44 protein-coding genes, 1 tRNA gene and 1 pseudogene are annotated in these 48978 nt (G+C 61.4%); 20 read left to right on the top strand and 26 right to left on the bottom strand.

Annotated elements, in window-relative coordinates; genetic code table 11:
• Nucleotide 1 precedes the first annotated feature (1 nt).
• Nucleotides 2–74 (bottom strand) — tRNA-Glu (locus AC4IHP_RS24945).
• Nucleotides 75–457: 383 nt separating this feature from the next.
• On the opposite strand from AC4IHP_RS24945, the gene AC4IHP_RS24940 reads away from it, so the two are divergent.
• Entirely contained in the window at nucleotides 458–1216 is a 759-nt protein-coding gene (locus AC4IHP_RS24940) for a hypothetical protein (protein ID WP_039764159.1), read from the top strand.
• Between the two features lie 243 nt (nucleotides 1217–1459).
• Here the strand turns inward: AC4IHP_RS24940 and AC4IHP_RS24935 are convergent, their stop codons facing one another.
• The 4 genes and pseudogenes from AC4IHP_RS24935 to AC4IHP_RS24920 form a co-directional block, all read right to left on the bottom strand.
• Nucleotides 1460–2323 carry a methyl-accepting chemotaxis protein gene (locus tag AC4IHP_RS24935; protein WP_371699606.1) on the bottom strand — a complete coding sequence of 288 codons (864 nt, stop codon included), beginning with the start codon at nucleotides 2321–2323 and terminating at the stop codon, nucleotides 1460–1462.
• A pseudogene (locus AC4IHP_RS24930) lies at nucleotides 2321–2545 on the bottom strand (HAMP domain-containing protein); the annotation flags it as partial. The pseudogene AC4IHP_RS24930 and the gene AC4IHP_RS24935, both read right to left, overlap by 3 nt.
• A gap of 990 nt (nucleotides 2546–3535) precedes the next feature.
• The gene (locus AC4IHP_RS24925; protein ID WP_490832981.1) at nucleotides 3536–4936 is read right to left on the bottom strand and encodes an aminotransferase-like domain-containing protein; all 1401 of its coding nucleotides are present in this window, start codon (nucleotides 4934–4936) and stop codon (nucleotides 3536–3538) included.
• Between the two features lie 190 nt (nucleotides 4937–5126).
• Entirely contained in the window at nucleotides 5127–5888 is a 762-nt protein-coding gene (locus tag AC4IHP_RS24920; protein WP_490832980.1) for an SDR family oxidoreductase, read from the bottom strand.
• A 236-nt stretch (nucleotides 5889–6124) separates the two neighbouring features.
• On the opposite strand from AC4IHP_RS24920, the gene AC4IHP_RS24915 reads away from it, so the two are divergent.
• Nucleotides 6125–7129, top strand: coding sequence for an NADP-dependent oxidoreductase (locus AC4IHP_RS24915; protein WP_490832979.1), 1005 nt, complete (start codon nucleotides 6125–6127; stop codon nucleotides 7127–7129).
• Between the two features lie 126 nt (nucleotides 7130–7255).
• Here AC4IHP_RS24915 and pyrF read toward each other — a convergent pair whose 3' ends face one another.
• Nucleotides 7256–7954 carry an orotidine-5'-phosphate decarboxylase gene (gene pyrF, locus AC4IHP_RS24910; RefSeq protein ID WP_071173241.1) on the bottom strand — a complete coding sequence of 233 codons (699 nt, stop codon included), beginning with the start codon at nucleotides 7952–7954 and terminating at the stop codon, nucleotides 7256–7258.
• Nucleotides 7955–8215: 261 nt separating this feature from the next.
• Here pyrF and AC4IHP_RS24905 point away from each other — a divergent pair, with 261 nt between their 5' ends.
• Nucleotides 8216–8965, top strand: coding sequence for a response regulator (locus AC4IHP_RS24905; protein WP_095181601.1), 750 nt, complete (start codon nucleotides 8216–8218; stop codon nucleotides 8963–8965).
• Nucleotides 8965–10014, top strand: coding sequence for a sensor histidine kinase (locus tag AC4IHP_RS24900; RefSeq protein WP_490832978.1), 1050 nt, complete (start codon nucleotides 8965–8967; stop codon nucleotides 10012–10014). The genes AC4IHP_RS24905 and AC4IHP_RS24900 overlap by 1 nt, the downstream gene beginning before the upstream one ends.
• Before the next feature lie 565 nt (nucleotides 10015–10579).
• On the opposite strand, the gene AC4IHP_RS24895 is transcribed toward AC4IHP_RS24900, so the two are convergent.
• From AC4IHP_RS24895 to AC4IHP_RS24880, 4 genes are all read right to left on the bottom strand, one after another.
• Nucleotides 10580–11620 carry an AI-2E family transporter gene (locus tag AC4IHP_RS24895; protein WP_460120778.1) on the bottom strand — a complete coding sequence of 347 codons (1041 nt, stop codon included), beginning with the start codon at nucleotides 11618–11620 and terminating at the stop codon, nucleotides 10580–10582.
• A gap of 69 nt (nucleotides 11621–11689) precedes the next feature.
• The gene (locus AC4IHP_RS24890) at nucleotides 11690–12496 is read right to left on the bottom strand and encodes a DUF4892 domain-containing protein (RefSeq protein ID WP_490832977.1); all 807 of its coding nucleotides are present in this window, start codon (nucleotides 12494–12496) and stop codon (nucleotides 11690–11692) included.
• Nucleotides 12497–12611: 115 nt separating this feature from the next.
• Entirely contained in the window at nucleotides 12612–13466 is an 855-nt protein-coding gene (locus AC4IHP_RS24885; RefSeq protein WP_460120782.1) for an alpha/beta hydrolase, read from the bottom strand.
• Entirely contained in the window at nucleotides 13463–14269 is an 807-nt protein-coding gene (locus AC4IHP_RS24880) for an alpha/beta fold hydrolase (RefSeq protein ID WP_490832976.1), read from the bottom strand. Before AC4IHP_RS24880 ends, AC4IHP_RS24885 begins: the two co-directional genes overlap by 4 nt.
• A gap of 215 nt (nucleotides 14270–14484) precedes the next feature.
• Between AC4IHP_RS24880 and AC4IHP_RS24875 the strand changes: the two genes are divergently transcribed.
• A complete protein-coding gene (locus AC4IHP_RS24875) occupies nucleotides 14485–17490 on the top strand; it encodes an RHS repeat domain-containing protein (protein ID WP_490832975.1) in 3006 nt (1001 codons plus the stop codon).
• A 30-nt stretch (nucleotides 17491–17520) separates the two neighbouring features.
• Here AC4IHP_RS24875 and AC4IHP_RS24870 read toward each other — a convergent pair whose 3' ends face one another.
• From AC4IHP_RS24870 to AC4IHP_RS24850, 5 genes are all read right to left on the bottom strand, one after another.
• A complete protein-coding gene (locus AC4IHP_RS24870) occupies nucleotides 17521–17967 on the bottom strand; it encodes a hotdog fold thioesterase (RefSeq protein WP_460120791.1) in 447 nt (148 codons plus the stop codon).
• Nucleotides 17968–17998: 31 nt separating this feature from the next.
• A complete protein-coding gene (locus AC4IHP_RS24865) occupies nucleotides 17999–19654 on the bottom strand; it encodes an AMP-binding protein (protein WP_490832974.1) in 1656 nt (551 codons plus the stop codon).
• A gap of 205 nt (nucleotides 19655–19859) precedes the next feature.
• The gene (gene sixA / locus AC4IHP_RS24860) at nucleotides 19860–20312 is read right to left on the bottom strand and encodes a phosphohistidine phosphatase SixA (protein ID WP_460120795.1); all 453 of its coding nucleotides are present in this window, start codon (nucleotides 20310–20312) and stop codon (nucleotides 19860–19862) included.
• A complete protein-coding gene (locus AC4IHP_RS24855; protein WP_016773653.1) occupies nucleotides 20309–20656 on the bottom strand; it encodes a DUF4389 domain-containing protein in 348 nt (115 codons plus the stop codon). Before AC4IHP_RS24855 ends, sixA begins: the two co-directional genes overlap by 4 nt.
• A 30-nt stretch (nucleotides 20657–20686) precedes the next feature.
• Nucleotides 20687–21712 carry an NAD(P)H-dependent glycerol-3-phosphate dehydrogenase gene (locus AC4IHP_RS24850; RefSeq protein WP_024013958.1) on the bottom strand — a complete coding sequence of 342 codons (1026 nt, stop codon included), beginning with the start codon at nucleotides 21710–21712 and terminating at the stop codon, nucleotides 20687–20689.
• Nucleotides 21713–21909: 197 nt separating this feature from the next.
• On the opposite strand from AC4IHP_RS24850, the gene AC4IHP_RS24845 reads away from it, so the two are divergent.
• The 6 genes from AC4IHP_RS24845 (at nucleotide 21910) to AC4IHP_RS24820 (ending at nucleotide 29444) form a co-directional block, all read left to right on the top strand.
• Complete coding sequence (locus tag AC4IHP_RS24845; RefSeq protein ID WP_490832973.1) at nucleotides 21910–24033, top strand: TonB-dependent receptor plug domain-containing protein; 2124 nt, start codon at nucleotides 21910–21912, stop codon at nucleotides 24031–24033.
• A gap of 1 nt (nucleotide 24034) precedes the next feature.
• Complete coding sequence (locus AC4IHP_RS24840) at nucleotides 24035–24967, top strand: ABC transporter substrate-binding protein (protein ID WP_490832972.1); 933 nt, start codon at nucleotides 24035–24037, stop codon at nucleotides 24965–24967.
• Complete coding sequence (locus AC4IHP_RS24835) at nucleotides 24964–26868, top strand: ATP-binding protein (RefSeq protein ID WP_490832971.1); 1905 nt, start codon at nucleotides 24964–24966, stop codon at nucleotides 26866–26868. The genes AC4IHP_RS24840 and AC4IHP_RS24835 overlap by 4 nt, the downstream gene beginning before the upstream one ends.
• A gap of 247 nt (nucleotides 26869–27115) precedes the next feature.
• Nucleotides 27116–27631 carry a 3-hydroxyacyl-[acyl-carrier-protein] dehydratase FabA gene (gene fabA, locus AC4IHP_RS24830; protein WP_024013962.1) on the top strand — a complete coding sequence of 172 codons (516 nt, stop codon included), beginning with the start codon at nucleotides 27116–27118 and terminating at the stop codon, nucleotides 27629–27631.
• Between the two features lie 11 nt (nucleotides 27632–27642).
• On the top strand, nucleotides 27643–28863 hold the full coding sequence (gene fabB / locus AC4IHP_RS24825) for a beta-ketoacyl-ACP synthase I (RefSeq protein WP_016773647.1): 1221 nt from the start codon (nucleotides 27643–27645) through the stop codon (nucleotides 28861–28863).
• A gap of 392 nt (nucleotides 28864–29255) precedes the next feature.
• The gene (locus AC4IHP_RS24820) at nucleotides 29256–29444 is read left to right on the top strand and encodes a hypothetical protein (RefSeq protein WP_016773646.1); all 189 of its coding nucleotides are present in this window, start codon (nucleotides 29256–29258) and stop codon (nucleotides 29442–29444) included.
• A 68-nt stretch (nucleotides 29445–29512) separates the two neighbouring features.
• Here AC4IHP_RS24820 and AC4IHP_RS24815 read toward each other — a convergent pair whose 3' ends face one another.
• The 7 genes from AC4IHP_RS24815 to AC4IHP_RS24785 form a co-directional block, all read right to left on the bottom strand.
• A complete protein-coding gene (locus AC4IHP_RS24815; RefSeq protein ID WP_016773645.1) occupies nucleotides 29513–30055 on the bottom strand; it encodes a DUF2058 domain-containing protein in 543 nt (180 codons plus the stop codon).
• 26 nt (nucleotides 30056–30081) lie between these two features.
• Nucleotides 30082–30915 (bottom strand): nucleoside triphosphate pyrophosphohydrolase, encoded by an 834-nt coding sequence (mazG, locus tag AC4IHP_RS24810; RefSeq protein ID WP_490832983.1) that lies wholly within the window; start codon nucleotides 30913–30915, stop codon nucleotides 30082–30084.
• Between the two features lie 133 nt (nucleotides 30916–31048).
• Nucleotides 31049–33292 carry a GTP diphosphokinase gene (gene relA, locus AC4IHP_RS24805; protein ID WP_039757831.1) on the bottom strand — a complete coding sequence of 748 codons (2244 nt, stop codon included), beginning with the start codon at nucleotides 33290–33292 and terminating at the stop codon, nucleotides 31049–31051.
• A 101-nt stretch (nucleotides 33293–33393) separates the two neighbouring features.
• A complete protein-coding gene (rlmD, locus tag AC4IHP_RS24800) occupies nucleotides 33394–34770 on the bottom strand; it encodes a 23S rRNA (uracil(1939)-C(5))-methyltransferase RlmD (protein ID WP_490832970.1) in 1377 nt (458 codons plus the stop codon).
• Nucleotides 34770–35672, bottom strand: coding sequence for a cysteine synthase CysM (gene cysM, locus AC4IHP_RS24795; protein ID WP_041479583.1), 903 nt, complete (start codon nucleotides 35670–35672; stop codon nucleotides 34770–34772). Before cysM ends, rlmD begins: the two co-directional genes overlap by 1 nt.
• A gap of 234 nt (nucleotides 35673–35906) precedes the next feature.
• Complete coding sequence (locus AC4IHP_RS24790; RefSeq protein ID WP_490832969.1) at nucleotides 35907–37331, bottom strand: histidine kinase sensor domain-containing protein; 1425 nt, start codon at nucleotides 37329–37331, stop codon at nucleotides 35907–35909.
• Nucleotides 37318–38037: a response regulator transcription factor gene (locus AC4IHP_RS24785; RefSeq protein ID WP_490832968.1), complete on the bottom strand. Its 720-nt coding sequence runs from the start codon at nucleotides 38035–38037 to the stop codon at nucleotides 37318–37320. Before AC4IHP_RS24785 ends, AC4IHP_RS24790 begins: the two co-directional genes overlap by 14 nt.
• 206 nt (nucleotides 38038–38243) lie before the next feature.
• On the opposite strand from AC4IHP_RS24785, the gene AC4IHP_RS24780 reads away from it, so the two are divergent.
• Together AC4IHP_RS24780 and AC4IHP_RS24775 are read left to right on the top strand one after the other, a co-directional pair.
• The gene (locus tag AC4IHP_RS24780) at nucleotides 38244–40997 is read left to right on the top strand and encodes a response regulator (RefSeq protein ID WP_490832982.1); all 2754 of its coding nucleotides are present in this window, start codon (nucleotides 38244–38246) and stop codon (nucleotides 40995–40997) included.
• A gap of 81 nt (nucleotides 40998–41078) precedes the next feature.
• A complete protein-coding gene (locus AC4IHP_RS24775; RefSeq protein WP_460120811.1) occupies nucleotides 41079–42068 on the top strand; it encodes a 2-hydroxyacid dehydrogenase in 990 nt (329 codons plus the stop codon).
• A 6-nt stretch (nucleotides 42069–42074) separates the two neighbouring features.
• Here the strand turns inward: AC4IHP_RS24775 and AC4IHP_RS24770 are convergent, their stop codons facing one another.
• Nucleotides 42075–42533: a hypothetical protein gene (locus AC4IHP_RS24770; protein ID WP_490832967.1), complete on the bottom strand. Its 459-nt coding sequence runs from the start codon at nucleotides 42531–42533 to the stop codon at nucleotides 42075–42077.
• A 134-nt stretch (nucleotides 42534–42667) separates the two neighbouring features.
• Between AC4IHP_RS24770 and AC4IHP_RS24765 the strand changes: the two genes are divergently transcribed.
• Both AC4IHP_RS24765 and AC4IHP_RS24760 read left to right on the top strand, forming a co-directional pair.
• The gene (locus AC4IHP_RS24765; RefSeq protein WP_039757838.1) at nucleotides 42668–43102 is read left to right on the top strand and encodes a hypothetical protein; all 435 of its coding nucleotides are present in this window, start codon (nucleotides 42668–42670) and stop codon (nucleotides 43100–43102) included.
• Nucleotides 43102–43506, top strand: a complete 405-nt coding sequence (locus AC4IHP_RS24760) for an META domain-containing protein (RefSeq protein WP_490832966.1) — start codon at nucleotides 43102–43104, stop codon at nucleotides 43504–43506. Before AC4IHP_RS24765 ends, AC4IHP_RS24760 begins: the two co-directional genes overlap by 1 nt.
• A 105-nt stretch (nucleotides 43507–43611) precedes the next feature.
• Here AC4IHP_RS24760 and AC4IHP_RS24755 read toward each other — a convergent pair whose 3' ends face one another.
• On the bottom strand, nucleotides 43612–44079 hold the full coding sequence (locus tag AC4IHP_RS24755) for a TlpA disulfide reductase family protein (RefSeq protein ID WP_490832965.1): 468 nt from the start codon (nucleotides 44077–44079) through the stop codon (nucleotides 43612–43614).
• A 113-nt stretch (nucleotides 44080–44192) separates the two neighbouring features.
• Here AC4IHP_RS24755 and arsC point away from each other — a divergent pair, with 113 nt between their 5' ends.
• The 3 genes from arsC to AC4IHP_RS24740 are packed head-to-tail and all read left to right on the top strand — an operon-like array spanning nucleotide 44193 to nucleotide 45564.
• Nucleotides 44193–44546 carry an arsenate reductase (glutaredoxin) gene (gene arsC / locus AC4IHP_RS24750; protein ID WP_490832964.1) on the top strand — a complete coding sequence of 118 codons (354 nt, stop codon included), beginning with the start codon at nucleotides 44193–44195 and terminating at the stop codon, nucleotides 44544–44546.
• Nucleotides 44543–45139 carry an NAD(P)H:quinone oxidoreductase gene (gene wrbA / locus AC4IHP_RS24745; RefSeq protein WP_423523401.1) on the top strand — a complete coding sequence of 199 codons (597 nt, stop codon included), beginning with the start codon at nucleotides 44543–44545 and terminating at the stop codon, nucleotides 45137–45139. The genes arsC and wrbA overlap by 4 nt, the downstream gene beginning before the upstream one ends.
• On the top strand, nucleotides 45139–45564 hold the full coding sequence (locus AC4IHP_RS24740) for a DUF2069 domain-containing protein (protein WP_310405466.1): 426 nt from the start codon (nucleotides 45139–45141) through the stop codon (nucleotides 45562–45564). The genes wrbA and AC4IHP_RS24740 overlap by 1 nt, the downstream gene beginning before the upstream one ends.
• A gap of 84 nt (nucleotides 45565–45648) precedes the next feature.
• Here AC4IHP_RS24740 and AC4IHP_RS24735 read toward each other — a convergent pair whose 3' ends face one another.
• Both AC4IHP_RS24735 and ttcA read right to left on the bottom strand, forming a co-directional pair.
• Nucleotides 45649–46323, bottom strand: a complete 675-nt coding sequence (locus AC4IHP_RS24735) for a DNA-3-methyladenine glycosylase I (protein WP_016773632.1) — start codon at nucleotides 46321–46323, stop codon at nucleotides 45649–45651.
• A 136-nt stretch (nucleotides 46324–46459) separates the two neighbouring features.
• Nucleotides 46460–47284 carry a tRNA 2-thiocytidine(32) synthetase TtcA gene (ttcA, locus tag AC4IHP_RS24730; RefSeq protein ID WP_024013975.1) on the bottom strand — a complete coding sequence of 275 codons (825 nt, stop codon included), beginning with the start codon at nucleotides 47282–47284 and terminating at the stop codon, nucleotides 46460–46462.
• Nucleotides 47285–47657: 373 nt separating this feature from the next.
• Here ttcA and AC4IHP_RS24725 point away from each other — a divergent pair, with 373 nt between their 5' ends.
• On the top strand, nucleotides 47658–48260 hold the full coding sequence (locus AC4IHP_RS24725) for a Yip1 family protein (RefSeq protein WP_016773629.1): 603 nt from the start codon (nucleotides 47658–47660) through the stop codon (nucleotides 48258–48260).
• A 148-nt stretch (nucleotides 48261–48408) separates the two neighbouring features.
• On the top strand, nucleotides 48409–48903 hold the full coding sequence (locus AC4IHP_RS24720) for a SprT family zinc-dependent metalloprotease (protein ID WP_460120822.1): 495 nt from the start codon (nucleotides 48409–48411) through the stop codon (nucleotides 48901–48903).
• Nucleotides 48904–48978: the final 75 nt, after the last annotated feature.

The raw sequence follows: 48978 nt of genomic DNA, 5'->3' as shown, positions 1-48978 counted from the left end.
GCGTCCCCTAGGGGACTCGAACCCCTGTTACCGCCGTGAAAGGGCGGTGTCCTAGGCCACTAGACGAAGGGGACACACTACAACATTCACTCCCTGCCGCGTTTCGCTGTGTGCTTTACGCTGCAAGTGGCGCGCATTCTATGGATGGATTGAGGGGTCGTCAACCCCCTGATATAAATTTATTTAAATCAATGACTTCGACCCGGATTACGAGCCATGTAAGGCTTTTCCGTCGTCCGAAACCTGACGCCTATATTCCGCCACTCGCCAAGACGTTATAGTCACCGCACAGTGATGGCAATCTGCACATCAAGCGCCACCATTCATCTATGCAGCCGGCGGCCGATACAGATTGCAGCAGCCGATCAAACCCGTCGAGCGGCGCTAGGCGCCTAAATGCCCAGCCACTACACTCGCATGCGAACCCTATAAAGAGGTCTTACCGGTGACACCACTCATGATCACCCTGCTAGTCGTAGCCGGGATCGCAATTCTGATCGCCATTGGCTACATGAACCATGTGGTGGAAAACAACAAACTGGAGAAGGCCCGCACTAAAGTCGAACTCAACGACCGCTTGCGCCGCTGCGGCGAACTGACCGAAACCTTCCCCGGCCAGTTCATGACCCCGGCGCTCAAGCTGCTGCTGACCCGACTGGAACTCAACGTCTGCCAGCGCCTGCTCAATCTGGAAAAGACCAGCGCAACCACCAAGGCCCGCATCACCGAACTCAGCGCCCTCGTTGCCCAAGGCGAATCGATCCCGGTGAACAACCCGCCCGCGCCGATCCTGACCGAGGCCAAAGCCAAAGACGTACGCTTCCTCCTCGAAGCCCTGCACGGCCAGATCACCCGCGCCGCCCACGACGGCTTCCTGCCACCGAACGAAGCCAAGCAGTGGATTCGCGAGGTGCGCCACATCCTTGTGCTGCTGCACATCGAGTTCTTCAACAACCTCGGTCAACAGTCCCTGCAACAAAACCAACCCGGCCAGGCCCGCCTCGCCTTCGAACGCGGCGTGCAATATCTGCGCAAACAGCAGGACCCGCAGATGTATGCCGAGCAACTGCAATACCTGGAAAAACTCCTCGCCCGAGCCAATGCTCAGGTCATGGACAAGATTGCCCCGGTGGAAGGTGAAGAAAACCAACTGACTGCCGGTTTGAAGGATGTCGAAGCCGATGCGGACTGGAAGAAGAAAGTGATTTACGACTGAGGCGCGAATGCTGGTAAAGAAGCCACCTTCATGGGTGGCTTTTTTGTGGCCGACTTGAAAGACGATGTGAATTGAAGACCGCGTTCGCGAGCAGGCTCGCTCCCACATTGAGAAGCCGTGTTCTCAGGTAAAAATCGGTCGGCTGTCAGGCCGCCTTCGCTGGCAAGCCAGCTCCCACAGAACAGCAAAAGCGGATATTCATCCAAACCCCAAAAGCCTGGCCGGCCCAAAGGCCGCCAAGACTCAAAGCCGAAAATGCCCAACCATCGAGCGCAACTCGCCGCCCAACTGCGCCAGCTCAACACTCGAAGCCGCATTCCCGCGCATGGCCACGGAAGAGTGATCCGCGCTCGCACGAATCTGCGTAACACTGCGATTGATCTCCTCTGCCACCGAACTCTGCTCCTCCGCCGCCGCCGCGATCTGTTGATTCATCTGCTGAATCAACGACACCGCCGCCGCAATACTCCCCAGCGCACTCTCGGTCTGCAACGCATCGCTGACCGCCAGCTTCACTAACTCGCCACTGCTGCGAATCTGCTGCACCGACGACTGCGCCGCCGCTCGCAAGGCGCTGACCAAGCGCTCGATCTCCTCGGTCGATTGCTGCGTGCGTCGCGCCAGTGCACGCACTTCATCGGCGACCACCGCGAATCCCCTGCCCTGCTCGCCCGCCCGCGCCGCTTCGATCGCCGCGTTCAGCGCCAGCAAATTGGTCTGCTCGGCCACGCTCTTGATCACCTCCAGCACCGTGCCGATATTCTGAATCTCGGCGCTGAGGCTCTCGATGCTGGAACTGGCGGATGTCGCCGAGTCCGCCAACTGCTCGATCCGCGCCATGCTCTGGCGCACCACTTGCTGGCCGCTCTCGACCTTGTCATCCGCCGTCTGCGCAGCCAGCGCTGCCTCTTCGGCATTGCGCGCGACGTCATGCACAGTGGCGGTCATCTGGTTCATGGCGGTGGCGACCTGCTCGGTTTCCTCCTTCTGGCTGTTGACCTCCAGATTGGTTTGCTCGGTCACCGCCGACAGCGATTGCGCGGAACCGGCCAAGCGCTCGATCCCCGCCTGCAAGCCACTGACAATGGTGCCCAGACCAGCGGCCATCTGCTGCATCGCCAACATCAGTTGCCCCATTTCATCTCGGCGCGTCACCTCGACCTTCGCCGTCAGATCACCCGCAGCAATCTGCTGCGCCACGCGAATCACACTACGCAGCGGTGCAACGATCAGGCGCGTGATAACCCATGCGGCGAGTAATCCGACCAACAAGGCCAGGGCCGAAGAGCCAATGATCAACACCGTGTTCTTTTTCAGCTCCGCCTGCATCGAAGCATCTTCGGCAACATAGGCTTGATTGACCCGATCCACCACTTGCGCGGCGCGCTGATGCAGTTGCTCGTAAACAGTTTTTTCCTGCGCCAGCAGGCCAGTGTATTCGGCGAGTTTTTCGTTGAACCCGACGATGTGTCCCGAGACTTCATTGAGCACGGTCAAATAGCCCTCGTCCTTGACCGTGGTTTTCAGCGCCTCGGCCTGCTCCTGTGCCTGCGCCGCCTGCTCGATGTTGCCTTGACCGGCATTGTCGGCATCGCCCTTGCGACTCTGATCCAGACGCACGCGCGCTTCGTTCATCGCCTGCAGCATCAGCCGCGAGACCTGACTGACCTGATTGGCCTGTTCGATGAACTGGGCGCCGTCCTTACCCTCGGTGTCTTTGAGCGTGTAGGCGCCATCATCGGCCAGCCCGCTCTGCAACACGTCGAGGTTATTGGCCACGCTGGACACCGACCAACTGGCCATCTCCAGCGCGAGGTCCTTGGCCTGGCTCAGCGAGACGAACTCATCGAAGGCCTTGCGATACGCGCCCAGCGCTTGCTCGACATCGCTCATCACCGGCACATTGGCCGGGGAATGTGCCTTCAGCTCGCCAGCCAGGACAACCAGCCCATCGACGCCTTCACGCACCGCATCGGCGGTTTTCGGATTGCCACGCAAAGCGTATTCCTGCTCCAGAAGGCGCACTTTGAGCAAACCGCTATTGAGTGCGGACATCTGCTTCAAGCCGTCGAAGCGCAGGCTGATGGTTTGCAGGGACCAAACGCCGATCGCCGCGACCAATGCCGTCAGCAGCAAGACCAGCACAAATCCGATACCCAGTTTTTTCGCCATACCGAGGTTGGCAAAACGTCCTTGCACGGCGGAAATCATTGCGCGTAGCCCCCTGCCAAAGTCTGTTGCCGAAGATTCGCAACGGGCTCGAACCAGCACAAGACTCTGGCGTCGGAATAATGGCAAAAAGCTACGCCCGCGTCGTTTTCAGAATGCTGAAGGTCGATCCGCGCAGGTATTGCGAAGAAACTGCCGGGCCCGTGGGTCGCAGGCACAAGCCACATTGATGCGATGCCAATCGCCCACCTCGCCGCTGGGACTGAAGGCATCCGCTGCCGATAACTCCAGCCCGCAACGCTGCGCCTGGCTGCGCACCAATGTTTGATCCTTCAATCGTGCCCGCGCCCAGATGAACAGTCCGCCAACCGGCTTGCCGAACACTTCCCACTCGGCATCTTCCAGGGCCTGCAAGGCCGCCGCGCGATCGGCATTCAAGCGCTGGCGCTGACGTTGCACCAGTTTGCGATAGGCGCCGGTCGCCATCAGCCTCGCCAGCACCGCTTCAGCCAGTCTCGAACAGCCCATGCTGCTGATCATCTTGACCTCGGCCAGGCGCGTCAGCAGTTTGCTGTCTGCCAGAACAAACCCGACCCGCAACGAACTGCTCAGTGTCTTGGAAAAGCTGCCCACGTAAATGACCCGGCCCTCATGATCCAGCGCCGCCAGCCGCGTACCGTTGCCGGTGTGCAGATCAGCGTAGACATCATCCTCAATCACCTGCAGATCGTAGCGCTTGCTCAACTGCACGATGCGCTGGGCCACGGCAGGCGTCAGGCAACTGCCGGTGGGATTGTGATGATGACTGCCGATGAACAGGGCGCCGGGACGAAACTGACGCAGTACCGATTCAAGCATTTCGATATCCGGCCCGTTCGATGTACGGCGCACTTCGAGCATACGTATGCCGTGCATGCGCAAGAGGTCAAACAACGGTGCATGACCGGGCGTTTCCACCACCACACAATCGCCGGCCTTGAACAGGGTGCGGACAATCAGATCCAGCGCATGGCTGGCACCGCTGGTACTCATCAGCCGGCTGCTGCAGGCAGCAATATTCAGCACTTTGAGGCGCCTGACAATTTGCTCGCGCAGCGCTGGCAGGCCCAGCGGCGAGCTGTAATTGAACAGGCTGTCCATATCGCTGCGCGCGACCTCACGCAACGCGTAGCTGAGGTCGTCGGGCTCGCGCCAGCTCGGCGGCAAGCTGCCCTGCCCCAGGTTCAAGCGACCGCTCACAGCACTGATCTCACCGCACCAGGCGTGGCGCCCCTCGAACCCGGCGAGTTCCGGATCTGCACCGTGCAGCGTCGGTGGCGCCGCAACGATAAAGCCGGAGCCCTGACGCGTGGTCAGGACACCCTGCGACACCAGGCGCTCGCAGGCCTCGACAACGCACGACTGGCTGAGCAGATTACCCCGGGCGATTTGCCGCACAGAGGGCAACCGCGTTGCAGGCGGGACGCCACTTTGCACAATCCAGTCCGTCAGACCGTCGACAACCTGCTGCACGACCGGCACCATTGCCTGTCGGTCAATTCTCAGTTCCATGAGCTCGCAAACTCCTGTCAGTTTTGCTGGCAGCAGTAAATCACAGCCGCGCCGCCGAGGCTGTGCGACAACGCCGCCAAATGCGGCAGTTCTAACGGTTTGATACACATTGTTTAACGGTATTCACACGGACCGACCGCGAGGCACAAAAAACCCGCACGCAGGCGGGTTCTTTGTATAAAGGCGACTTTCAGAACGCTGTCACGCCGCCATCCACCGCCAGCGAATGCCCAGTGGTGAACGCTGCGCCATCGCTGCACAGATACAGCACAGCGCTGGCGATTTCTTCGACCTTGCCGATGCGTCCGACCGGGTGCATGGCGTTGGCGAATTCGCCCTTCTTCGGATCGGCTTCATAGGCACGGCGGAACATGTCCGTATCGATCACCGCCGGGCACACTGCGTTGACGCGGATTTTCTTCTTCGCGTATTCGATCGCCGCCGATTTGGTCAGGCCGATCACCGCGTGTTTCGACGCTGCGTAGATACTCATTTTCGGCGCCGCGCCCAATCCGGCCACCGACGCTGTGTTGACGATCGCCCCGCCGCCCTGCGCCAGCAGCAGCGGCAACTGATACTTCATGCACAGCCAGACGCCTTTGACATTGACGCCCATGATCGCGTCGAACTCGTCCAGCGAGCCGTCGGCGAGTTTGCCTTTCTCGATCTCGATCCCGGCGTTGTTGAAGGCATAGTCGAGACGACCGTAGGTATTGATCACCTCGTCCATCAGATTTTTCACATCGCTTTCCAGCGTCACGTCGCAACGCACGAAGGACGCTTCGCCGCCCGCTGTACGAATCAGCGCCACCGTGCCTTCGCCGCCGGCCGCATCCAGGTCAGCCACCACCACTTTCAGACCCTCGGCGGCAAACGCCAGGGCTGTCGCGCGGCCGATGCCATGGGCGGCTCCCGTGATTACAACCACCTGCCCGGAAAACGTTATGCTCATGGGTATGTCCTCGAATGCAAAAAACTGGGAGATGTTGGCGTCGCAGCATAGCCAAGGGCAGCGAAATCGCGTCAGCACTATGCAATCGCTGTTTACCGGCGCATGCGCCGCAGTGATAAACCCCGCCCCATGACCATCACTGCACTGGATCGACCTGCATTCGCCGCATCAGCCAACCTTGCGACATCGACGTTGAACGGCTATCAACAAAGCTTCATTCCGTTCGAGTGCCCGTCATGACCAACCAGACCAATCGCCAGTTCCTGCTCGCCAAACGCCCGGTAGGTGCCGCAACCCGCGAGACCTTCACTTATCAGGAAGTACCGCTCGGCGAGCCACAGGCGGGACAGATCCTGGTGAAAAACGAATACCTGTCCCTCGACCCGGCCATGCGCGGCTGGATGAACGAAGGCAAGTCCTACATCCCGCCGGTCGGTCTCGGTGAGGTGATGCGCGCACTGGGTGTGGGAAAAGTCATCGCCTCGAACAATCCTGGCTTCGCCGTCGGCGATTACGTCAATGGCGCCCTTGGTGTGCAGGATTATTTCCTCGGCGAGCCGCGCGGTTTCTACAAGGTCGACCCGAAACTCGCGCCTTTGCCGCGTTATCTGTCCGCATTGGGCATGACCGGCATGACCGCCTACTTTGCCCTGCTCGATGTCGGCGCACCGAAAGCCGGTGACACTGTGGTGCTGTCCGGGGCGGCAGGCGCGGTGGGCAGCGTTGCCGGGCAGATTGCCAAAATCAAAGGCTGCCGCGTCGTCGGAATCGCCGGCGGTGCCGACAAATGCAAATTCCTCATCGACGAACTGGGCTTTGACGGCGCCATCGACTACAAGGCCGAAGACGTTGTGGCAGGACTCAAACGCGAATGCCCGAAAGGTGTGGACGTGTACTTCGACAACGTCGGCGGCGACATTCTCGACGCGGTGCTGAGCCGCTTGAACATGAAGGCGCGCGTGGTGATCTGCGGCGCGATCAGCCAGTACAACAATAAAGAGGCGGTCAAAGGCCCGGCCAATTACCTGTCACTGCTGGTCAATCGCGCGCGGATGGAAGGCTTTGTGGTGATGGACTACGCCGCGCAGTTCGCCAACGCCGCGCAGGAGATGGCCGGCTGGATGGCCAACGGGCAACTCAAGAGCAAGGAAGATGTGGTTGAAGGGCTGGAGACGTTCCCGGAGACGCTGATGAAACTCTTCAACGGCGAGAACTTTGGCAAGTTGGTATTGAAGGTTTAAGGCAAGCCTGAGACCAATGTGGGAGAGAGCCTGCTCGCGAAAGCGCTGGATCAGTCGGTAATGATGCCGACTGACACTCCCTCTTCGCGAGCAGGCTCGCTCCCACAGTTGGATCTTCAATAAGCTTTAGGCGATCTCGGCTACGACCGCCGCCAGCGCCTGCGCCGGGTCCGCCGCCTGGCTGATCGGGCGGCCGATCACCAGATAATCGGAACCGGCATCCAGCGCCTGACGCGGGGTCAGAATGCGGCGTTGATCGTCCTGCGCGCTGCCCGCCGGGCGGATTCCCGGGGTCACCAGTTGCAGCGACGGGTGCGCGGTTTTCAGCGCCGATGCCTCCAGCGCCGAACACACCAGACCGTCCATCCCGGCTTTCTCGGCCAGTGCCGCCAGACGCAGCACTTGTTCCTGCGGCTCGATATCCAGACCGATACCGGCCAGATCCTCGCGCTCCATACTGGTCAGCACGGTCACGCCGATCAACAACGGCTGCGGGCCGCTGCGCTTGTCGAGCTCTTCACGGCAGGCCGCCATCATGCGCAGGCCACCGGAGCAGTGCACGTTGACCATCCACACGCCCATCTCGGCAGCGGCTTTCACGGCCATCGCGGTGGTGTTGGGGATGTCGTGGAATTTCAGATCCAGAAACACTTCAAAACCCTTGTCACGCAGGGTGCCGACGATTTCCGCCGCGCAACTGGTGAACAGTTCCTTGCCCACTTTTACCCGGCACAGTTTCGGGTCCAACTGGTCGGCCAGCTTCAGTGCGGCGTCACGGGTGGGGAAATCCAGGGCGACGATGATAGGAGTCTGGCAGGCGGACATGGATGGGCTCTCAGGCTGGTCGAAAACGGCGCGCATTGTAGCGGAACCGGCGGCGGCGCGGCACCCGATGATCGGTAAATCGTCGCGCCGACCGTGATCAGCTTAGCCGGCGCGGCCATTGTGTCGACTCCGATACACAACCGACACGCCCGCAACACGCACCCGGGTTAGCCTCGCCGGCGCAACACGTCCTTACAACAGCACTTCCCGCCTCCCGGCCGGACGCCTATGCTGAAACCACCCCTGGTAGTGAACAGCCCCATGCCCAACGCCCCGACAACCGTGACGGATGAAAGCAAAGACGACAAGCGCTGGAGCATCCGCGCTTTGATTGTCGACGACGACGTGCCGATCCGCGAGCTGATGATCGATTACCTCGCCCGTTTCAACATTCACGCCAGCGGTGTCACCGACGGTGCGGCGATGCGCCAGGCGCTGCAGGGCGAACATTTCGACGTCATCGTCCTCGACCTGATGCTGCCCGGCGAAGACGGCCTGTCGCTGTGCCGCTGGCTGCGTGCCGAATCGGACATCCCGATCCTGATGCTCACCGCCCGCTGCGAACCCACCGACCGCATCATCGGCCTGGAACTGGGCGCCGACGATTACATGGCCAAACCGTTCGAACCGCGCGAACTGGTCGCCCGCATCCAGACCATCCTGCGCCGCGTGCGCGACGACCGCACTGACCAGCGCGCGAACATTCGCTTCGACAACTGGCGGCTGAACAGCGTGTTGCGCCAAGTGGTCGCCGACAATGGCCTGGTAGTGCCGTTGTCCAACGCCGAATTCCGCCTGCTCTGGGTCTTCATCGAGCGCCCGCGCCGCGTGCTCAGCCGCGAGCAATTGCTCGACGCCGCTCGCGGTCGGTCGATCGAAGCCTTCGACCGCAGCATCGACCTGCTGGTCTCGCGCCTGCGGCAAAAACTCGGCGACGACCCGAAAGCCCCACAACTGATCAAGACCGTCCGCGGCGAGGGTTACCTGTTCGACGCGCGGGACATCGGCTGATGAAGGCGCGCTTCGACACCCTGTTCGGTCGTCTGTTTGGCGTGCTGTTCGTGGCGATTGTCCTGGCACATCTGCTGGCTTTCGCCTGGTTCAGGCTCTACGGCCCTCCTCCGCCCCCACCGCCGCCCGAGTTCTCAACGAACACCGACGGCCATCCACCGATGCACGACGCCGCTTACCCACCGAGGCAGGCACGCCCCTGGTTCGGTGGCCCGGTCGTGCCGCTGACCTTTCAATTCATCACGCTGATGATCGCCGCATGGTACGGCGCCAAGCTGCTCAGCCGGCCGATCCAGCGCCTGAGCGACGCCGCCGAGCGCCTGAGCGAAAACCTCGACAGCGATCCCCTCGACGAATCCGGCCCGCGCGAAGCCCGGCAAGCGGCGTACACCTTCAACCTCATGCAACGGCGCATCCGCGAACAGGTCCAGCAACGCGCGCGCATGCTCGGCGCCGTCTCCCACGACCTGCGCACGCCATTGTCACGGCTGAAACTACGCCTGGAAAACATCAGCGACGACAAGCTGCAAAGCCAGATGCGCCAGGATCTGGACGACATGATCGGCATGCTCGACGCCACCCTCACCTATCTGCACGAACAACGCACCAGCGAAGCCTTGCAACTGCTCGACGTACAAGCGCTGGTCGAATCGCTGTGCGAAAACGCCCAGGACCAGGGCGCCGATGTACAGGTCAGCGGCCACTGCTCGCCTTTGCCAGTGCAACCGATGGCGCTGCGTTCGTGCATCAACAACCTGCTGGACAACGCCCTGCGATACGCCGGACAGGCGCGGATAGAACTGCTGCAACAGCGCGGGGAATTGCTGATTCGGGTGATAGATCACGGGCCGGGAATAGCTGAAGACCAGCGGGAAGCGGTGTTCGAGCCGTTTTACCGACTGGAAGGCTCGCGCAACCGCAACTCCGGCGGCGTGGGGCTGGGCATGACCATTGCCCGCGAAGCCGCGCAACGATTGGGTGGGCGGTTGGATCTGCAAGAAACCCCGGGGGGCGGGCTGACTGCCATTGTCCGGTTGCCACTGGGCTGAGCCTCAGCCGACTCTCAGTGGGAGCGAGCCTGCTCGCGAAAGCATCTGTTGATTCAATGTCTTGGTTGAATGTAGCGGCCTCTTCGCGAGCAGGCTCGCTCCCACAATGAAACTGAGTTTATTCGCTAGATATTGGTTGGATGTGAGGGCGCTATCGCTGGCAAGCCAGCTCCCACAAAAGCAAAGCAGCGCAGCTGCCCGCGGCGAAGCCGCCCCACTCAACAATGAGCGTTAGCTCGAGTGCTTTTGATCCACGGGCGACGTCGGAAGGCTGAGTGGAGGGATTGATCCGGGCGTGGGAGCGCAGCGACCGTCTGGCGCAGCCAGACACAGCGGAAGGAGGTGCAGCGAAGCAAACCGTAGCCGCTGCGCCCGGATCGATCCCGGAGCGAAGGAACCCGAGCCTGCGAGGGCCGAACGCAGGAGCAAAGCGTTTTGGTTACTTTTGGGCGTCTGCAAAAGTGACCCGCCGTAAGGGCGGAACCGTAATCCGCAACACCCGCAGAAACGGATATACACCCAAAACCCCAAGAGACTGGTCGGCCCAAAGGCCGCAAAGCCCCCCCTAGACCCGAGCCTGACTCTTACTCCAATCCGTCAACAGACTATAAGCCACCGCCAATAACGTAGGCCCAATAAACAACCCGATAAAGCCAAACGCAATCAACCCGCCAAACACCCCGAGCAGCACAATCACCAACGGCAGATTGCCGCCACGGCTGATCAGATACGGCTTGAGCACGTTGTCCACGCCACTGATGATGAACGTCCCCCAGATCCCGAGAAACACCGCCATCCCGTATTCGCCCTTCCACGCCAGCCAAGCCGTGGCCGGCACCCACACCAGCGGTGGCCCCATCGGAATCAGACTGAGCAGAAACGTAACGATCCCCAGCACCAGCGCCCCCGGAACCCCGGCAATCAGGAAGCCGATCAACGCCAGCACCGCCTGGGCTGCCGCTGTACCAATCACACCGTTGACCACCCGCTGCACAGTACCCGCCACCAGCTCGATGTAATAGCCGGCACGATCACCAATCAGGCGCTCCAGCAGACTGTGCACAAACGCCGCCAGTCGCGGCCCGTCACGGTAGAAAAAGAATACGAAGACCAGGCTCAGCGTCAGCTCGAGAATCCCCCCGCCGATCTGCGCACTGCGTGCCAGCAGCCAGTTGCCGACCTGGCCCAGATACGGCTTGATCGAGACCATCAACGCCGCACCCTGCTGATCGATGCTGTCCCACATTGCCACCAGCCGCTCACCGACCAGAGGCACGCTGCCGAGCCAGGTCGGCGCTTCCGGCAGACCGTCGACCTGCACGTCCTTGATGAATGCCGTGGCATCGCGCACATGATCGGCAAGGTTGAAACCCAGCCACACCAGCGGCGCCGCCACCAGCAACATCCAGCCCAGTGTCAGGATCAACGCGGCCAGCGATTCGCGGCCATTGAGCGCGCGGGTCAGCAAACGCATCAGCGGCCAACTGGCGAACGCCAGCACCGCGCCCCAGAACAGCGCCGACCAGAACGGCGCCATCACCCACAGGCTGGCACCAAACAACACCAGCAGCAGAATCTGCACCAGCAGGCGATCGTTATTGAGCATGGAAAGTCCCGGCAAAGTCAGTCAGCGAAAGAGTAGGCGAACACTGTGTTCGTGCTCGCCCGGCACAGCTTATCGCAACAAATCGATGCGCAGACCAGAGCCGTCAGGATTGCCGGTTTCCAACCGTGCCGCCCGCACACCCTGAGTGATCAACGCCTGGCGCCAGGCTTCGGCCTTGGGCCCGGAAACCGTGACCCGCAAGGTCGTGTCGAGATTCAGGCCACGGGAAATCAGGCGCAGCCAGGTCGCATCCGGCTCATCGACCAGTTTCGGAAAATCCAGCTCGCCGGTGCTTTTCAATTGGCGCAGCAGGGTCGCCGAGGTCGGCAGCAACTCGCCCAACGGCGCAGCCGCCTCGAATTGCTCGACATGCAGATAGGCTTTGCGATTGCCGCGAGTGATGCTGTAGAGCGCCACCAGCGTGTTGTCCTTCGGCGCCGCCAGCCTGAGCAACAGATAGGCCTGTTGCTCGTCAGAGCCATACAGCTTGGCGTTTCCGAAGACCTCGTTGGCCCACAGGCTGCTTTCGCCGCAATCGCGGGCCTGGCACCAGAACAGCAATTCGGCATCCTGCTGTTGCAGGGCTTCGCGGGCGGCGGTAAAGGCTTCGGTGGCGGAATGTTCCGGCGGCAACTCGTAGGTTACCGAGGTGGTCTGGCCGCGCGCGGTGACCTGACCGTCGAAGCGCAACTGGCCGCTGATCTTGCGGATCGAGCCCAGCGGGTAGATGCGCTCCAGCTCGGCGGCCGGGCGATAGTCGACGATCTGCGCGTCGGCCAGACGCGGCACAATTTGCAGATCCTGGCCGCCCGGCACATCGGCAGCAAAGGACAAGGAGCTGAAGCAGCACAGCGCGAAGAGACTGAGTGACCGCATAGTCAGCCTCACCGGACGGTCATGGCTGGGCGGGTCGGGGTCGCAGCGGTATAGAAATCCATCAAGTTTGTCTCCTGTTTCAACCCGCCCAGCCTCGGCAGTTGCCCGCAGCAAGTCAAGGCATGGCGAAGAAGCGATTGAAACAGTCTGCTACAAGACCTGCGCCAGCCTCATCATTCAGGTGCAGATGATGCCCGCCCGGCAACTGTTCGTGGCTGAAGGGCAGACGCTCCAGCAGCTCAGAATGCCTCGCCAACATGCCATCCGCCGCGACCACCAGATGAGCCGGGCAACTCACGCGCGAGGCAAATGCCATCGCCTGTTCTTCCGTCAGGCGCAGCGGCGATGGCAGGGTCAGGCGATTGTCGGTGCGCCAGGTGTAACCCCCGGGCACCGGCATCAAACCGCGCTGGGCCAACAGTTCAGCGGCTTCGCGACTGACCGCCACCAGGCCTTTCATCCGCGCCTCGATGGCACGCTCGAGATTGGTGTAGACCGGTTTGCGCTTTTCCCGCAGATCGAGTTGCGCCTGCAGGGCCATGCCCATGCGCTCGGCGGCGTTTTCGCCTTTGTCTGTCGGAGGAATCACTCCATCGATGAGCGCCAGGTGGCTGATGCGCTCCGGCAGCGAACCGGCGAGGACCATCGAGACAATCGCGCCCATCGAGTGCCCGAGCAAACCGAAACGCTTCCAGCCCAGTTGCTCAGCCACTTGCAAAACATCATGGGCGTAGTCCCACAGGGCATAACCCGCACCGCTCGGCCGATGCCCGGAATGGCCGTGGCCAGCCATGTCCAGGGCAACGATGCGCAAGCCGTCAAGCTTGGGCGCCAACCGGGCGAAGCTGTTGGCGTTGTCGAGCCAGCCGTGCAACGCGATCACCGGCAAGCCGTCCTCGGGACCGAACAGATGCGCGGCCAACTCGATGTGCGGCAGGTTCAGGCGCACTTCTTCGCAAGTCGCGCTCATGCGCAATCCTTGTTCTGCCGCTGCTCCCAGCGGCTGAACAGGCTCTTGAGCAGTCGCGCCGTATCTTGCGGACGCTCCAGCGGAAACATGTGCCCGCCCGGCATGCTCAGCGCCTCGCCCTGCGGCAGGCGCGAGACGAAACGGCTGTGATGGCGCATGACCACGCGGCTCTTGTGCCCGCGCACCATGGCCAGTGGCACCTGCAAATGCCGGGTGCGCCCCGGACTGGTGTGCGGCACGCCGCGATAAATGCTGATTTCGGTAGCTGGGTCAAAACGCAGGCGCAGCTTGTCGTCGACCTGATGCAAACCGTGTTGCAGGTAAGCATCGAAGCATTCCGGATCGAAGCCGCGAAACAGGGTTTTGCCAGAAAAATAACTGCGCGCGCTGTCGAGATCGGCGAATTCTTCACGGCGCCCGAGGGTGCGCCCGGCCGGGGTGAGCCGGTCGATGAAACCAAAGCGCTTGGCCGCGCGGATCACCCACTGATCGGTGCGGGTCAGCACCGGCGAATCGAGCATGACCACGCCGCGATACAACTCGGGACAACGCAACGCCGCGTGCAGGTGCAGCAGACCGCCAAAGGAATGGCCGACGCCCCATACCGGCTGCTCCTGCTGCTCCAGGTGATGGATCAGTTCGTCGACGAGGTTGTACCAGTTGTCGTCCGCCGGAAAACGCGGGTCATGGGCGTGCTGCTCCAGATGCGCGACCCGATACTCCGGCGCCAGCGCCGCAAACAACTTGCCATAGGTCCCCGAAGGGAAGCCGTTGGCGTGGGCGAAAAAGATCGGTTGCGACATGCGGGCAAATCCATGAGCGGGAAACGTGACGTTGATTGTCCGCAAGACCCGCGTCGACAGCAATGACCGTAACGGCCACGAATAGTGGCGATGACGTTTTATCCATACAGACGTTGAACCGGTCGTCGCAATCTACGCTCACCTGTAATTTCTGACAGTTGACCGCTGGCCGCTCCTGTCCGATAAACGAATCAGGTTCAGCACTCGGATGCGTCATGCACACTCATACGCCGACACTCGCCGTGATGGATTCACGAGGACTGAACGTTGCCACGGTGTCCTATTGTCGTGAAGCGCCCGGTGGGCCGATCGACCCCCGTATCTATCGCCAACGTTACAACGCTTCAGGTCAATTGACTGAAGCCTGCGATCCACGCCTGGGTGCGCTGCATCAGCGCGAACCCGACGCCCGCCCCAACCTGACCGTGATTTCCAGCCTCACAGGCGTATCGCTTTCCAGCGACAGCGTCGATGGCGCGCTTCGCCTGACATTGCCGGGCGCAGCAGGACAACGCCTCATCGCCTGGGACGGGCTGATGACGCAGACGTTGACCGCCTACGATTTGCTGCTGCGCCCGGTCAGTATCGTCGAACACGTACAGGGCATGAGCGCCAGAAACAGTGGCTTTTTCAGTTACGGCGACAGCTCGCCGTCGTGCGCAGCGCGCAACCAATGCGGCCGGATTGTTCGCCATGACGATAATGCTGGCAGCGAATTTTTTCCTGAATATTCCCTCAAGGGTGAACAGCTCAGGGGGGTGCGGCATTTTCTCAGCGAACTCGACGAGCCAGACTGGCCGCAAGCCTTGGCAGACAGAGACCTGCTGCACGAACACGGGAGCGGTGCAGCAACCCATATCGGCTATAACGCGCTGAATGAAACCATCAGCCAGCAAGATGCCACGGGCAATCAGAAGCAGCTCCATTTTGACGTAGGCGGGCAACTCAAGCAGATCAGTGTCAAAGCTGCCCAGGATTCTCAGCCCAGACTGTTACTGCACGACATCCAGTACAGCGCGGGGGATCAGGTTTTGCGTCAGGCAGCCGCCAACGGCGTGATCAGCCAGAATATCTACGATCCACAGAGCGGCCGGCTCCTGCAGATCATTGCCGGAAAAGACGGGCGCCCTGCCCTGCAACACCTGGTCTATTGCTACGATCCGGTCGGCAACATTCTCAGTGTCGAGGACATGGCGCAGCCCCCGCGCTTTTTTCGCAACCAGACCATCAATCCTGTCTCCTCGTTTATCTACGACAGCCTCTACCAATTGATCTGTGCCACGGGCTGGCAACGCAGCTGCACGGTCAATGGTCCTCAGGAGCCGGTCTTCAGCTCTCCACCAGATTCGGCGCAGCTCGAAAACTACCGCCAGACCTACACGTATGATGCAGCCGGCAACCTCATCGCCCTGGTCCACAGTGCCGCAAGCAAGAGCTGGACGCAGCGCACGGCGATTTCCAAATACAGCAATCGCGGCCTTGAGCAAACTGCCAGCGGCACGCTGCCCGATGAACTGGAGATCGCCGCCGGGTTCGATCTCAACGGCAACCGGAAAATGCTCCAGTCCGGTCAGCCTTTGCTGTGGAGTGCTGGCGGACGATTGCGCCAGGTCGATCAGGTCATGCGCAAGGATGCTACGAACGACTGCGAACGCTATGTGTACGACGGCGCGGGTCAGCGCAAGCGCAAAATCCGCCTCATACAATCGCCAGCACGCGCGCATTTGCATGAAACACGCTATCTGCCATCGCTGGAAATACGCCATCGGCCCGATGAAACCGTCCACGTCATTTCCGTGCAGGCAGGACGCTGTGCTGTGGAAATCCTGCACTGGACCACAAAGGACAGCGTCGCCGATCAATATCGCTATCAGTTCAGCAACCAGCTTGGCTCGAACATGCTGGTCCTCGACGATCAGGGCAATACTATTTGCGAGGAGAACTATTTTCCCTACGGCGGTACCTCATGGTGGGCAGGCCCGGATCAGCTCCAGGCCCGCTACAAGACCCGCCGCTACGCAGGCCAGGAGCTTGATGCCACCGGCCTTTATTATTATGGCCAACGCTTCTATGCGCCTTGGTTGATGCGTTGGATAAGCCCGGATCCGGTGGGTATCACCGATGGTATGAATCAGTATTTGATGGTGCGCGGCAATCCCGTCAGGTTTGTCGACCGCCAGGGGCTGACAGGATGGGATACCGCCAGGGCAGCGGGCGCGACGGCCACGCGAGAGTTCGTTAGCGCAGCCTTCGCCACTGCCGCACAAGCGGCTTTCGTCGGTTTCCTGCCGCCGGCCAACGTTGCGGTAAGCATCGGAGGTGCGTTGGCGGGCGCCGTAACAGGTGGCATAAGCGGCTATGCCGGTGCCAACTGGGCGCAAAGCTCTATGCAGATCAGTTCCCCGGCCGATTGGGGACCTTTGGCTGCGAAAATCGGCGGTGCCGTAATAGGTGCGGCCTTGGGCGCCGCGCCTTCGCTGCTTGGCATGCTCGATCCACGCGGCAATCCGGCAGCGGCGGGCCAGATCGGCAGCGCCTTCGGTACGCTGTTTCGTGAGATATCGGCGCAGTATCTCGCCAATGCCGGTCCGAGCAACCCGGCTGTGGGCCGTGTCGATCCGCTCACGGGAGCGGCCAGCGCGGTTGGGGCAGGATTGGCGGCGGGCGCCACCGGACTCGGTGGCTCCATGCTGTTCGGCAGCGACGTAACCGGTAATGTGTTGCAGTCGGTGCTTGCCGTCTCGGCAGTCACGGCTGCCAGTGCTGCCGGTGCCTCGGCCGCAAGGGGATTGCGCGGAACGCCGACCCTACCGTCGAACAATCGCGAACCGAGCTTCAACCAGGAGAACGCGGTGGTCGGCTACAGCAGCCGTCATTTCTTCTTGTCTCTGGGGCAAATCGCCAATCTGGCCGTGTCACAGATCCCTGGCTACGACGCGCTGGACGTACATACCCGAACGGCGATCAGCCGTGCAGTCGTGAGCGCAGTCGCCGACATACGCTCGACGTTTGTCACGATCGCCAAGCCGGGCCTGAGCGCTGAGCTGGGCACAACTTCCTGGGACCTTGAAAAAAACCAGGTCGGCGCCGGCATCAGTCGTGAAAGCCCGCCGATTTCAAGCAATACAGCCTTTGATCCGGCTGCCACCGAATTATTGACTTTCGTCAGCGAGACGGCCCCCGGCCAAAGGAAATACTCCCGCTCGGAATTGAATTTCTGAGCGGGCTTGCGTGCCCAAGAGCTGCCGTCATCATCCGCGCAGCGGCGGCTGTTCTCCCAGCGGCACCACCGCCATGGTCAGGCGCGACACGCAACTGGCCTTGCCTTCGTCGCTGGTCAGGCGGATGTCCCATACGTGCGTGGTGCGGCCGATATGAATCGGCGTGGCCACCGCCGTCACCCGCCCGCTACGCAAGCCGCGCAAATGGTTGGCGTTGATCTCCAGGCCGACGCAATAGAACTTGCTGGCATCGATGCACAGGTAACTGGCCATCGAGCCGACGGTCTCCGCCAGCACTACCGATGCGCCGCCATGCAGCAAACCGTAGGGCTGGTGAGTGCGATGGTCGATGACCATGCTCGCGGTCAGCGATTGTTCATCGAAGGCTTCGAAGCGAATGTCCAGCACTTCGCCGATGGTGTTTTTCTGTATCGCATTCAGCTTCTCGATGTCGGGAGTAGTACGCCACAAGCTCATCGCAGACTTCCTTTGTTGTTTTGATCGACGCTCAATCCTGCCACAGCACCGCCTCGCTGCGCGCGCTCCATTCTTCGAAGCGCGGCCCGTAGCGATCCTCGATGACGTTGCGTTTGATCTTCAGGGTTGGCGTGAGGAAGCCGTTATCGACCGCCCAGTTGTCCTTGACCACCACCAGCCGGCGCAGGCGTTCGTGTTTGTCGAGAGCGGCGTTGACCTCTTCGAGGAGTTTTTCCAGGCTCGCGTGCAGGCTGGCACGAGGCTCTTGCTGATTGACCGTCGACAGCACGCACAACCCCAGCGGCGCACTCAGGCCATCGCCGACCACACACACTTGCTCGATGCGCGAATGCACGGCCAGGCGGTTTTCGATCGGCGCCGGCGCGACATATTTGCCTTTACTGGTCTTGAAGATTTCCTTCAGTCGCCCGGTCAGGCGCAGGCGCCCTTCGCTGTCCTGCTCACCCTTGTCGCCCGTGCGCAGAAAGCCGTCTGCGGTGAGCGTCTCCGCAGTCTTCTGCGGCTCCTTGAAATAGCCAAGCATGTTGGCCTGGCTGCGCACCTGCACTTCGCCGGACTCATCGATGCGCACTTCCACTTCCGGGCACGGCTGACCAATCCAACCCTGCTTGTACTGCCCCGGCAGGCAGATATGCGAGTAACCGCAGCCCTCGGTCATGCCGTAGACCTCCAGCACATCGAGGCCGAGTTTCTGATACCAGGCGAGCAAGGTCTGCGGCACTGGCGCGGCGCCGGACAACGCTACGCGCAAGGCATCCAGGCCGAGCCCGGCCAGCACTTTGCGCCCGACCCGCTTGCCGATGAAGGGCAGCCCGAGGAGAAAGTCCAGACGCTGCGCCGGGATCTTGCCGTACACGCCCATCTGGAACTTGGTCCAGATACGCGGCACACCGAACATGGCGGTCGGCCGCGCGCGCTGCAGATCGGTGATGAAGGTGTCGAGGCTCTCGGCGAAAAACACGGTCTGGCCGGTATAGATCGAGGCCAATTCGACAAACATGCGCTCGGCAACGTGGCACAACGGCAGGTACGACAACAGCCGATCGTTCTCGTTAAGCCCGAACAGCTGCGTGCCACGACTGGTGGCGAAACCAAGATTGGCGAAACTGTGCATCACGCCTTTGGGCAGGCCGGTGGTGCCGGAGGTATAGATGATCGTCGCCAATTGTTCGGCGGCGGGACGTGGGTCGTCCTGGATTGGCGAACAGCTCTGCAGGTCCGCCCAGCTGTAATCGAACTCGCCAGGCGGATGCAGTGGCAGGCTGATGGTCGGCAGGCCCGCCGGCACGCCTTGTGACATGCCTGCCCAGTCATCGAGCTTGCCAATGAACGCCAGCGCACTTTCCGAGTGAGTCAGCACCTGCGCCACGGACTCGGCGGTGAGATTGGGGTACAGCGGCACGGACACATGGCCGGCCATCCAGATCGCCAGGTCGGCGATGATCCAGTGCGCGCAGTTTTTCGAGATCAGCGCGATGTGGCTGCCGGGTGGCAGCTCCCGCGCCCGCAGCCAGTGCGCGGCGCAGCGGGCCTGATGGCCGACATCGGCCCAAGTCAGTGTCTCGACCTGGCCGCCGCCGATCGGCTGCACCAGAAAGCGCTGGCGCGGATGCCGGGCTTCCCGTTCGTAGAACACGTCCAGCGGCAAACGGAAGGCGGCAGACATGCGACTCGCTCCTGTTTTTTTGGTCTGGAGCAAGCGTAGTCAACCAAGCAAGTGCTTGGTTGAAATTTTCAAACAAATAATTTCCTAAGAATTGCGCCGCTCAAATGTGGGAGCGGGCTTGCTCGCGAATGCGGTGTATCAGACACATCAACCGTGAATGACACACCGCATTCGCGAGCAAGCCCGCTCCCACAAGGTACCGGCGTTAAGGGTGTTTGAGGCTATTGAGCTTCATCGAGCCAATCAGCAGTTCGCTGTGCTCAAGCTCGGCCAGCCCCGCTGTACTCACCCGCTCCGGCGGATGCCCGGCGCCATGCTGCAGATAGCTGAGCAGATTGCCCACCAACGGGTTATGGCTGACCAGCAGAACATTACTGACCGACACCAATTGCTCGGCGACCTTGTCCGGATCACTCTCCGGCGTCAGCCAGTCGACCGTACGGATCTCCGGCTCGAACCCCAGCGCCTCGCGGACAATCTGCGCGGTCTGCTGCGCGCGCAGATAAGGGCTGGCGTAGATCGCCGTCAGCGGCTGGCCCATCAGATGCGCCGCGCTGCGCAGGACTTCGTTACGACCATGCTCGGTCAACTCGCGCTCGGAATCGATTTTCGAGCCGTGAGGCACCGCCTCACCATGACGCAATATCCACAGTTTCATAGCTTGGGCTCCTCATCGCGCACCGGATGCGCGGCTGGGGCGACGGTGTGTGGCGCTTCCCCTTCCGGGGTGCGCGGCGCCGGCCAGTCGGCGAACGGCCAGGGCTTCTGGTCACTGTGGAATGTGCCGAAGCGGCCGATCTGCGCGAGAAACTGGCTGAGGCTGTCGCCAAAATTCATCAGGCTGGCGCTCGGTGCGCCGTAGATCAGGCGGTAGATCAGTTGCACCAAGACCACCGCGCCGAGGATGAACTGCGCGACTTGCCAGACCAGCAGATAAACGATCATCCACAACACCCGCAGGAGGATGGATTCGTACTGGGTTTCGCTTTTCGGATCGTTCATGGCTTGCTTCCTGTCCGTGTAACAGCTGAATCAGTTGAAACCGCTGGTGGAAATAAAGTCGACGTCGGTTTTCGGCTCGGCACGCATCAGTAGACCGATCACCTGCTCCAGCGTGCGTCCTTCGAACAGGATCGCGTGCAACCCGGCGACCAGCGGCATGTACACACCGACTTCCTGGGACTTGGCCTTGAGCACCTTGAGGGTGTTGACCCCTTCGGCGACCTCGCCAAGTCGCGACACCGCTTCGTCGAGGCTCAAGCCCTGGCCGAGAGCGAAGCCGACCTGGTAGTTGCGGCTCTTGGGCGATGAACAGGTGACGATCAGATCACCGACCCCGGCCAGGCCGAGGAAGGTCATCGGGTTGGCGCCCTGATTCACCGCAAAGCGGGTCATCTCGGCCAAGGCGCGAGTGATCAGCATGCTCTTGGTGTTCTCGCCCATCTCCAGCGCCACCGCCATGCCGGCGATGATCGCGTAAACGTTTTTCAACGCCCCGCCCAGCTCGACACCGAAACGGTCGGCGCTGGCGTAAACGCGGAAGGTACGACCGTGCAGGGCGGCTTGCACCGCTTTGCACAGTTCTTCGTCTTCACTGGCGACCACAGTGGCGGTCAGCGCGTGCTCGGCGATTTCCCGCGCCAGGTTCGGCCCGGACAACACGCCGATGCGCGCCTGCGGGGCGATCTCTTCGAGAATCTGGCTCATCAGCTTGAAGGTCTGCGCTTCGATGCCTTTGGTCAGGCTGACCAGCATCTTGCCGCTCAAGCGCTCGGCGTGGGCGGCGAGTACCGTGCGCAAGGCGCTGGATGGCAGCGCGACGAAGCACAGATCGCAGGCGTCGAGGGTGGCTTGCAGGTCGGTGACGGCGGTCACGCCCGGCAGAATCTTGATGCCTTTGAGGTAACGCGGGTTTTCGCGATTGACCCGGATGGCCTCGGCCTGCTCTGGGTCCCGCATCCACTGAAGGACTTGATGGCCGTTCTCGGCCAGCAGATTGGCCACGGCGGTACCAAAACTTCCGCCTCCCAGGACCGCAATCGGGCGCTGTTCAGTCATATGCAATCCGTTATTCCATACCAGTGGCGATGCCGGGCATTATACGGGGCGCCCCGGTGGCGGCCAGCCCCAGCAACAATTACCGACATTTGTAGGAAGAATACCAATAAAACCTAGGAAAATGCCTGTAACGTCACTGGAAAAGTCGCTGCCCTCGGTTAACATGCGCGCCAATTCTTTTCTCTGCAGGCTGTGTCGTGTTTTCTGGCCCTCCTCCCCCGCGCTCGCCCGTGCTACTGGCGCTGCTGTTCAGCCCGCTGGTGCTGGCGGACGACCTGTTCGTCGACAGCCAGACGCTGCCGCCGGTGCTCACGGCCACGCGCCTGAAGCAGACGCCGGCGGAAGTGCCGGGAAGCATGACCGTTCTCGACAGCGAATTGATCAGCGCCAGCGGTGCCCGGGACATCAGCGAATTGCTGCGACTGGTACCCGGGATGATGGTCGGCAGCATCAACGGCAATCAACCGGCGGTGAATTACCACGGTACCAACGCCAGCGAAGCACGGCGCATGCAGGTGTTGATCGATGGCCGCTCGGTGTATCGCGCCGGCCTGGCGACGGTGGACTGGAGCGATATTCCGGTAGCGATGGAAGACATCGACCGGATCGAGGTGTTTCGCGGCCCGAACACAGTCAGCTACGGCGCCAACGCGCTGATGGCGGTGATCAACATCATCACCCGCCACCCGGCCGACAGCCACGGCACGCGCCTGAAAATCACCCGTGGTCAGCGTGGCATCAACGACTTTTATGCCAGTCAAGGCACCGGTTGGGATGGCGGTGATCTGCGCCTGTCGCTATCCGGCCAGGAAGACGACGGTTTCGACAGCGACCGCAACGGCGCCGATTATCGCGACAGTCGACGCTTGAATCGTCTGAGCCTGGCGGTCAGCCACGACCTCAATGAAGGGCAAAGCCTCGACTGGCAGCTCAACGCCAAGGACGGCAGCAATCAGCGGCCTTATACCTACCGCCCGGTGTTCTCGGGGATTACCGACGCCGGGAACAATTCCGACGTAGTGGCCAAGGATTACGCCGGCTCGGTGCGCTGGAACCTCGATATCAACCCCGAACACAGCCTTTATGTGCAAGGTTCGGCGCAGCACTGGGATCGCCAGCAGGTCTGGCGCGCCTGCGATGCCGAGGTGTCGTTCAGCCCCGAGCTGGCGCAGCTGTGGCAGCTCAACCCGAATTACACCGAACGGCTGGCGCGCAACATCACCCAGTTCACCGGCCCCGGCGCGGCGCCCGGCACGCCGCAGGAAATGGCGCTGGCCAATCAAGTGCTCGAACAGTGGCGCAACGGCGCCAGCCAGACCCTGTGCGGCGACATCGACCAGAGCGCCCGCGAATCGCGCTACGACCTCGAACTGCAGGACACCCTCAGTCTGTCCGACAGCCTGCGTCTGGTCAGCGGCCTCAACTACCGCTACGACCGCGCCGATTCCGAGACCTATTTCAACGGCACCCTCGACGACACCACCTGGCGCGCCTTCGGCCAACTGGAATGGCGCGCTACCGAGCACTGGCTGGTGCAGGGCGGTGCGATGTTCGAAGACACGCAACTGATCGGCAGTTCGCTGACCCCGCGCTTCGCGGTCAACTACCTGATCAACCCGCGTCATGGCCTGCGCGCGGTGTACTCGGAGGCGATCCGCTCGCCGGACATGTTCGAGAACAACGTCAACTGGAGCTATCAGGTCAGCAACCTGCGGCCCTCGGCCTACGGCCAGTCGTCGGCGCGTTATTTCGTCAAGACCCGTGGCCCCGGCGATCTCGATCAGGAGCACATGCGCTCGCGGGAATTGGGGTACAACGGTTATTTCGCCGAACTCGGTCTGGCGGTGGACGTGAAGCTGTTCTACGACGAAATCACCGGCATGATCAGCGAGCCTTTGCGCAATAACCAATACATCGCCAGCAACGCCAACAGCTCGCGCTTTCGCGGCAGCGAAACGCAACTCGACTGGCGCGTGAGCAGCGCTGACCGCTTGCGCTTCACTTATGCCTTCGTCGATGCCGAGGCGAGCAATCCGCTGGACCAGCAGTTCACTTCGCGCCACAGCGGTTCCGCCGGTTGGCTGCGCAACTGGGGGCATGGCTGGAACAGCGCCCTCTTCTATTACGGCGACAACGCGCTCAACGGCTATCGCTTCGAGCGCATCGACACGCGCATCGCCAAACGCATCGCCATTGGCAAAGCTCAGCTGCAATTGGCCGGTGTGCTGCAACAGCGCCTCGACCATCAGCCGAACACCTTCGTCGACAATAATTACGATGAACGCCAGGTGATGTATTTCAGCGCCGAGCTGGAGTTCTAGGATGCGCAACGGCCCGTCACGGAAGACGCCAACCCTTGGCCACTGGCTGGCCGGGCTCTGCCTGTTCATGACCGCGTGGCTGCACGGCGTCGCGGTGCAGGCGGCGGATATTCTGTTGACCGGCGCCGAGGAAAGCCCCGGCGTGCAGGCCTTCGTCCAGGCACTGAGTGAACTGCGCCCGACCGACAATGTGCGATTCCAGCCGCTGGCCAGCCTGCCGGCACCGGGCAAACTGCCGGCCAGTCTGCGCTTGATCCTGCTCGATCTGCCCAGCCTCGACTGGCGCCTGCAAGACTCGCAAGGTCCGTCGACGCTGGTGTTGCGCATCAGCCGCTTGCAGGCGCGCCAGCGTTTCGCCGATGCCCAACCGGCGCGCCTGAGTCTGCTCTGGAGCGACCCGCCGCTGAGCCGGCAATTGCAACTGATCCGGCGGATCTTGCCGCAGGCCCGGCGCGTCGGCGTGCTGTTCGATGAGCACGGCGAGTTCCTCCTCGACGAATTGCGTGTGGCTGCGCGGCCATTGAATCTGCAGATCGTCAGCCAGCGCTGGGACAACATTCACGACAGCCGTCCACTGCAAGCGGTGCTGAAAAACAGTGACGTATTGCTCGGCCTCGACGACCCCGATCTGTACAACTCGCAGACGGCGAAAAATCTCTTGCTCAGCAGCTACTCGCGGCAGGTCGCACTGATCGGCCCCAACATTGCGTTCGTTCGCGCGGGCAGCCTCGCGAGCACCTACAGCGACCAGAGTGACTGGCTGGCGATTCTCGACCATCTGCTTGATCAGCCGACCAGCGCATGGCCGCGAACGCTTTACCCCGCTCGTTTCAAAGTCTCAAGTAATGCGCAGGTGGCTCGTTCCTTAGGCATCGAACCGCTGAATGAAGCATCTGTCGCCAATGCCTTGGCCGAAGGAGAGCGCCGCCCATGAGTTTTCGTCGCCGTTGGGACATCAACACCCGCACGCAGCTGATCAGCCTCGGGCCGGCGCTGTTGCTGACATTGCTGTTGATCAGTTTCTTCACCTTCGTGCGTATCCAGGATTTGCGTCAGGAGCTGAACCACACCGGCCAGTTGATCGCCAACCAGCTCGCCCCGGCCACGGAATACGGGGTGATCTCCGGCAACAACGAAGTGCTGGAAAGCCTGCTCAAGGCGACACTGGCCACGCCCAATGTGCGTTTCCTCGAAGTGCAGGACAGCGCCAACCGGATTCTGGTGTACGTCGAACAACCGGCCGATAGCCACAGCCGCCCGCATCAGGTCGAAGTCTTTCAGGCACCGGTGCGTTTGCAGCGGATCGCCTTGCACAATGATTTTTTCCAGGACGGCAAGGTCAGCAACAGCGCCACCGGCGAGGATTATCTGGGGCGAGTGATCGTCGGACTGTCCAATGACGCTTTCAGTCAGCGCCAGCAGGAGATCCTGTTCAAGGCCGGGATTCTCGCGCTGTTCGCACTGCTCTTCACCTTTGTCGTGGCGCGGCGCCTGGCCGGCAGTCTGTCGCAGCCGATCCGTGACATCGGCGATGCGGTCAAGGCGATTCAGGAAGGCGACTACAAAACCCCGCTGCCGATTGTCGATGACACCGAGTTGGGCGCGCTGTCACAACATATCAACAACCTTGCCCAAGCGCTGGAGCAGGCCAGCCGCGAACAGCAGCAGGCGATGGCGCAATTGATCCAGACCCGCGAAGAAGCGGAAAAGGCCAACAACGCCAAATCCGACTTTCTGGCAATGATGAGCCATGAATTGCGCACGCCCATGAACGGCGTGCTGGGCATGTTGCAGTTGCTCGAAACCACCGAGATGACCGGCGAGCAGACCGAATATGCCGCTCTTGCTTCGGAGTCGACCGAGCATTTGCTCAAGGTCATCAACGACATTCTCGACTTCTCGCGAATCGAGCGTTCGGAGCTGGAGCTTGAGCACATCCCGTTCAACCTCGCCGAGTTGATCGGCGCCTGCGCGCAGTCGTTCCAGCACAGCGCGGTGCAGCGCGGCCTGGCACTTAATCTGCGCATTCCCGATGACATGCGTGGTTTGCAGGTTCAGGGCGATCCGACGCGGATCCGGCAGATTCTGGTCAATCTGGTCGGCAATGCCTTGAAATTCACTGAGCAGGGCCGGGTCAGCATCGAGGCGCAATGGCAATCGCTGGATCATGAACTGCTGTGGTTCACCTGTTCGGTACGCGACAGTGGCATCGGCATCTCCTCGGAGAGTCTGGAGCTGATGTTCAACGCCTTCCAGCAAGCCGACAGCTCGATCTCTCGCCGTTACGGTGGTACCGGTCTTGGTCTGCCGATCGCGCGGACCCTGGCCGAACGCATGGGCGGCACCTTGCGCGCGCAGAGCGAAGAAGGTCGTGGCTCGGTATTCACCCTGGAAATCCCGCTGGCACTGTATAAACAAGCGCTGCCAACGCTGGCCGCGCCGCGCGCCCCGAACGGCAGTGGTCAGGGCGAAGGACGCCATGTGTTGCTGGTCGAAGACAACCCGGTCAACCAGACCGTGATCGAAGCGATGTTGCGCAGCCTCGGGTTTGCCGTCAGCGTGGCGACCGATGGCGCGCAAGCGGTGCGCAGCGCCGAGGGCGGCGAGTTCGAAGTGATTCTGATGGACTGCCGGCTGCCGATCATCGACGGCTACGAGGCCACGCGGCAGATCCGCGACCTGCCCGGCCGCCGCGATGTGCCGATTATCGCGCTGACCGCCAACGCCTTGCAGGGCGACCGCGAAACCTGTCTGGCGGCGGGTATGAACGATTACCTGGCCAAGCCGTTCAAACGCAATGACCTGCAGCAGATTTTGCAGCGATGGGTGTCGTAGTGTGGGCCTTTCGACCATCTGCGACTGGCGTGAAAAGCGAAAGTGCGGCAGTCTTAGGCACCCGAACGAGCCCTAAAAGGGGCTTGATTAAAAATTTCAGTGCACAAGTGTACATTCATGTCCTTGGTGCTGTGACTTTCACCACAACGCAATAGTCTATGAGTAGGCTGCCGGTTCGAGGCATGAACGCCTTGAACGGTCGGGAAGATCTGCCCCACCTGCCGCATGGGATTATTGAGGAGCTCGCATGACCAAACAAAACGCCTTTACTCGGGAAGACCTGCTGCGCTGCAGTCGCGGTGAGCTGTTCGGCCCAGGTAACGCGCAACTGCCCGCCCCGAACATGCTGATGGTGGATCGCATTACCCATATCAGCGAAGAAGGCGGCAAGTACGGCAAAGGTGAATTGGTCGCCGAGCTGGATATCAACCCTGACCTGTGGTTCTTCGCCTGCCATTTCGAAGGCGATCCGGTGATGCCGGGCTGCCTGGGTCTAGATGCCATGTGGCAACTGGTCGGTTTCTTCCTGGGCTGGCAAGGCCTGCCGGGCCGCGGCCGTGCGCTGGGTTCGGGCGAGGTGAAATTCTTCGGTCAGGTGCTGCCGACCGCCAAGAAAGTCACTTACAACATTCATATCAAACGCGTCCTCAAGGGCAAGCTGAACATGGCCATCGCCGATGGTTCGGTCAGTGTCGACGGACGCGAAATCTACACCGCCGAAGGCCTGCGCGTCGGCGTGTTCACCTCCACTGACAACTTCTAAGGGTTATTCGCATGCGCCGCGTCGTTATCACTGGTCTGGGCATCGTTTCGTGCCTGGGCAATGACAAAGAGACCGTCTCCGCTAACCTGCGTGCAAGCCGCCCTGGCATCCGGTTCAACCCGGAATATGCTGAAATGGGTCTGCGTAGCCAGGTTTCCGGCTCCATCGACCTCAACCTTGAAGAGCTGATCGATCGCAAGATCTATCGCTTCGTCGGTCATGCAGCGGCTTACGCCTACCTGGCCATGAAAGACGCCATCACTGATTCCGGCCTGACCGAAGAGCAAGTGTCCAACCCGCGTACCGGCCTGATCGCCGGCTCCGGCGGTGCTTCCACGCTGAACCAGATGGAAGCGCTGGACATTCTGCGCGAGAAAGGCGTGAAGCGCGTCGGCCCATACCGCGTCACGCGGACCATGAGCAGCACCGTTTCCGCTTGCCTGGCCACACCGTTCAAGATCAAGGGCCTGAACTACTCCATCGCTTCTGCCTGCGCCACCAGTGCTCACTGCATCGGTACCGCCATGGAACAGATCCAGATGGGCAAGCAGGACATCGTCTTCGCCGGTGGCGGTGAAGAAGAGCACTGGAGCCAGTCGTTCCTGTTCGACGCGATGGGTGCTCTGTCCAGCAAGCGCAACGATACCCCGGAACAAGCTTCCCGCGCGTACGACAAGGACCGTGACGGTTTCGTCATCGCTGGCGGCGGCGGCATGGTTGTCGTCGAAGAGCTGGAACACGCTCTGGCCCGTGGCGCGAAGATCTACGCCGAGATCGTTGGCTACGGCGCGACCTCCGACGGCTACGACATGGTTGCCCCGAGCGGCGAAGGCGCGATCCGCTGCATGCAGCAGGCGCTGTCCACTGTCGACACCCCGATCGACTACCTGAACACCCACGGCACTTCGACTCCGGTCGGCGACGTCGCGGAAATGAAAGGTGTGCGTGAAGTGTTCGGCGACAAGGCTCCAGCGATCAGCTCGACCAAGAGCCTGTCCGGTCACTCCCTGGGCGCCGCCGGCGTGCACGAAGCGATCTACTGCATGCTGATGATGGAAGGCAACTTCATTGCCGGCTCTGCCAACATCGACGAGCTCGACCCGGAAGTGGCCGATCTGCCGGTGCTGACCAAGACCCGCGAGAACGCCACCATCAATACCGTGATGAGCAACAGCTTCGGCTTCGGCGGCACCAACGCCACGCTGGTACTGAAGCGCTGGGAAGGCAAGTAATTCCCCGCTGCTGAGCCACACATGAAAACGCCCCGACTGGTTCGGGGCGTTTTTTTTGCGTCTGCAGAAAATAGCAGGTTCACCGCAAAACTCTGTGGGAGCGAGCCTGCTCGCGAAGGCGATATTCCAGTCACCCTATCGTCGTCTGACCCACCAAATTCGCGAGCCGGCTCGCTCCCACAGTGGGTTTGCGGGGTGTCAGGAGATGAAACTTATGTCATGAAACTTACGGCCCTGCGACCGAATGTCGCGGTTTACGCGGCCTGCAGCTTTGTTGCGAAATTCGCAACAACACCTTGCGCCAATCGACGGTTTACTTAGCAGCCTAACAAAATCTATAACAGAGTCCTGCACACGCCTTGGTGCAGTAACTTGAGATCTGGAGCTAGCAGATGACTGTAAAAGTAACTGAACGCGACGATTCACACATGTCCCACGAAGGCCTGGCCGCCGGCATCCGTATCTGGGATGTGCATCAACAGGATTTGCTGGTTGGCATGTTCCACAACGAAATAGATGCCCATAACTACAAGGCCGAACTGGAAGTGCAGGAACAGCAACGAGAACTGAAGTCCGCCTGAGGCAACCACAGCATTGAAAACGACAAACCCCGCCATGAGCGGGGTTCGTCGTTGTTACAGCCGTGGATTTACCACATCAGATCGTCAGGGATCTGATAGGCCGCGTACGGATCGTCCTCGGCGTTGACCTCTTCGGTCTGCACGTTGAGCTGGACGATGCGCTGCGGATCGCGCTCCTGGATCTTCAGTGCCGCTTCACGGGGGATCACTTCATAGCCGCCGTTGTGGTGCACGATCGCCAGCGAACCGCTGCTGAGCTTGTTGCGCATCAGCGTGTTGACCGAGATGCGCTTGACCTTCTTGTCGTCGACGAAGTTGTAGTAGTCCTCGGTGGTCAGCTTGGGCAGACGCGAGACTTCGATCAACTGCTTGACCTGTGCAGCACGGGCCTTGGCCTCGGCCTTCTCCTGCTGCTGACGGTTCAGCTCCTGGTCGCGCTTGACCTTCTCGGCCATGGCTTCCTGGGCGGCGCGCTGCTGCGAATCGTCCAGCTCGGCCTGGCCTTTGTGGGCCAGACGCTGTTGCTTCTGCTTGTCTTTGCTGACCTGCTTGGCCTGCTTTTGGTTGACCAGGCCTGCTTTGAGCAACTGGTCGCGAAGGGAAAGGCTCATCAATGCTTACTCACTTGGGCAACGGCTCAGCCGCAGCTGGGCTCATTCTTTTCCTGGCGTTTGGCTTCGCCCCACAGGGCGTCCAACTCTTCGAGGGTGCAATCTTCCATGGGACGGTGGGTGTCGCGCAATGCCTGTTCGATAAAACGGAAACGTCTTTCAAACTTGCCGTTGGCGCCGCGCAAGGCGGTTTCCGGATCGACCTTCAGATGCCGGGCCAGATTGACCACGGAAAACAGCAAGTCGCCGATCTCATCGGCCACCGCCACAGGATCATTTTCCGACATGGCTTCGAGCACTTCATCAAGCTCTTCGCGCACCTTGTCGAGCACCGGCAAAGCATCCGGCCAGTCGAAACCGACCTGCCCGGCGCGCTTCTGCAACTTGGCTGAGCGCGACAGTGCCGGCAACGTGGCCGGCACGTCGTCGAGCAAGGACAGCTGCTCGGGTGCCGACGCTTTCTCGGCGCGCTCTTCGGCCTTGATCTCTTCCCAGCGCTGCTTGACCTGCTCTTCGCTCAAGCGCGGTACGTTGAGCGGCGCGTACAGATCGCCCGTCGGGAACACATGGGGATGACGACGGATCAGTTTGCGCGTGATGCTGTCGATCACCCCGGCGAATTCGAATCGCCCTTCTTCCTTGGCCAACTGGCTGTAATACACCACCTGAAACAACAGATCGCCCAACTCGCCCTGCAAATGGTCAAGATCGCCGCGCTCGATGGCATCGGCCACTTCGTAGGCTTCTTCGAGCGTGTGCGGGACGATGGTCGCGTAGGTCTGCTTGATGTCCCACGGACAGCCGAACTGCGGATCACGCAGGCGGGACATCAGGTGGAGCAGGTCTTCGAGGCTGTAGATCATTTTTCTGTCTCACCACAAAACCATTGTGGGAGCGAGCCTGCTCGCGAAAGCGCTGTGTCTGCAACAAAGATGTCGACTGACACGCCCTCTTCGCGAGCAGGCTCGCTCCCACAGGGAACAATCAATGGCATCACGGGGTACGGTTACGCCGCGTTTCGATGATGTTCGGCAATTGCGAAATCCGCCCCAACAGCCGCCCGAGCGCATCCAGACCGGGGATCTCGATGGTCAGCGACATCAGCGCAGTGTTGTCTTCCTTGTTCGAGCGGGTGTTGACCGCCAGCACGTTGATGCGCTCGTTGAGCAGCACCTGCGAGACGTCACGCAGCAGCCCGGAACGGTCGTAGGCGCGGATGATGATGTCCACCGGATAGGTGAGCACCGGCACCGGGCCCCAGCTGACCTGAATGATCCGCTCCGGCTCGCGCCCGCCCAGTTGCAGCACCGAGGCGCAGTCCTGGCGGTGAATGCTCACACCGCGGCCCTGGGTGATGTAACCGACAATCGCATCGCCCGGCAGTGGCTGGCAGCAGCCAGCCATTTGCGTCATCAGGTTGCCGACGCCCTGGATCTGGATATCGCCGCGCTTGCCTGGTTTGTAACCGGTGGCCTTGCGCGGGATCAGTTCCAGCTGTTCGTTGCCGCGCTCCGGTTCGACCAGTTGCTGCGCTAGGTTGACCAGATGCGCCTGACGCAGGTCGCCGGCACCGAGGGCGGCGAACATGTCTTCGGCGGTTTTCATGTTGGCCTTTTCGGCCAGCTTGTCGAAATCCACCGCCGGCAGGCCGAGGCGATTGAGTTCGCGCTCGATCAGGGTTTTACCAGCCGCAACGTTCTGATCGCGAGCCTGCAACTTGAACCAGTGGACGATCTTCGCCCGCGCCCGCGAGGTGGTGACGTAACCGAGGTTCGGGTTCAGCCAGTCGCGGCTCGGCGTGCCGTGCTTGCTGGTGATGATCTCGACCTGCTCGCCGGTTTGCAGGCTGTAGTTCAGCGGCACGATACGCCCGTTGATCTTCGCGCCCCGGCAGTTGTGGCCGATTTCGGTGTGCACCCGATAGGCGAAATCCAGCGGCGTCGCGCCTTTCGGCAAGTCGATGGCGTGACCGTCGGGAGTGAAGATGTAAACCCGATCGGGCTCGATGTCGACGCGCAGTTGCTCGGCCAGACCGCCGATATCACCGAGCTCTTCGTGCCATTCGAGGACCTGACGCAGCCAGGAGATTTTCTCTTCGTAATGGTTCGAGCCGGATTTGACGTCGGTGCCCTTGTAGCGCCAGTGCGCGCAAACGCCGAGTTCGGCCTCTTCGTGCATCGAATGGGTGCGGATCTGCACCTCGAGGACCTTGCCTTCCGGGCCGATCACCGCCGTGTGCAGCGAGCGGTAGCCGTTCTCTTTCGGGTTGGCGATGTAGTCGTCGAATTCTTTCGGGATGTGCCGCCACAGGGTGTGGACGATACCCAGCGCGGTGTAGCAGTCGCGCATTTCCGGCACCAGCACGCGCACCGCGCGAACGTCGTAGATCTGGCTGAACTCCAGACCCTTGCGCTGCATTTTGCGCCAGATCGAATAGATGTGTTTGGCCCGGCCGCTGATGTCGGCGTCGACGCCGGTGGCCTGCAGTTCGTCCTTTAGCTGGGTCATCACGTCGCTGATGAAGCGCTCGCGGTCCAGCCGCCGCTCGTGGAGCAACTTGGCGATCTGCTTGTATTGATCGGGTTCGAGATAGCGGAAGGACAAGTCCTCCAGCTCCCATTTGATGTGACCGATGCCGAGGCGATGCGCCAGCGGTGCATAGATGTCGAAGACTTCGCGAGCAACGCGGTTGCGCTTTTCATCGTCGGCGGTTTTCACCGCACGAATGGCGCAGGTGCGTTCGGCCAGTTTGATCAGTGCAACGCGTACATCATCGACCATGGCCACGAGCATCTTGCGCAGGTTCTCGACCTGCCCTTGCGTGCCCATGACCATCGACTGCCGTGGGCTGAGGCTGGCGCTGATGGCCGCCATGCGCTGCACGCCGTCGATCAGCTTGGCCACTACCGGACCGAAGCGCTGGCCGACTGCGGCCAGCTCGATCTGGCCTTCGCGCACGCCGCGATACAACACGGCGGCGACCAGCGAGTCCTGATCGAGCTTGAGGTCGGCGAGAATCTCGGCGATCTCAAGGCCAGTACTGAAACTGCCGGAACCTTCGGCCCACAGGTTCTTCTTCGCATTGGACTGCTGTTCGGCCTCGCGAGCGAACTCGCAGGCTTCTTTCAAGGCCTCGCGATCCAGTGCCAGATCGACACTGACCGCGTGATCGAGCCAGGCCTCGAGATTGATACTGCCGTCGGTGTTGATCGGCTGGTGTGCTCTCACCTGTACCATGCTGCTTTACCTTCCCTACGACGCAGATTCAATGCGTCAAATCGCTGATCCTCAGTGTCCGTTCGCGCTCGCGGGGCTCAGGCGAGCGCTGCGCGGACAGATCAGACGGATTCAGACGAGCCGTCCTGGCTCGCTTCAAATAACGCCATGGCCTCGACATGTGCCGTCTGAGGAAACATATCGAGAATCCCGGCACGTTTTAACCGGTAGCCCTGCTTGATCAATTCCTGCGTGTCGCGCGCCAGCGTGGCCGGGTTGCACGACACGTATACCAACCGTGTGGCACCCAGGGTCGCGAGCTTGCGCACCACCTCGAAAGCACCGTCACGCGGTGGGTCCAAGAGTACCGCAGAAAAGCCGTTTCCGATCCACTGGGCATCGCTCAAAGGCTGGGATAAATCGGCTTGAAAAAACTTTGTGTTATGCAAATTGTTACCGACGGCGTTGGCAGCGGCCCGCTCGACCATGGTCTGCACGCCCTCCACCGCCACCACTTCACGGACGCTTTTGGCCAGCGGCAGCGCAAAATTTCCCAACCCACAAAACAGGTCAAGCACGCGTTCGTCAGCCGTCGGTTTCAGCCAGTCCAGTGCCTGCGCGATCATCGCTTCGTTGACCCCGGCGTTGACCTGAACGAAATCTCCCGGCCGATAAGCCAGCTCGAGATCCCACTGTTCCAGGCGGTAACCGAGGCTCTGACCGGCCTCGACCGGTTGCGGTTCACCCTCGCCATGCAGCCACAACTGCGCCTCGTGGAACTGGCAGAAATCCTTGAGGATGCTCAGATCCGCTTCGGACAACGGCGCCATGTGCCGCAGCAATACCGCCAGTGATGAGCCGCTGAACAGCTCGACATGGCCCAGCGCCTGCGGTTTGCTCAGGCGCCGCAGCATCTCCGGCAAGCGGGTCATGATCGGCTGCAAGGGCTGTACCAGCACCGGGCATTCGCTGATCGCGACGATGTCCTGACTGCCGGCAGCGCGGAAACCCACTTCGAGTTTTTTTGCCTTCATGTCCCAGCGCACGGCGATCCGCGCGCGCCGACGGTAACCGAATTCCGGGCCGGTCAGCGGCGCTGCCCACTCTTCGGGTTCGACACCGGCAACGCGCGACAATTGCTCGGCGAGCATGCGCTGTTTCAGGGCGAGTTGTTCAGCGTGGGGCAAGTGCTGGACGCTGCAACCGCCACAGCGGCCAAAGTGCGGGCATGCTGCCGGACGACGCAATTGGCTGGCAGTGAACACGCGTTCGGTGCGCGCTTCGACCACTTTGCCGTGGGCGCCGAGCACCCGTGCTTCGACCTCTTCACCGGCAAGGGCGCCGAGGACGAACCAGGTTTTGCCTTCGAAAAACGCGATACCGCGACCGTCATTGGCCAGGCGCTCGATGTTCAAGCGCTGCTTCTTGCCGGTCGGGATCTGTGGCGCCTTGCTCCCGCCGGCAGGCTGGAAGCGCAGGCCTCTCTCGTGTTTGGCCATCAGTTCGGCGCGTCGAAAATGCCGGTCGACAGGTAACGGTCGCCACGGTCGCAGATGATCGCGACGATCACCGCGTTTTCAACTTCTCTGGACAAGCGCAGCATCGCTGCCACCGCACCGCCAGAGGACACGCCGCAGAAGATGCCTTCTTCGCGGGCAAGGCGCCGGGTAACGTCTTCGGCTTCGCTTTGCGCCATGTCGACGATGCGGTCGACGCGGTCAGCCTGATAGATCTTCGGCAGGTATTCCTGCGGCCAGCGGCGGATGCCGGGAATGGCCGAGCCTTCCATCGGTTGCAGGCCGACGATCTGTACGCTGTCGCTCTGCTCTTTGAGGTAGCGCGAAACGCCCATGATGGTGCCGGTGGTGCCCATCGAACTGACGAAATGGGTGATGCTGCCCTGGGTCTGACGCCAGATTTCCGGACCGGTGGTGGTGTAGTGCGCTTCCGGGTTGTCGCCATTGGCGAACTGGTCGAGCACCTTGCCACGGCCTTCGGCTTCCATACGCTGGGCCAGATCGCGGGCGCCTTCCATGCCCTCTTCCTGAGTCACCAGGATCAGCTCGGCGCCATACGCGGTCATCGCCGCTTTACGCTCGGCGCTGGAGTTGTCCGGCATGATCAGGATCATCTTGTAACCCTTGATCGCAGCGGCCATCGCTAGAGCGATACCGGTGTTGCCGGAGGTCGCCTCGATCAGCGTATCGCCGGGATTGATCTGCCCGCGCAACTCGGCGCGAGTGATCATCGACAACGCCGGGCGGTCCTTGACCGAACCCGCCGGGTTGTTCCCTTCGAGCTTGAGCAAAAGGGTGTTGCTGGTGGCGCCGGGCAGGCGCTGCAAACGCACCAGCGGCGTGTTGCCGACGCAATCGGCGATGGTTGGGTACTGCAGGGTCATGGCGTATTCGCAATCCAGACGTGCGGGGGCGCCTATCATACCGGCAAACCCGCGCAGGCCATATCACGCAAAGTGCGGTGCTTATGGTTTATGGGAATAAGCAAATAAAAGTCGCGCCAGTGGTGCGACTTTTATTTGCGCAACACTCAGTTCTCGTGGTGATGCTTGGAATTCGCGAGCAGGCTCGCTCCCACAGGATTTAGTGTCAGCAGTGATGACACTATTAACGGTAGATCACACAGCCTGCGGCGAACCGAGCTCCATTGTGGGAGCGAGCCTGCTCGCGAAGGCGTCCGCATGGGCAACACCATCATCCGCCACCAAGCGCAAATTCAACCGCAGCCCCGCCCCGGTATTTTCCGCCCAGAGCAACCCGCCCTGGCGCTGCACCGCGTTGCGCGCAATGCTCAAGCCCAGGCCAAAGCCACCGTCCCCGGGTCTCGATCCGTCCAATCGAATGAACGGCGAAAAGATCCGCTGCAGATCTTCGTCAGCCACGCCGCCGCCCTGATCCTCCAGCCACAAATGCCAATACTCGCCATCGCGCCGGCCATCGAGCCGCACAATCCCGCCCTCGGGCGAGTGACGAATGGCGTTGCGCAAAATGTTCTCCAGCGCTTGAGCGAGGGTGTTGAGATTGCCGCGCACCCAGCACGATGCTTCGACCGAGCATTGCAGTTGCAGACTCGGCCAGCCGCTTTCATAACAGGCGTTGTCGGTGAGCATTTCCCACAGCGCCTGAATCTGGATCGCTTCATCCGGCAGCGGCGAGCGGTCGGTGTCGAGCCAGGCCAGTTGCAGGGTGTCTTCGACCAAACGTTGCATGCCATCGACTTCGCGGCCGATGCGTTCGCGCAGTTGCGGCAAGCCCTGTTCGCTTTCGCTGGCCACGCGCAGGCGGCTCAGCGGCGTGCGCAGTTCGTGGGACAAGTCGCGCAATAGCTGCTGCTGCAAGGCGACCGTAGTTTGCAGGCGCTCGGACATGGAATCAAAGGCCCGCGCCAGCTCACCGAGTTCATCCGGGCGCTGGGTAATGCCGCTCGACAGGCGCACATTCAATTGATCGGCGCGCCAGGCGTTGGCCTGTTCGCGCAGGTTGTTCAGCGGCACGACCAACAGGCGATACAGGCCGACGCACAGCAACAGGGTGAACAGCCCGGGAATCACGCCGTTAGTGATCACCCGCCAGAACACCCGGTACTTGCCTGGCACAAAACGTTCAGGCAGCTCGATGACGAGGATGCCGGCGGCCGGATCCTGCGGGAACGGTACCCGCAGCCACGGCCGGCCCTTCTTGTGGATCGGCCAGTCGAGGCCGCGCAGGAAGGTCAGGTGCTGCACCTCCGCCGCCTTCAAGGGTTCGCTGCTCAGCGACTGCAAATCAGCGCCGATCACGCCGACCCAACTGGCCTCGCGCAATTCCATGCTCTGCAACCAGTCATCGACGCCATTGCGCCCGCCGCGCTGCCACGCCTGTTCGGCTTGCGCGGCATAACGGCTGAGCGTGCTGCGCGCGTCACTGGAGAGGAACTGATTGCGCTCCTCCATGTAGCGGCCCCACGACCAGCTCAGCCAGATCATCAGCAGACAGAACGCCACCAGCAGGCACGCCAGTTTCCAGAACAGTGAATGCCGACCCGGCAGCTCAGACAGTTTCATCGGCGCCGCTCAAGACATAGCCCTTGCCCCACACCGTGCGCACTTCGCGCTCGGTGTAACCGATGGCTTTGAGTTTGCGGCGGATCTGGCTGATGTGCATGTCGAGGCTGCGGTCGTGCGCCGCAAAGCCGCGTTGCAGGACGTGCTGATAAAGGAAGGCCTTGCTCAGCACTTCCTCGTTGTTGCGGTGCAGTGTTTCCAGCAGACGGAATTCGCTGCGGGTCAAGCCGGCCGCTTGCTCGCGGAAAAACACGTCGCACTGTTCGTCATCGAAACGCAGGGTGCCGCTGACCACCGCAGCGGTAACCGCAGGCGGGCGCCGATCCAGCGCCACGCGGCGCAGGATCGCTTCGATGCGCACATGCAACTCGGCCATGCTGAACGGCTTGGGCAAATAGTCATCGGCGCCGAGGCGGAAACCGCTGATGCGATCGGCCTCGGCACCCAGCGCCGACATTAGCAACACCGGCGTCGAATGGCTCTGACGCAATTGCGTCAACAACTGCAGACCATCGAGCCCCGGCAGCAGAATATCCATCAGCACCACGTCGAAAGGCTGGCGCTGGGCGATGTTCAGACCTTCCTGGCCGTTCTGGCACCAGGTCACCTGAAAACCGCTGCGGCCCAGATGCTCGTGCACATACGCGCCTAGGATCGGATCGTCTTCAATGGAAAGGATGCGTGGGCCAACGGAAACAGGAGTCATGAGTATCTGCAAGTAATTCTCAGTTGGCGGATTATTCAAGATTGTCCGACAGCGGGCAACACAAGCTTGGCCTGTCGGACGAACGAGTGCCTGGGCGGCGCTGCATTTTCCGCAAGATTGCCCGCCTGCAAATCGCTACACTGCGCCCATGTCGCGTGCCGGATGCACGCATGTGTCAACAGATCAGCGGGATGCGGGAGATAGGCGTGCTCAAGAAACTGGGAATCAAAGGTCGCGTGCTGTTGCTGACCTTGTTGCCGACCAGCCTGATGGCGCTGGTGCTGGGTGGCTATTTCACCTGGACGCAGCAGACCGACCTGCAGAGCCAATTGATGCAGCGCGGCGAAATGATCGCCGAGCAACTGGCGCCGCTGGTGGCGCCGGCAATGGGTCACGGCGACGCCGATCTGCTCGAACGCATTGCTACCCAATCCCTTGAACAACCCGACGTGCGCGCGGTGACTTTCCTCGCGGCGGACCGCTCGCCATTGGCCCACGCCGGCCCGACCATGCTCAATCAGGCGCCGAGCGGTGACAGCGCGCTGCTGCAACGACGCAGCGGCAATGACGCGACGCGCTACCTGATGCCGGTGTTCGGCAAGCACCGCAACCTCGCCGGTGAAATCATTCCCGAAGAATCCGAACGGCTGCTCGGCTGGGTCGAGCTGGAGCTGTCGCACAACGGCATGTTGCTGCGCGGCTATCGCAGCCTGTTCGCCAGCCTGCTGCTGATCGCCGCCGGACTTGCCGGCGCCGCCCTCCTCGCATTGCGCATGGGCCGCACCATCAACCGTCCGCTGAGCCAGATCAAACAAGCGGTCGCGCAGCTCAAGGACGGTCATCTGGAAACCCGCTTGCCGCCCCTCGGCAGCCAGGAACTGGACGAACTGGCCTCGGGCATCAACCGCATGGCCGGCACCCTGCAGAATGCTCGCGAAGAATTGCAGCACAGCGTCGATCAGGCCACCGAGGACGTTCGGCAGAATCTGGAAACCATCGAGATCCAGAACATCGAACTGGACCTGGCGCGCAAAGAGGCGCTGGAAGCCAGCCGCATCAAATCCGAATTTCTCGCCAACATGAGCCACGAGATCCGCACGCCGCTCAACGGCATTCTCGGCTTCACTCACCTGTTGCAGAAAAGCGAACTGACCCCGCGCCAGCTCGACTATCTGGGCACCATCGAAAAGTCCGCCGACAGCCTGTTGGGAATCATCAACGAAATTCTCGACTTCTCGAAAATCGAGGCCGGCAAACTGGTGCTCGATCACATTCCGTTCAACCTGCGTGATCTGTTGCAGGACACCCTGACCATCCTCGCCCCGGCCGCGCACGCCAAGCAGCTCGAGCTGGTCAGCCTGGTCTATCGCGATACGCCGCTGTCGCTGGTCGGCGATCCGCTGCGCCTCAAGCAGATTCTCACCAATCTTGTCAGCAACGCGATCAAGTTCACTCGCGAAGGCACCATCGTCGCCCGGGCGATGCTCGAAGACGAACACGAAGACAGCGTGCAACTGCGCATCAGCATTCAGGACACCGGTATCGGTCTGTCGAGTCAGGATGTCCGCGCGCTGTTCCAGGCCTTCAGTCAGGCCGACAATTCACTGTCGCGCCAACCCGGCGGCACCGGGCTGGGACTGGTGATTTCCAAGCGTCTGATCGAACAGATGGGCGGCGAGATCGGCGTCGACAGCACGCCGGGCGAAGGTTCGGAATTCTGGATCAGCCTGAGCCTGCCCAAGACTCGCGACGACGCCGAAGACCTGCCCGCCGCGCCGCTGCTCGGGCGCCGCGTGGCGGTGCTGGAGAACCACGAACTGGCGCGTCAGGCCTTGCAGCATCAACTGGAAGACTGCGGCCTCGAAGTCACCCCGTTCAATACCCTGGAAAGCCTGAGCAATGGCGTTACCGGCGCGCATCAGACCGATCAGGCGATTGATCTGGCGGTGATCGGCATCACCAGCAACGACATGCTCCCGGAACGCTTGAACCAGCACATCTGGGACCTCGAACATCTGGGCTGCAAAGTGCTGGTGCTGTGCCCGACCACCGAACAGACGCTGTTTCACCTGTCTGTACCCAACCCGCACAGCCAGCTTCAAGCCAAACCGGCGTGTACCCGCAAACTGCGCCGGGCCTTGGCCGATCTGGTCAATCCGCGCCAGACCCGCAGCGAACCGGGCGAACCGCTGTCGAGTCGTGCGCCGCGCGTACTGTGTGTCGACGACAACCCGGCGAATTTACTGCTGGTGCAAACCCTGCTCGAAGACATGGGCGCTCGCGTACTCGCAGTGGAAAGCGGTTACGCGGCAGTCAAAGCGGTGCAAACCGAATCTTTCGATCTGGTGTTGATGGACGTGCAGATGCCAGGCATGGACGGTCGCCAGACCACCGAAACCATTCGCCAGTGGGAAAGCGAGCGGCATTGCACGCCGCTGCCGATCGTCGCCCTCACCGCCCACGCCATGGCCAACGAAAAACGTGCGCTGCTGCAAAGCGGCATGGATGACTACCTGACCAAACCGATCAGCGAGCGGCAACTGGCGCAGGTGGTGTTGAAGTGGACCGGACTGGCCCTGCGCAATCAGGCATCGGAGCGCAGCGGCGACAGCACGGCAAATCAGCAGGAGCTGCCGGTGCTCGATCATGAAGAAGGTTTGCGCCTGGCGGCGGGCAAGGCGGATCTGGCGGCGGACATGCTCGCCATGCTGCTGGCGTCGCTGGAAGCCGACCGCGAAGCGATTCGCGCCGCGCGTGACAGTCACGACCAGAATGCCCTGCTCGAACGCGTGCACCGCTTGCATGGCGCGACCCGTTATTGCGGCGTGCCACAACTGCGCGCCGCCTGCCAGCGCAGCGAAACCCTGCTCAAGCAGGACGATCCGAAAGCCGCCGCCGCGCTGGACGAACTGGAGCGCTCGATCAATCGACTCGCTGCGCAGGCACGCATCAGCGCCTGATCCACGGCAAGGCATGGCGCGCGCAAGGCGCTACAGTTGTCGCGGGTCATTGCGGCCCGCGTCGATGCTCCAGGAGGATTCATGCGCACGATCATTTTCAGCAGCCAGACCTACGACCGCGACAGCTTCCTCGCCGCCGACTGCCCGGCCGGGCTCGAACTGCACTTTCAAGCGGCGCGACTGAGCCTCGATACGACGGCGTTGGCCGAGCAGCACGAAGTGGTCTGCGCGTTCATCAATGACGACCTCAGCGCGCCGGTGCTGGAACGCCTCGCTGCCGGTGGCACGCGGCTGATTGCCCTGCGTTCGGCGGGTTACAACCATGTCGACCTGCCGGCGGCGAAACGCCTCGGCCTGGCCGTCGTGCGTGTGCCGGCCTACTCGCCGCACGCCGTGGCCGAACATGCGGTGGCACTGATCCTCGCCCTCAATCGTCGTTTGCACCGTGCCTACAACCGCACCCGCGAAGGCGATTTCAGTCTGCATGGCCTGACCGGTTTCGATCTGGTCGGCAAGACTGTCGGCATCGTCGGCACCGGGCAGATCGGCGCAACGTTCGCGAAAATCATGCACGGCTTCGGCTGTGAATTGCTGGCCTACGATCCGTATCCCAATCCCGAAGTGCTGGCGCTGGGCGCACGTTATCTGAGCCTGCCGGAGTTGCTCGCGCAGTCGCGGATCATAAGCCTGCATTGCCCGCTCAACGAGCAGAGCAAGCACCTGATCAATCGCGACTCACTGGCGCACATGCAGGCCGGGGCGATGCTGATCAACACCGGGCGTGGCGGGCTGGTGGACACGCCGGCACTGATCGACGCGCTGAAGGACGGCCAACTCGGTTATCTGGGGCTGGATGTTTATGAGGAAGAGGCGCAGCTGTTTTTCGAGGATCGCTCCGACCTGCCGTTGCAGGACGATGTGCTGGCGCGTCTGCTGACGTTTCCCAACGTGATCATCACCGCGCATCAGGCGTTTCTGACCCGCGAGGCGCTGGGCGCGATTGCCGCGACCACCCTGCACAACATCGCGACCTGGGCGGCAGGTGCGCCGCAGAACCAGGTCGAGGGTTGAACCGTTTTACTTGGACAGCGAAGACGCCAGGATCAGCAAGCCCAGCCAGCCGAAACCGAGCAGGCGCTGCTTGCTCGAATGGCCGCTGCGCAGCAGGAACCAGACAAAAAACGCCGGTAACAGAAACACCATGATTTTCAGCCAGCCCTCCACCGGGCGGCTGCCATCGGCGTTGAGCGGTTGTTGTTCCTGGCGTGCCTGTTCCGCAGCCTGCTGACGACGTCGGCGCCCTGCTGCTGCCGGCATCACTTTGGGTAAAGGCTCGGACACTGGCAGCGCAACCGCCTCTGGCACTGCGTTGTTGCGTGGCAGGCTGCCGAAGGAAATCGTCGAAGCTTGCACCGAGGCCGCCGTCGATTGCGCCTGCATGGCGGCGTGTTCGGCCATCGGGGCGCCGCAGTGAATGCACACCAGCGCTTCGGAACTGATGCTCCGCTTGCATTCATAACATTCGATCAGCGCCATGTTCCGTTCCTTCAGATTCGGGGGCCGGCAGTTTGCCATGACTGTGCTCTCAATTGAACCGGATCGAAGGTCGCACGCGTGCATCATTCTGCAATCGAGCCCGTGCTAGCATGTCGCGCATATTTGGAGGACCCATGGTCGAACACGATTTCCGCTACACCCTGATGAACCCGCAACACACCCTCACCGAATGCCGCGCCCTCGTCCCGGGCCGCTATCAGGTGACCGGCAACGGTGGCTCGATCCGCATCGGCGATGCGCTTTTGGTCACCCTCAAAGGCAGCAAGGATTTGTCCATGCGCCTGACCGTCGATACCGTCCGCCACCTGATCAATCCGCCGGGCCAATGGACCGCGATGACCACAGGCCCGGTGTTCGGCGAACTGGCCATTCACACCTGGCAGGTCAACTGCGACAGCTGCGCGAAAGAGCTGAGTTTCGAATTCGCCGTGGATGCCAAACTCGGCAAGACCGCCGAGAAACCCGCCGCCACCGCGCGCATCGCCGAGCTGGGCTGGAAAGCCGTCGGCGACAAGCACCTGTGCCCGAAATGCCAGGAGCCTGCGTGATGAAACGGTTCGCCCTGACCGCACTGTTCGGTGTCGGCCTGGCTGGTTGCGCCGCAGAGCCGGTGCAACTGCAGCACAACCGCAGCTACATTCTGGAATGGATCGGCGAGCGGCCACTGATGGATTACAGCCACCTGACCGTGACCCTCGGCGATGACGGCCGCGCCTACGGCAACGGCGGCTGCAACCATTGGTTCGCGCCGTACACGCAGGACGGCGACAAGCTGAGCTTTGGCAAGATCGGCAAGACCCGCAAGCTCTGCGCCCCGGCGTTGATGGAACAGGAACAGCGATTCCTGCAGGCGCTGGAAAAAGTCGAGCGCTGGGACATTTCGCCGATCGAGCAGGTGCGCTTCTGGCCGGCTCAGGGCAAGCCATTGCGCTGGTGGCTGGAAGAGGGTTGATCTTTCAACCATAAAAAAGATCGCAGCCTTCGGCAGCTCCTGCAAGGACCGCTTACACCCTGCAGGAGCTGACGAAGGCTGCGATCTTTTCTTTGGGTCGACGACTTATTTGCTGGACTGTAAAGCCTCCAGCTTCGCCATCACTCCCGCCGCCGTCTGCTCACCCAGCAACTGTTCACGCACTTTGCCCTTGTCATCGATGATGAACGTCACGGGCAGCGCTTCACTGCGCGGCAGGTCGAACAGCTCGGCCGGATCCTGCGCGAGCACGGTGAACTTGATGCCGAGTTTTTCGCTCGCCTCTTTCAGCTCTGCGCCCTGCACATTGTCGAAATTGACCCCGAACACACCGACGTTCCTGCTCTTGAGCTCATCAGCCAAATGATTCAGCTCGGGAATTTCCGTGCGGCACGGGCCACACCACTCGGCCCAGTAGTTAAGCACCACCCATTGTTTGTCCAGACGTTCGGACGCGACCTTCTGGCCGTTCTGGTCGATGCCGTAATCATTGCCGCAGCCCCCCAGCATCAACGCCCCGAGAATCGTCAATGCCGCTGCCAATCGCCGTGTCATGTCGTGTTCCTTGTGAAAATTCGAAAGCGCCTGCGACCCATCGCCTCTGACGGTTCTGGATTGCGCGCTGCACAGTTAGAATAGCCGCCACTTTACGCCAGAAGCGACCCGCCATGACCGATCTGACGCTTTATCACAATCCGCGCTGCTCGAAATCCCGCGGCGCACTGGAACTGCTCGAAGCCCGCGGCGTGCATCCGACTGTCGTGCGCTACCTGGAAACCCCGCTCAGCGCCGCGCAGATCAAAGCCCTGCTCGGCAAACTCGGGATCAGCGCGCGGCAGCTGCTGCGCACCGGCGAAGAGCAATACAAAACCCTGAACCTGGCCGACGCCAGCCTCAGCGAGCAGCAGCTGATCGACGCCATCGCCGCGCACCCGAAACTCATGGAGCGGCCGATTCTGGAAGTCGGCGACAAGGCCGTCATCGGTCGCCCGCCGGAAAACGTGCTGGAGTTGTTGCCATGAGCGCGCCGTACATTCTGGTCCTCTATTACAGCCGCAACGGTTCGACCAACGAGATGGCCCGGCAAATCGCCCGTGGCATCGAGCAGGCCGGAATGGAAGCGCGTCTGCGCACAGTGCCGGCGATTTCCACCGAGTGCGAAGCGGTGGCGGCGGAGATTCCCGCTGAAGGCGCGCTCTACGCCAGCCTCGATGATCTGAAGAACTGCGCCGGCCTCGCCTTGGGCAGTCCGACTCGTTTCGGCAACATGGCCGCGCCGCTCAAGTACTTTCTCGACGGCACCAGCAACCTCTGGCTGACCGGCGCGCTGGTCGGCAAACCGGCCGGCGTGTTCACCTCCACCGCCAGCCTGCACGGCGGTCAGGAAACCACGCTGCTGTCGATGATGTTGCCGTTGTTGCATCACGGCATGTTGATCACCGGCCTGCCCTACAGCGAATCGGCCCTGCTCGAAACCGAGGGTGGCGGCACACCTTATGGCGCCAGCCATCACGCCGGTGCCGACGGCAAGAATGGCCTCGATCAGCACGAAGTGGCACTGTGTCGAGCACTCGGTCTGCGTCTGGCGAAAACCGCGCAGAAACTGGTGGGCTGATGGCGAAGAAGCCGAAAGTCCTGCCCTCGGTGGCGTGGCTTGAGCCACGGGTCAAGGCGATGCGCGTGCTCAGCCTGCTGAGCTTTTTCGCCCTCGCCGGCTTGCTGGCCGCTTATTATCTGCTGTTCGCCGACCTGCATGGCGCACGGCCTTGGGTGATTCTGCTGGTCGAGCTGATCCCGTGGCTGGTGCTCGCCCCGGCGATGATCATGGGCAGCGCCCGTGGCCATTCGTGGATGTGTTTTGTGGTGAACCTGTATTTCATCAAGGGCGCACTGGCGGCGTACGACCCCAACCGGCAGCTGTTCGGCCTGCTGGAAATGGCCGCGAGCCTGGCGGTGTTCTGCTCGGCGCTGTTGTATGTGCGCTGGCGCTATCAGTTGAATCGCAAATTGGCGGGCGAAGGCGAGATCAGCGTCGCCTGACCAAGCGCTTTCGCGAGCAGGCCTCCACATTTGGAATGCATTCCCTGTGGGAGCGAGCCTGCTCGCGAATGCAGCGACGCAGTCTTAATGGTTGACGGTATAGGCGAGCATCATCGAAATCTGGCTCATTGGCCGTCCGCCACTCTGTTCGTGCCATTGGTTGAACGCGTTCTGCACCGTTGCCAGATCACGCTGGCTGGTCGGCACTTTGTCGACGATCTTCTGTGCATTCAACGCTGCGACTACGTCGTAGCTGGGTACGAACGTGTCCTTGCCGACCATGCGCAAAAAGCGCGGCGCCGACAGCCCGCCGAGTTGGTGGCCGTGCTTTTTCAGGTAGGTCCACAGGCCGACGATATCGGTCACCGGCCAGTCGGCGATCAGCGCGCCGAAGCTGCCCTTGTCCTTTTCCACATCGAGAATGAACTGCGCATTGCGCGGCACGCTTTTCAACTTGCCGAGATGACGGATGATCCGCGCGTCCTGCATCAGCCGCTCCAGGTGTTCGGCGCTCATCAGCACGACTTTTTCCGGATCGAACTTGAAGAACACTTCTTCGAACGCCGGCCACTTGGCATCGACCAGGCTGTGCTTGAGCCCGGCGCGAAAAACCCGCAGGGCCATGGTCGAGAGGTAGCGGTCGTCGCGGATCTTGCGCAGTTGTGCGGGGGTCTTGGGAACGGGCAGATGGGCTTCCAGTTCAGCCGCTGAACCGAAACGGTTCAGACAGTATTCGTGCAGCCACTTGTAATCGCGCATGCCCTCTCCTATTGAATGAAACGAACAGATCCCTGTGGGAGCGAGCCTGCTCGCGAAGGGGTTGGATCAGTCAACACAGGGGCTGAATGACACACCGCTTTCGCGAGCAGGCTCGCTCCCACATCTGGATCGGGTTTTACAGATTGACGACATTGACGAAACGCGAAGCCGCGGTTTCGTCGATCTTCAGGCTGGTGAAGTCGAACAGATTGCGGTCGGCCAGTTGCGATGGCACCACGTTTTGCAGGCTGCGGAAAATCGATTCGGTACGGCCCGGGGTCTTGCGGTCCCAGTCCTGGAGCATTTCCTTGACCACCTGGCGCTGCAGGTTTTCCTGCGAGCCGCAGAGGTTGCACGGGATGATCGGGAATTGCTTGAGGTCCGAGTAAGCCTGAATGTCCTTCTCGTTGCAGTAAGCCAGCGGACGAATCACCACGTTGCGGCCATCGTCGGCGCGCAGTTTCGGTGGCATCGCTTTCAGGGTGCCGTTGAAGAACATGTTGAGGAAGAACGTTTCGACGATGTCGTCGCGGTGATGACCGAGGGCCATTTTCGTCGCGCCGATTTCGTCAGCAAAGGTGTACAGGGTGCCGCGACGCAGGCGCGAGCACAGCGAACAGGTGGTCTTGCCTTCCGGCACCAGTTCCTTGACCACCGAGTAAGTGTCCTTCTCGACGATGTGATACTCGATGCCCAGTTCTTTCAGGTAGGCCGGCAGCACGTGCTCGGGAAAGCCCGGCTGTTTCTGGTCCATGTTCACCGCGACGATGTCGAACTTGATCGGTGCAACCTTCTGCAGGTGCATCAGCACGTCGAGCATGGTGTAGCTGTCCTTGCCCCCGGACAGGCAGACCATGACCTTGTCGCCGTCTTCGATCATGTTGAAATCGGCGACCGCTTCGCCGGCCAGGCGGCGCAGGCGCTTTTGCAGTTTGTTCTGGTTAACCGTAAGAGTGCCCATGACGCGAAATCCGTGAGGTGTGACGAAAGGCCGGCATTTTACGCAAAAACGCCAGTAGCGCGAAGCACGGATCCCGACCGTCCGTAACCTGAAGTGCTGCTTTGAATGTAGGAGCCGCCGAAGGCTGAGCTCTTCTGCTTGTAAAAAACACGATGAAAAGATCGCAGCCTTCGCCAGCGCCTACACACGCAACCGCGATTACGCCCTTGGTTTACAGCGCGATTTGCTCTAAGCCCGGCATACCGGTGCGCCGGAGTCCTTTCTATACTGCGACATAAGGTCGCACACGTCTTTAGACCTGTATTTGCTCGGCCACCTTGGCCCGTAGGCGCTCCGTTGGGGGGCGATGGCAATGACAAGAGGAGTGAATGGCATGATCCATCACGTAGTGGGACTGTTTACCCACCCCGATCAGGAATGGAAGGAGATTCGTGGCGACCAAGAGGAAAGCATCAGCCACATGTACCTGACGCACACGCTGATTCTGGCGGCGATCCCTGCGGTCTCGGCGTTCATCGGCACGACCCAGGTCGGCTGGGTGATCGGCAATCGCGCGCCGGTGATGCTGACGTTCGAAAGCGCCTTGTGGATGACCATCATGTCGTACCTGGCGATGCTCGGCGGGGTCGCGGTGATGGGCGCCTTCGTGCACTGGATGGCGCGCACTTATGACGCCAACCCGAGCCTGGCCCGCTGCGTGGCATTTGCCACTTACACCGCAACACCGTTATTCGTTGGTGGACTGGCCGCTTTGTATCCGCACATGTGGCTGGGAATGATCGTCGGCACGGCGGCCATCTGCTACACCGTGTACCTGCTGTATGTCGGCCTGCCGACGTTCATGAACATTCCTTCGGATGAAGGTTTCCTGTTTTCCAGCTCGGTACTCGCCGTCGGCCTGGTGGTGCTGGTGGCGATCATGGCGTTTACCGTGATTGTCTGGGGCCTGGGTGTCGGGCCGGTCTATACCAACTGACCTGTTTCCTCCCTGAGAAAAACAACATCTGCCAATACAGGCCGCCGCAAGGCGGCCTTCTCGTTGGGGCGACGACCATTCGGCAGGTCGGCGATTCGCAAGTCGCCGGGGTTGCGGCATACTCGGCGTCTCTGGAGATCCATCAAGCATGCCCGAGCAACTCAATACCCGCGTCGAAGATTGTTACCAACTCGCTGAATCCTTTTTCAAACGTTCCTTCAAACGCCCCGTGGTCAGCCTCAAACTGCGCGGGCAGAAAGCCGGTGTCGCGCATCTGCACGAGAACCTGCTGCGCTTCAACCCGCAGCTGTACCGGGAAAACACCGAACACTTCCTCAAGCAGACCGTGGCCCACGAAGTCGCCCACCTGATCGCGCATCAACTGTTCGGCGATCGCATCCAGCCCCATGGCGAGGAGTGGCAACTGATCATGCGCGGCGTCTACGAACTGCCGCCGGACCGTTGCCACACCTATGAAATCAAGCGGCGCAGCGTGACCCGCTATATCTACAAATGCCCGTGCCCCGACAGTGACTTCCCGTTTACCGCCCAGCGCCATGGCCTGGTCGGGAAAGGACGGCGCTACTTCTGCCGACGATGCCGCACGACATTGGTGTTCAGTGGTGAGCTGCGAGTGGAATAACCGATTTGTAGAGCATCGGGCGGCCCCTTCGCGAGCAGGCTCGCTCCCACAGGGGAATGCATTTCAATGTGGGAG

The sequence above is a fragment of the Pseudomonas sp. UF-293 genome (assembly GCF_058245595.1).
The sequence above is the reverse complement of the archived record's forward strand: the minus strand, read 5'-3'. Positions and strand labels throughout refer to the sequence as shown.

Coding starts and splice junctions, on each gene's coding strand:
- AC4IHP_RS24735 (WP_016773632.1), bottom strand. CDS start 46,323: ATGCGCGATTACAAGTGGCTGCACGAATACTGTCTGAACCGTTTCGGT.
- AC4IHP_RS24880 (WP_490832976.1), bottom strand. CDS start 14,269: ATGTCGCAACCGATCTTTTTCGCCCACGCCAACGGCTTCCCTTCGGGG.
- AC4IHP_RS24775 (WP_460120811.1), top strand. CDS start 41,079: ATGCGCACGATCATTTTCAGCAGCCAGACCTACGACCGCGACAGCTTC.
- AC4IHP_RS24760 (WP_490832966.1), top strand. CDS start 43,102: ATGAAACGGTTCGCCCTGACCGCACTGTTCGGTGTCGGCCTGGCTGGT.
- AC4IHP_RS24785 (WP_490832968.1), bottom strand. CDS start 38,037: ATGACTCCTGTTTCCGTTGGCCCACGCATCCTTTCCATTGAAGACGAT.
- AC4IHP_RS24720 (WP_460120822.1), top strand. CDS start 48,409: ATGCCCGAGCAACTCAATACCCGCGTCGAAGATTGTTACCAACTCGCT.
- AC4IHP_RS24765 (WP_039757838.1), top strand. CDS start 42,668: ATGGTCGAACACGATTTCCGCTACACCCTGATGAACCCGCAACACACC.
- AC4IHP_RS24920 (WP_490832980.1), bottom strand. CDS start 5,888: ATGAGCATAACGTTTTCCGGGCAGGTGGTTGTAATCACGGGAGCCGCC.
- AC4IHP_RS24815 (WP_016773645.1), bottom strand. CDS start 30,055: ATGAGCCTTTCCCTTCGCGACCAGTTGCTCAAAGCAGGCCTGGTCAAC.
- ttcA (WP_024013975.1), bottom strand. CDS start 47,284: ATGGGCACTCTTACGGTTAACCAGAACAAACTGCAAAAGCGCCTGCGC.
- AC4IHP_RS24865 (WP_490832974.1), bottom strand. CDS start 19,654: ATGTCTGCCGCCTTCCGTTTGCCGCTGGACGTGTTCTACGAACGGGAA.
- pyrF (WP_071173241.1), bottom strand. CDS start 7,954: ATGTCCGCCTGCCAGACTCCTATCATCGTCGCCCTGGATTTCCCCACC.
- AC4IHP_RS24940 (WP_039764159.1), top strand. CDS start 458: ATGATCACCCTGCTAGTCGTAGCCGGGATCGCAATTCTGATCGCCATT.
- AC4IHP_RS24895 (WP_460120778.1), bottom strand. CDS start 11,620: ATGCTCAATAACGATCGCCTGCTGGTGCAGATTCTGCTGCTGGTGTTG.
- AC4IHP_RS24725 (WP_016773629.1), top strand. CDS start 47,658: ATGATCCATCACGTAGTGGGACTGTTTACCCACCCCGATCAGGAATGG.
- AC4IHP_RS24740 (WP_310405466.1), top strand. CDS start 45,139: ATGGCGAAGAAGCCGAAAGTCCTGCCCTCGGTGGCGTGGCTTGAGCCA.
- relA (WP_039757831.1), bottom strand. CDS start 33,292: ATGGTACAGGTGAGAGCACACCAGCCGATCAACACCGACGGCAGTATC.
- rlmD (WP_490832970.1), bottom strand. CDS start 34,770: ATGGCCAAACACGAGAGAGGCCTGCGCTTCCAGCCTGCCGGCGGGAGC.
- fabA (WP_024013962.1), top strand. CDS start 27,116: ATGACCAAACAAAACGCCTTTACTCGGGAAGACCTGCTGCGCTGCAGT.
- sixA (WP_460120795.1), bottom strand. CDS start 20,312: ATGAAACTGTGGATATTGCGTCATGGTGAGGCGGTGCCTCACGGCTCG.
- AC4IHP_RS24790 (WP_490832969.1), bottom strand. CDS start 37,331: ATGAAACTGTCTGAGCTGCCGGGTCGGCATTCACTGTTCTGGAAACTG.
- wrbA (WP_423523401.1), top strand. CDS start 44,543: ATGAGCGCGCCGTACATTCTGGTCCTCTATTACAGCCGCAACGGTTCG.
- arsC (WP_490832964.1), top strand. CDS start 44,193: ATGACCGATCTGACGCTTTATCACAATCCGCGCTGCTCGAAATCCCGC.
- AC4IHP_RS24915 (WP_490832979.1), top strand. CDS start 6,125: ATGACCAACCAGACCAATCGCCAGTTCCTGCTCGCCAAACGCCCGGTA.
- AC4IHP_RS24850 (WP_024013958.1), bottom strand. CDS start 21,712: ATGACTGAACAGCGCCCGATTGCGGTCCTGGGAGGCGGAAGTTTTGGT.
- AC4IHP_RS24890 (WP_490832977.1), bottom strand. CDS start 12,496: ATGCGGTCACTCAGTCTCTTCGCGCTGTGCTGCTTCAGCTCCTTGTCC.
- cysM (WP_041479583.1), bottom strand. CDS start 35,672: ATGACCCTGCAGTACCCAACCATCGCCGATTGCGTCGGCAACACGCCG.
- AC4IHP_RS24770 (WP_490832967.1), bottom strand. CDS start 42,533: ATGGCGCTGATCGAATGTTATGAATGCAAGCGGAGCATCAGTTCCGAA.
- AC4IHP_RS24900 (WP_490832978.1), top strand. CDS start 8,965: ATGAAGGCGCGCTTCGACACCCTGTTCGGTCGTCTGTTTGGCGTGCTG.
- AC4IHP_RS24855 (WP_016773653.1), bottom strand. CDS start 20,656: ATGAACGATCCGAAAAGCGAAACCCAGTACGAATCCATCCTCCTGCGG.
- AC4IHP_RS24875 (WP_490832975.1), top strand. CDS start 14,485: ATGCACACTCATACGCCGACACTCGCCGTGATGGATTCACGAGGACTG.
- AC4IHP_RS24835 (WP_490832971.1), top strand. CDS start 24,964: ATGAGTTTTCGTCGCCGTTGGGACATCAACACCCGCACGCAGCTGATC.
- AC4IHP_RS24905 (WP_095181601.1), top strand. CDS start 8,216: ATGCCCAACGCCCCGACAACCGTGACGGATGAAAGCAAAGACGACAAG.
- fabB (WP_016773647.1), top strand. CDS start 27,643: ATGCGCCGCGTCGTTATCACTGGTCTGGGCATCGTTTCGTGCCTGGGC.
- AC4IHP_RS24885 (WP_460120782.1), bottom strand. CDS start 13,466: ATGAGCGCGACTTGCGAAGAAGTGCGCCTGAACCTGCCGCACATCGAG.
- AC4IHP_RS24925 (WP_490832981.1), bottom strand. CDS start 4,936: ATGGAACTGAGAATTGACCGACAGGCAATGGTGCCGGTCGTGCAGCAG.
- AC4IHP_RS24840 (WP_490832972.1), top strand. CDS start 24,035: ATGCGCAACGGCCCGTCACGGAAGACGCCAACCCTTGGCCACTGGCTG.
- AC4IHP_RS24870 (WP_460120791.1), bottom strand. CDS start 17,967: ATGAGCTTGTGGCGTACTACTCCCGACATCGAGAAGCTGAATGCGATA.
- AC4IHP_RS24755 (WP_490832965.1), bottom strand. CDS start 44,079: ATGACACGGCGATTGGCAGCGGCATTGACGATTCTCGGGGCGTTGATG.
- AC4IHP_RS24935 (WP_371699606.1), bottom strand. CDS start 2,323: ATGGCCGCTGGTCTGGGCACCATTGTCAGTGGCTTGCAGGCGGGGATC.
- AC4IHP_RS24820 (WP_016773646.1), top strand. CDS start 29,256: ATGACTGTAAAAGTAACTGAACGCGACGATTCACACATGTCCCACGAA.